At 74.8% G+C, this 56,769-nt stretch carries 53 protein-coding genes and 1 riboswitch (2 of these 54 running past the window's edge); of the genes, 24 read left to right on the top strand and 29 right to left on the bottom strand.

What is annotated here, in order from left to right; genetic code table 11:
- From ET471_RS17480 to ET471_RS17430, 12 genes are all read right to left on the bottom strand, one after another.
- A protein-coding gene (locus ET471_RS17480) for an NtaA/DmoA family FMN-dependent monooxygenase (protein WP_129190447.1) crosses the window boundary here: on the bottom strand, positions 1-750 show its 5' portion. Its footprint begins 555 nt before the window's first position; the window shows 750 of its 1,305 coding nt (coding positions 1-750); it begins with the start codon at positions 748-750; the stop codon falls past the left edge of the window.
- Positions 747-1,082 carry a hypothetical protein gene (locus ET471_RS17475; RefSeq protein WP_129190445.1) on the bottom strand — a complete coding sequence of 112 codons (336 nt, stop codon included), beginning with the start codon at positions 1,080-1,082 and terminating at the stop codon, positions 747-749. Before ET471_RS17475 ends, ET471_RS17480 begins: the two co-directional genes overlap by 4 nt.
- Positions 1,079-2,239, bottom strand: coding sequence for an LLM class flavin-dependent oxidoreductase (locus ET471_RS17470; protein WP_165350529.1), 1,161 nt, complete (start codon positions 2,237-2,239; stop codon positions 1,079-1,081). Before ET471_RS17470 ends, ET471_RS17475 begins: the two co-directional genes overlap by 4 nt.
- Positions 2,240-2,283: 44 nt before the next feature.
- Positions 2,284-3,492 carry an aminotransferase-like domain-containing protein gene (locus ET471_RS17465; RefSeq protein WP_129190441.1) on the bottom strand — a complete coding sequence of 403 codons (1,209 nt, stop codon included), beginning with the start codon at positions 3,490-3,492 and terminating at the stop codon, positions 2,284-2,286.
- A complete protein-coding gene (locus ET471_RS17460; protein WP_129190439.1) occupies positions 3,489-4,967 on the bottom strand; it encodes an FAD-binding oxidoreductase in 1,479 nt (492 codons plus the stop codon). Before ET471_RS17460 ends, ET471_RS17465 begins: the two co-directional genes overlap by 4 nt.
- The gene (locus ET471_RS17455) at positions 4,964-6,004 is read right to left on the bottom strand and encodes an alpha-hydroxy acid oxidase (RefSeq protein ID WP_129190437.1); all 1,041 of its coding nucleotides are present in this window, start codon (positions 6,002-6,004) and stop codon (positions 4,964-4,966) included. The genes ET471_RS17460 and ET471_RS17455 overlap by 4 nt, the downstream gene beginning before the upstream one ends.
- A complete protein-coding gene (locus ET471_RS17450) occupies positions 6,001-7,725 on the bottom strand; it encodes a dipeptide ABC transporter ATP-binding protein (protein WP_129190435.1) in 1,725 nt (574 codons plus the stop codon). The genes ET471_RS17455 and ET471_RS17450 overlap by 4 nt, the downstream gene beginning before the upstream one ends.
- Positions 7,722-8,630 carry an ABC transporter permease gene (locus ET471_RS17445; protein WP_129190433.1) on the bottom strand — a complete coding sequence of 303 codons (909 nt, stop codon included), beginning with the start codon at positions 8,628-8,630 and terminating at the stop codon, positions 7,722-7,724. Before ET471_RS17445 ends, ET471_RS17450 begins: the two co-directional genes overlap by 4 nt.
- On the bottom strand, positions 8,627-9,280 hold the full coding sequence (locus ET471_RS17440) for an ABC transporter permease (RefSeq protein ID WP_207207300.1): 654 nt from the start codon (positions 9,278-9,280) through the stop codon (positions 8,627-8,629). The genes ET471_RS17445 and ET471_RS17440 overlap by 4 nt, the downstream gene beginning before the upstream one ends.
- Complete coding sequence (locus tag ET471_RS18295; protein WP_207207299.1) at positions 9,277-9,651, bottom strand: ABC transporter permease family protein; 375 nt, start codon at positions 9,649-9,651, stop codon at positions 9,277-9,279. The genes ET471_RS17440 and ET471_RS18295 overlap by 4 nt, the downstream gene beginning before the upstream one ends.
- Positions 9,648-11,315: an ABC transporter substrate-binding protein gene (locus tag ET471_RS17435; protein ID WP_129190431.1), complete on the bottom strand. Its 1,668-nt coding sequence runs from the start codon at positions 11,313-11,315 to the stop codon at positions 9,648-9,650. Before ET471_RS17435 ends, ET471_RS18295 begins: the two co-directional genes overlap by 4 nt.
- A gap of 92 nt (positions 11,316-11,407) precedes the next feature.
- Positions 11,408-12,553 carry an LLM class flavin-dependent oxidoreductase gene (locus ET471_RS17430; protein WP_129190429.1) on the bottom strand — a complete coding sequence of 382 codons (1,146 nt, stop codon included), beginning with the start codon at positions 12,551-12,553 and terminating at the stop codon, positions 11,408-11,410.
- Positions 12,554-12,587: 34 nt separating this feature from the next.
- Positions 12,588-12,698: riboswitch (SAM riboswitch) on the bottom strand.
- A gap of 170 nt (positions 12,699-12,868) precedes the next feature.
- Here ET471_RS17430 and ET471_RS17425 point away from each other — a divergent pair.
- Together ET471_RS17425 and ET471_RS17420 are read left to right on the top strand one after the other, a co-directional pair.
- Complete coding sequence (locus ET471_RS17425; protein WP_129190427.1) at positions 12,869-14,050, top strand: MFS transporter; 1,182 nt, start codon at positions 12,869-12,871, stop codon at positions 14,048-14,050.
- A 109-nt stretch (positions 14,051-14,159) separates the two neighbouring features.
- Positions 14,160-14,825: a hypothetical protein gene (locus tag ET471_RS17420; protein WP_129190425.1), complete on the top strand. Its 666-nt coding sequence runs from the start codon at positions 14,160-14,162 to the stop codon at positions 14,823-14,825.
- Positions 14,826-14,831: 6 nt separating this feature from the next.
- On the opposite strand, the gene ET471_RS17415 is transcribed toward ET471_RS17420, so the two are convergent.
- Complete coding sequence (locus ET471_RS17415) at positions 14,832-16,400, bottom strand: polysaccharide deacetylase family protein (RefSeq protein ID WP_129190423.1); 1,569 nt, start codon at positions 16,398-16,400, stop codon at positions 14,832-14,834.
- A gap of 577 nt (positions 16,401-16,977) precedes the next feature.
- Between ET471_RS17415 and ET471_RS17410 the strand changes: the two genes are divergently transcribed.
- From ET471_RS17410 to nrdG, 3 genes are all read left to right on the top strand, one after another.
- On the top strand, positions 16,978-18,534 hold the full coding sequence (locus tag ET471_RS17410; RefSeq protein WP_129190421.1) for an L-lactate MFS transporter: 1,557 nt from the start codon (positions 16,978-16,980) through the stop codon (positions 18,532-18,534).
- A gap of 209 nt (positions 18,535-18,743) precedes the next feature.
- Entirely contained in the window at positions 18,744-21,041 is a 2,298-nt protein-coding gene (nrdD, locus tag ET471_RS17405; RefSeq protein WP_242496347.1) for an anaerobic ribonucleoside-triphosphate reductase, read from the top strand.
- A 30-nt stretch (positions 21,042-21,071) separates the two neighbouring features.
- Entirely contained in the window at positions 21,072-21,716 is a 645-nt protein-coding gene (nrdG, locus tag ET471_RS17400; RefSeq protein ID WP_129190419.1) for an anaerobic ribonucleoside-triphosphate reductase activating protein, read from the top strand.
- 37 nt (positions 21,717-21,753) lie between these two features.
- Here nrdG and ET471_RS17395 read toward each other — a convergent pair whose 3' ends face one another.
- Complete coding sequence (locus ET471_RS17395; protein WP_129190417.1) at positions 21,754-22,296, bottom strand: pyridoxamine 5'-phosphate oxidase family protein; 543 nt, start codon at positions 22,294-22,296, stop codon at positions 21,754-21,756.
- 84 nt (positions 22,297-22,380) lie between these two features.
- Here ET471_RS17395 and ET471_RS17390 point away from each other — a divergent pair, with 84 nt between their 5' ends.
- A complete protein-coding gene (locus tag ET471_RS17390) occupies positions 22,381-22,974 on the top strand; it encodes a sugar O-acetyltransferase (protein WP_129190415.1) in 594 nt (197 codons plus the stop codon).
- Between the two features lie 30 nt (positions 22,975-23,004).
- On the opposite strand, the gene ET471_RS17385 is transcribed toward ET471_RS17390, so the two are convergent.
- On the bottom strand, positions 23,005-24,561 hold the full coding sequence (locus ET471_RS17385) for an MFS transporter (RefSeq protein ID WP_129190413.1): 1,557 nt from the start codon (positions 24,559-24,561) through the stop codon (positions 23,005-23,007).
- A 60-nt stretch (positions 24,562-24,621) separates the two neighbouring features.
- Here ET471_RS17385 and ET471_RS17380 point away from each other — a divergent pair, with 60 nt between their 5' ends.
- Positions 24,622-25,077: a MarR family winged helix-turn-helix transcriptional regulator gene (locus ET471_RS17380; protein ID WP_129190411.1), complete on the top strand. Its 456-nt coding sequence runs from the start codon at positions 24,622-24,624 to the stop codon at positions 25,075-25,077.
- Positions 25,078-25,150: 73 nt separating this feature from the next.
- Here ET471_RS17380 and gdhA read toward each other — a convergent pair whose 3' ends face one another.
- On the bottom strand, positions 25,151-26,488 hold the full coding sequence (gdhA, locus tag ET471_RS17375) for an NADP-specific glutamate dehydrogenase (protein WP_129190409.1): 1,338 nt from the start codon (positions 26,486-26,488) through the stop codon (positions 25,151-25,153).
- A gap of 296 nt (positions 26,489-26,784) precedes the next feature.
- Here gdhA and murA point away from each other — a divergent pair, with 296 nt between their 5' ends.
- From murA to ET471_RS17355, 4 genes are all read left to right on the top strand, one after another.
- Positions 26,785-28,101 (top strand): UDP-N-acetylglucosamine 1-carboxyvinyltransferase, encoded by a 1,317-nt coding sequence (gene murA / locus ET471_RS17370; protein WP_129190407.1) that lies wholly within the window; start codon positions 26,785-26,787, stop codon positions 28,099-28,101.
- 141 nt (positions 28,102-28,242) lie between these two features.
- Positions 28,243-28,998 (top strand): lysophospholipid acyltransferase family protein, encoded by a 756-nt coding sequence (locus tag ET471_RS17365; protein WP_129190405.1) that lies wholly within the window; start codon positions 28,243-28,245, stop codon positions 28,996-28,998.
- Positions 28,995-29,996 carry an NAD(P)H-dependent glycerol-3-phosphate dehydrogenase gene (locus ET471_RS17360; protein ID WP_129190403.1) on the top strand — a complete coding sequence of 334 codons (1,002 nt, stop codon included), beginning with the start codon at positions 28,995-28,997 and terminating at the stop codon, positions 29,994-29,996. The genes ET471_RS17365 and ET471_RS17360 overlap by 4 nt, the downstream gene beginning before the upstream one ends.
- Positions 29,997-30,021: 25 nt before the next feature.
- The gene (locus tag ET471_RS17355; RefSeq protein WP_129190401.1) at positions 30,022-30,918 is read left to right on the top strand and encodes a macrolide 2'-phosphotransferase; all 897 of its coding nucleotides are present in this window, start codon (positions 30,022-30,024) and stop codon (positions 30,916-30,918) included.
- Between the two features lie 19 nt (positions 30,919-30,937).
- Here the strand turns inward: ET471_RS17355 and ET471_RS17350 are convergent, their stop codons facing one another.
- The 6 genes from ET471_RS17350 to ET471_RS17330 form a co-directional block, all read right to left on the bottom strand.
- Complete coding sequence (locus ET471_RS17350; protein ID WP_129190399.1) at positions 30,938-33,625, bottom strand: ABC transporter permease; 2,688 nt, start codon at positions 33,623-33,625, stop codon at positions 30,938-30,940.
- Positions 33,622-34,347 carry an ABC transporter ATP-binding protein gene (locus tag ET471_RS18290; protein ID WP_207207298.1) on the bottom strand — a complete coding sequence of 242 codons (726 nt, stop codon included), beginning with the start codon at positions 34,345-34,347 and terminating at the stop codon, positions 33,622-33,624. Before ET471_RS18290 ends, ET471_RS17350 begins: the two co-directional genes overlap by 4 nt.
- On the bottom strand, positions 34,344-34,961 hold the full coding sequence (locus ET471_RS18285; protein ID WP_342586056.1) for a PadR family transcriptional regulator: 618 nt from the start codon (positions 34,959-34,961) through the stop codon (positions 34,344-34,346). Before ET471_RS18285 ends, ET471_RS18290 begins: the two co-directional genes overlap by 4 nt.
- An 85-nt stretch (positions 34,962-35,046) precedes the next feature.
- Positions 35,047-35,715 carry an AMIN-like domain-containing (lipo)protein gene (locus tag ET471_RS17340; RefSeq protein ID WP_129190397.1) on the bottom strand — a complete coding sequence of 223 codons (669 nt, stop codon included), beginning with the start codon at positions 35,713-35,715 and terminating at the stop codon, positions 35,047-35,049.
- 130 nt (positions 35,716-35,845) lie between these two features.
- Positions 35,846-37,036 (bottom strand): trans-sulfuration enzyme family protein, encoded by a 1,191-nt coding sequence (locus tag ET471_RS17335; protein ID WP_129190395.1) that lies wholly within the window; start codon positions 37,034-37,036, stop codon positions 35,846-35,848.
- A gap of 63 nt (positions 37,037-37,099) precedes the next feature.
- Complete coding sequence (locus tag ET471_RS17330) at positions 37,100-38,113, bottom strand: GlxA family transcriptional regulator (RefSeq protein WP_129190393.1); 1,014 nt, start codon at positions 38,111-38,113, stop codon at positions 37,100-37,102.
- Positions 38,114-38,184: 71 nt separating this feature from the next.
- On the opposite strand from ET471_RS17330, the gene ET471_RS17325 reads away from it, so the two are divergent.
- Positions 38,185-39,474: an MFS transporter gene (locus ET471_RS17325; RefSeq protein WP_129190391.1), complete on the top strand. Its 1,290-nt coding sequence runs from the start codon at positions 38,185-38,187 to the stop codon at positions 39,472-39,474.
- A 6-nt stretch (positions 39,475-39,480) separates the two neighbouring features.
- On the opposite strand, the gene ET471_RS17320 is transcribed toward ET471_RS17325, so the two are convergent.
- Positions 39,481-40,512: an L-threonylcarbamoyladenylate synthase gene (locus ET471_RS17320; RefSeq protein WP_129190389.1), complete on the bottom strand. Its 1,032-nt coding sequence runs from the start codon at positions 40,510-40,512 to the stop codon at positions 39,481-39,483.
- Positions 40,509-41,657, bottom strand: a complete 1,149-nt coding sequence (locus ET471_RS17315) for an acyl-CoA dehydrogenase family protein (RefSeq protein WP_129190387.1) — start codon at positions 41,655-41,657, stop codon at positions 40,509-40,511. Before ET471_RS17315 ends, ET471_RS17320 begins: the two co-directional genes overlap by 4 nt.
- Positions 41,658-41,725: 68 nt before the next feature.
- Between ET471_RS17315 and ET471_RS17310 the strand changes: the two genes are divergently transcribed.
- Positions 41,726-42,856 (top strand): D-alanine--D-alanine ligase family protein, encoded by a 1,131-nt coding sequence (locus ET471_RS17310; protein WP_129190385.1) that lies wholly within the window; start codon positions 41,726-41,728, stop codon positions 42,854-42,856.
- Between the two features lie 124 nt (positions 42,857-42,980).
- Here the strand turns inward: ET471_RS17310 and ET471_RS17305 are convergent, their stop codons facing one another.
- Positions 42,981-43,460 carry a DUF3515 family protein gene (locus tag ET471_RS17305; RefSeq protein ID WP_242496346.1) on the bottom strand — a complete coding sequence of 160 codons (480 nt, stop codon included), beginning with the start codon at positions 43,458-43,460 and terminating at the stop codon, positions 42,981-42,983.
- A gap of 43 nt (positions 43,461-43,503) precedes the next feature.
- On the opposite strand from ET471_RS17305, the gene ET471_RS17300 reads away from it, so the two are divergent.
- Positions 43,504-44,526 carry a thiamine-phosphate kinase gene (locus ET471_RS17300; protein WP_129190383.1) on the top strand — a complete coding sequence of 341 codons (1,023 nt, stop codon included), beginning with the start codon at positions 43,504-43,506 and terminating at the stop codon, positions 44,524-44,526.
- Positions 44,527-44,567: 41 nt separating this feature from the next.
- Here ET471_RS17300 and ET471_RS17295 read toward each other — a convergent pair whose 3' ends face one another.
- Positions 44,568-44,951, bottom strand: coding sequence for a YciI family protein (locus ET471_RS17295; protein WP_129190381.1), 384 nt, complete (start codon positions 44,949-44,951; stop codon positions 44,568-44,570).
- 91 nt (positions 44,952-45,042) lie between these two features.
- Here ET471_RS17295 and ET471_RS17290 point away from each other — a divergent pair, with 91 nt between their 5' ends.
- Entirely contained in the window at positions 45,043-46,272 is a 1,230-nt protein-coding gene (locus ET471_RS17290) for an RNA polymerase sigma factor (RefSeq protein WP_129190379.1), read from the top strand.
- Here the strand turns inward: ET471_RS17290 and ET471_RS17285 are convergent.
- Complete coding sequence (locus tag ET471_RS17285) at positions 46,238-46,765, bottom strand: GNAT family N-acetyltransferase (RefSeq protein WP_129190377.1); 528 nt, start codon at positions 46,763-46,765, stop codon at positions 46,238-46,240. The two genes, ET471_RS17290 and ET471_RS17285, sit on opposite strands and share 35 nt — an antisense overlap.
- A gap of 141 nt (positions 46,766-46,906) precedes the next feature.
- Positions 46,907-47,098, bottom strand: a complete 192-nt coding sequence (gene rpmB / locus ET471_RS17280) for a 50S ribosomal protein L28 (RefSeq protein WP_012879041.1) — start codon at positions 47,096-47,098, stop codon at positions 46,907-46,909.
- Positions 47,099-47,339: 241 nt separating this feature from the next.
- Here rpmB and ET471_RS17275 point away from each other — a divergent pair, with 241 nt between their 5' ends.
- Positions 47,340-49,103: a DAK2 domain-containing protein gene (locus ET471_RS17275; protein WP_129190375.1), complete on the top strand. Its 1,764-nt coding sequence runs from the start codon at positions 47,340-47,342 to the stop codon at positions 49,101-49,103.
- Positions 49,100-51,415: an ATP-dependent DNA helicase RecG gene (locus ET471_RS17270; RefSeq protein WP_129190373.1), complete on the top strand. Its 2,316-nt coding sequence runs from the start codon at positions 49,100-49,102 to the stop codon at positions 51,413-51,415. The genes ET471_RS17275 and ET471_RS17270 overlap by 4 nt, the downstream gene beginning before the upstream one ends.
- 69 nt (positions 51,416-51,484) lie before the next feature.
- On the opposite strand, the gene ET471_RS17265 is transcribed toward ET471_RS17270, so the two are convergent.
- The gene (locus ET471_RS17265) at positions 51,485-52,477 is read right to left on the bottom strand and encodes a S1C family serine protease (RefSeq protein ID WP_129190371.1); all 993 of its coding nucleotides are present in this window, start codon (positions 52,475-52,477) and stop codon (positions 51,485-51,487) included.
- 35 nt (positions 52,478-52,512) lie between these two features.
- On the opposite strand from ET471_RS17265, the gene rsmD reads away from it, so the two are divergent.
- The 7 genes from rsmD to mutM all read left to right on the top strand — a co-directional run.
- A complete protein-coding gene (gene rsmD / locus ET471_RS17260) occupies positions 52,513-53,121 on the top strand; it encodes a 16S rRNA (guanine(966)-N(2))-methyltransferase RsmD (protein WP_280949892.1) in 609 nt (202 codons plus the stop codon).
- 137 nt (positions 53,122-53,258) lie between these two features.
- Complete coding sequence (gene coaD, locus ET471_RS17255; protein ID WP_129190367.1) at positions 53,259-53,753, top strand: pantetheine-phosphate adenylyltransferase; 495 nt, start codon at positions 53,259-53,261, stop codon at positions 53,751-53,753.
- 22 nt (positions 53,754-53,775) lie between these two features.
- Positions 53,776-54,321: a hypothetical protein gene (locus tag ET471_RS17250; protein ID WP_129190365.1), complete on the top strand. Its 546-nt coding sequence runs from the start codon at positions 53,776-53,778 to the stop codon at positions 54,319-54,321.
- A gap of 154 nt (positions 54,322-54,475) precedes the next feature.
- Positions 54,476-55,030 carry a YceD family protein gene (locus ET471_RS17245; RefSeq protein WP_207207297.1) on the top strand — a complete coding sequence of 185 codons (555 nt, stop codon included), beginning with the start codon at positions 54,476-54,478 and terminating at the stop codon, positions 55,028-55,030.
- Positions 55,031-55,032: 2 nt separating this feature from the next.
- The gene (gene rpmF / locus ET471_RS17240) at positions 55,033-55,227 is read left to right on the top strand and encodes a 50S ribosomal protein L32 (RefSeq protein WP_129190361.1); all 195 of its coding nucleotides are present in this window, start codon (positions 55,033-55,035) and stop codon (positions 55,225-55,227) included.
- Between the two features lie 26 nt (positions 55,228-55,253).
- Entirely contained in the window at positions 55,254-55,967 is a 714-nt protein-coding gene (rnc, locus tag ET471_RS17235; protein ID WP_129191118.1) for a ribonuclease III, read from the top strand.
- Positions 55,960-56,769, top strand: the 5' portion of a protein-coding gene (gene mutM, locus ET471_RS17230; RefSeq protein ID WP_129190359.1) for a bifunctional DNA-formamidopyrimidine glycosylase/DNA-(apurinic or apyrimidinic site) lyase. The gene runs 174 nt beyond the window's last position; 810 of the gene's 984 nt are visible here — the first part of the coding sequence; it begins with the start codon at positions 55,960-55,962; its stop codon lies beyond the right edge, outside the window. The genes rnc and mutM overlap by 8 nt, the downstream gene beginning before the upstream one ends.

Raw genomic sequence — 56,769 nt, 5'->3', positions numbered from 1 at the left:
CAGGTCGTCGGGCTGCCGGCCGTGAGCCACGACCCGCGCCTTGACGTCGGTGAAGAAGGCGCGACCTGCGGCGCGGTCGCCGAACGGCGAGAAGATCGCGTCGGCGTACCTCGCCGCCGTCTCCCGGCCTTCGGGGGACACGCCCGCCTGCACGATGACGGGCCGTCCCTGCACGGGCGCGGGCGTACCGAGCCGCGCCTCGACGTCGAAGAACCGGTCGTGGTGGCTGACGTGCTTGCCGTCGACGGCGGCGTCCCAGAGCTCGAACGCGGTGGCGAGGAACGCTTCGGCGCGCTCATACCGGTCGGCGGCGTCGAGGAACCCGCCGCGGCGGAAGTTGGCTCCGAAGAAGGTGTCGTGGCTGGTCACCACGTTCCACCCGGCGCGCCCGCGCGAGACCAGGTCGAGCGTCGCGAGCTGCCGCGCGAGCTCGTAGGGCTCGTTGTAGGTGGTGTTGAGCGTGGCGACGAGACCGATGTGCTCGGTGGCGCCGGCGAGCGCGGCGAGCTGGGTGATGGAGTCCGGGCGCCCGACGACGTCGAGGTCGTGGATGCCGCCCGCGAACTCCCGCAGGCGCAGCCCTTCGGCGAGGAACACGTAGTCGAACAGCGCGGCCTCGGCCGCCCGGGTCAGGTGCAGGAACGACTGGGGGTCGATCTGGCTGCCCGACTCCGGCTGGGTCCAGATCGTGGTGGCGTTGACGCCGGGGAAGTGCGCGGCCAGGTGCACCTGGCGCGTGGCGCTGCTCATCGGGTGACCTCCGAAGGCGTGGGGGTGGCGTATCGGCTGGCGGGGCGAGCGAGCCCCAGGCGGGTCCGGAGCGTGACCGGCGTGGGCGGCTCCGGAGCGCCGGGGTAGGCGGTCGCGGTGCCCGGCCGGTCGGCGGGGTCGAACGGGATCGCGGCGGCGTCGGCCTCCGCGGCGCGTCCGGCCCGGTCGAGGCGCCGCGCGGCCCGCCGCACGTCGTCCGCCGGACCGGTCAGCACGATGCCGTCGGCGCCGCCGGAGAGGTCTGCGAGCGAGGGTTCGTCCGGGACGCCCGCGGCGTCGACGTCGACGAGGACACGCGTGGCGGGGCTCACCCGCGCCCGCGCCCGGACGACGTCGTCGATCGACCGTGCCCGGACGACGTCGGCCAGCGCCAGCGCGCCCGCCTGCGCGGTCGCGGCGGCGTCGTCGTACGCGACGACGACCGGGGGAGGCCCTGCGGAGAGCGCGGCACGATCGACGGGCCCTGGACCGCGAACCAGCGCCCGGTGAAGCCGGTGTAGTGCACCTTGCCGGCGTCGATGAAACGGCCCGTGGCGACGTCGCGGATCTCGGCGTCGTCCTCCCAGGAGTCCCACAGCCGGCGTGACGCCTCGACGACGTCGGCCGCCTCCGCCCAGGCGTCGTCCGGACCGGGCGCGAGGCGGCGCCCGAACGCGGCGGCCTCCTCGTCGTCGGTCGAGACGGTGAGCCGCACCCCGGCACGGCCGCGCGTGACCCAGTCCAGTGTCTGGACCACCTTCGACAGGTGGAACGGCTCCGTGTGCGTCGTCGTCACCGACGGGACGAGCGCGATCCGGTGCGTCCGGTGCGCGGCGACGGCGGCGAGCGTCGGAGCGTCCGCGCGCACGACGCCGTCGGGCACCCGATACGCGTCGTCGAGGAACGCGACGTCCACGCCTGCTGCGTCGAGCGCCTCGAGCTGCTCGACGACGGCGCCCACGACGTCGTTCTCTGCCGGGACGGCGGTTCCGACGTCGGCGGCGAGCAGCGGCTGGCCCAACGGCTTGGCGTAGGTGACGCTGACCACCGTGTCCCCGGCGTAGGGCCCGAACGGGGGCACCTGACGCCAGCCCTCCCGCTCGTACAGGCGCTGCGCCTCCGGCTGCCGGAACCCTGTCTGCAGATGGGCGGCGGCGTACCCGAGGGCTCGCGCCTCGTCCTCTACGGCGCGCAGCAGCGCGCTCGCCAGGCCGCGACGCCGCCCGTGGGCGTGGACGAACACCCTCTTGACCTCGGCGAACGCTCCGGTGCGCTTGAGCGACGCGGTCGCCACCGGCTCGCCGTCGACCGTCGCGAGGAACACCGCGACGACGTCGGCGACGTCGAGCGGCGGGGGAGCGACGTTGCGCAGCACGTCCGCGTAGCGGGGTCCGATCTCGGCGTCCATCGCCTCGCGCAGGGCGGCCACGCGGGGGTCGTCCCACGTGGTGCGCTCCACCGTCGCGCCGCTCACCGTCGCACCGCTCACGGCAGCACCCCTCACCGTCGTCGCCGTAGCCACGGTCACCTCCGTCATCTCGAAACCTCCAGGGCGGCCCGGGCGTGCGCCGTCGTGAACCGGCGCACCGCCTCGGCCAGCGTGTCCAGGCCGTGCCGGGCGAACGACACCCGCAGGTGCTCGGCGACCGCGGCACCGTCCGCCGCGGGTGAGCCCGGCACCACGAACTGGCTGCCGGGGGAGACCAGCACCCCGTGGTCACCGAGCCTGGCGGCCAGCGCGTCAGCGCCCGGGCCGATGTGCACCCAGGCGAACAGGCCGCCGTCCGGCAGGTCGACCGAGACCGCGGTGCCCAGCGCGGCGCGAAGCCCCTCGACGAGCGCCGCGGCTCGCCGGGCGTACTCGGACGCGGCCCTCTGGGCCACGACGTCGTAGAGATCGTCGACGAGCACCAGGTCGGCGACGATCTCCTGGACGAGGCTCGACGCGTGCTGGTCGGTGCGCGCCCGCAGGTCGAGCACGCCCGGGGTGACCCACTCCGGGAGCACGGCCCAGCCCAGGCGCAGGCCCGGACCGAACACCTTGGAGAACGTGTTGGCGTGCACCACCCGGTCGCTCCCGAGGTCGAGGTCGGCGGGCCGGTCACCCGCCCAGCGCAGGGCGGTGTACGGGTTGTCCGAGAGCACGAGGAACCCGTACCGCTCGGCGAGCTCGACCAAGCGGGCGCGGCGCGGCGCGCTCAGCGTCGCCCCGGTGGGGTTCTGGAAGTCGGGCACGACGTACAGCGCCCGGGGTCGCAGGCCGTCGGCGAGGCGCCGTTCGAGCGCGTCGACGTCGAGCCCGTCGGCGTCCGTCGGCACGGCCTCGACGCGCGCACCGGTGAGCTGCAGCACGCCCAGCAGCAGGGGGTAGACGGGGTTCTCGACCACCACGACGTCCCCCGGCTCGACCACCGCGAGCAGCGGCAGCGCGAGCGCGTGCAGCGCCCCGTTGGTGAGCACCACGCGATCGACGCTGACGCCTTCGCGCTCGGCGAGCCAGGCGCGCAGCCCGGCGTGCCCGGGCCGGTGGGAGTAGTCGAGCGCGACGGCGGCCCGGCGCGGGTCGGCGAGCACGCGGGCGGTCGCCGCAGCGATCTGCTCGGCAGGCAGGAGCGCGACGTCCGGGGACCCGCTCGTCAGCGCGATGGAGTCGGCGGGCGGTGCGCCCAGGACGGCGCCGAACCGGGTCGGCGCGGCGAGTCCTCGCACGCGCCCGGCGAGGACGCGGGTGTCGGCGGTCATGCGGGCACCGTCCCTGCCGCGACGAGCGCCTCGTCCTCGCCCGCCTCGGTGAGCGGGCCGTTGACGATCGATCCCGTCGGGACCGCCGCGGCGGCGTCCGCGAGGAAGCTGTCGGGCGCGAGGAGGCCCAGCGGGTCGAACACCGCCTTGACCGCGCGTTGCAGCGCGATCTGCTCGGCGCCGAGCTCGTCGGCCAGCCAGCCGCGCTTGAGCGTCCCGATGCCGTGCTCGCCGCTGATGGTGCCACCCAGGGCGAGGGCCGCGCGGACCAGCTCGTCGAGGGCCACCTCGAGGCGTGCAGGCGGTCGCGTCTCGCCATCCCGGCGTCGGGCGAGCAGGCCCGGGTGCAGGTTGCCGTCCCCGGCGTGCGCCACCGCCTGGACCTCCAGGTCGTGGCGGGCGGCGATCGCCTCGATCTCAGCGAGCATCGCGACGAGCTGGGACCGGGGCACCGCGACGTCCTCGCCCGCCGCCCACGAGTCCGTGACGGGACCGCGACCGGTGCGCCGCAGCTCGTGGTAGCGCTCGCCCTCGGCGGTGTCGAGCAGCTCGGCCCGCAGGCCGGCGGCGTCGAGCGCCGCGGCGAGCGTCTCGATCTCGACGTCGGCGCCCGGCCCGTCGGTGCGCACGAGCACCAGCCCGTTCCCGTGGCGGGCCACGAGGTCGGTGCCGCTGTGCCCGTCGATGTTCTCCAGCGTGCCGCGGTCGAGCAGCTCGACGCACGAGGGGCGCACGCCTGAGCCGGTCACGACGTCGACGGCCCGGCCGGACTCCGCCAGGGACCTGGTCGAGACGACGAGGGTCCGCACCCGCGCCGGTGCCGGCACCAGCCGCAGCGTCGCCCCGACGACGATGCCCAGCGTCCCCTCCGACCCGACGACGAGGGCGGTCAGGTCGAGCCCGGTCACGCCCTTGACGGAGCGGTGCCCGGTGCGCAGCAGCCGGCCGTCCGCGAGCACGACGTCCAGGGCCAGAACGGCGTCGCGGGTCACGCCGTACTTCACGCAGCGCAGGCCGCCGGCGTTGGTGCTGATGTTCCCGCCGATGGTGCTCCACCGCGACGACGCCGGGTCGGGCGCGTACATGAGGCCGTGCTCGCGGGCCGCGGCGTCGACGTGGTCGGTGACCGCGCCGGGCCCGACGACGGCGACCTGGTCGCCGGGGTGGATCTCGATCGAGGCGAGGCCCGCGGTGGACAGCACGATGCCGTCGGCAGGCGCGGTTGCAGCGCCCGAGAGGCCCGTGCCGGTGCCCCGCACGACGAGCGGGACGCGGTGCCGGGTGGCGGCGCGTGCCACCGCCTGGACCTGCTCGACCGTCCGCGGGATCACCACGACGGCGGGTGGGCGCTCGGTCGGCACACCCGCGGCATCGGAGCGGTAGGGCGCGACGTCCTCGGGCGTCGTGAGCACGTCGTCCGAGGCCAGGGCGGCGAGGATGTCGGTGACGAGGGCGCTGGCCCGCGGGGTGGTCATGATGCTCCTTGCTGGTCGGGCGAGTGCTGCGCAGCGGCGACGAGGTCGCGTCCTACGGAGGCGAGGGTCGGCGCGCCGCACAGCACGTGCACACGCCGGACGTCTTCGACGAGGTCGGTGGCCCAGCGCCGGACGCCGTCCGCGCCGCCGGCGGCGAGTGCCCACGCGACGGGGCGGCCGATGAGGACGGCGCGGGCGCCGAGCGCCAGGGCCCGCACGACGTCCTCGCCGCGCCGGACGCCGCCGTCGACGAGCACGGGCACGGTGCCGGCGACGGCGTCGACGACGTCGGGCAGCGCGTGCGCCGTGGTCAGCGAGCCGGCGAGCTCGCGCCCGCCGTGGTTGGAGACGATGACGGCGGCGGCGCCGGCGTCGACGACGGTGCGCGCGTCGTCGGCGCGCAGGACGCCCTTGACGACGACGGGCAGGCCGGTGCGTGCGGCCAGCCGTCCGATGTCGGCGGGGCCGAGGTCCGTCGCGGTGCCGAGGGCGGTCGGCGGCACGCCGGGGAAGTTCGGGTTGGCGCGTGCACGCCCGGCGAGCCCGACGAGCCCTGCCCGGAACGGCAGCGTGTTGCCGACGGCGGGGTGGTCGACCGTGAGCACGAGCGCCGTCGCGCCCGCCTCGACCACCCGGTCGAGGAACCCGTCGATCAGGGACCGGTCCTGTGGCACGTACAGCTGCTGCCAGAACGGCCCGGAGTGCGCCGCGATGTCGGCGACGGGCACCGACGCGCCCGAGGAGATCACCCCGGGGATGCCGGCGGCCGCGAGCCCGCGCGCGGTGGCGATCTCGCCGTCGGGGTGCACCAGGCCGTGGCCCGCCCACGGTGCCGCGATCACGGGCGCGGGGGAGCGCAGGCCGAACAGCTCGAGCGCCGTGTCGACGTGCGTGACGTCCCGCAGCACGCGCGGGCGCAGCGGCAGCCGCTCCCAGGCGGCGACGTTGGCACGCACTGTCTGGCCGTCGCCGGGGGCGCCGTCCAGGTACGCCGCGACGCGCGGGTCCACGGCCGGAGCCACCGTGGGCGCGCTCACGCGCCCACCGCCGCGGGCAGCGCCGCCACCAGACGGCGCGTGTACTCGTGGCCGGGCCGCGACAGCACGTCGTCCACGGCGCCCTCCTCGACCACCCGGGCGTCCTGGAGCACGAGGACGCGGTCGGCGACGTGGTGCACCACGCCCAGGTCGTGGGAGACGAAGACGAGCGACGTGCCCCGGTCGGCCTGGATCTCGGCCAGCAGGTCGAGCACCTGCGCCTGGACCGACACGTCCAGGGCGCTCGTCGGCTCGTCGCACACGAGGACCTGCGGCTCGGGGGCCAGGGCGCGCGCGATGGCGACGCGCTGCCGCTGCCCGCCGGACAGCGAACGCGGGTGGCGGGCGAGCACCGACTCGTCCAGGCCCACACGGCGCAGCAGGCGCACCGCCCGGGAGCGGGACTCGTCCGCGCCCAGCCCGAGGCGCAGCGTGGACTCGGCGATGACGCGGTCCACGGTCCAGCGCGGGTCGAACGAGCTCAGCGGGTCCTGCGAGATGAGCTGCACCAGACCACGACGCGGCCGGCGGGCCCGCTCGGGCTGCGGGGACCACGCCTCGCCCCGCACGAGGACCTCGCCGGCCTCGGGCTCGAGGAACCCGAGCACCAGGTTGACCAGTGTGCTCTTGCCTGAGCCGGACTCGCCCACGATCCCGAGCGTCTCGCCCGCTCCGAGCTGGAACGACACGTCGTCGACCGCTACGTGCCGGCCGTGCCGGCCGTTCGCGAAGGAGCGTGTCAGGTGCCGCGCCTGCAGCACGACGTCGGACGCGTCGGGCGTGCGCTGCGGCAGGCGCTCGCGGACGAACGTGGTGGCCCGCTCGCCGTTCGCGCCGCCGCCGGGCGCGTCGACGGCGGAGGGGCGCACCAGGCGGAAGCCGCGCGACGAGGCCGACGGAACCGCGGTGAGCAGCGAGCGCGTGTACTCCTCGCGCGGCGCGCCGAGGACCTGCGCCGTCGGGCCGCTCTCGACGACGACGCCGTCGCGCATCACCAGGACGTGGTCGGCGATGCCCGCGACGACGGCGAGGTCGTGCGAGATCAGCAGCAGCCCCGAGCCCTCGGCGACGCGCGCGGCGAGGGTGTCGAGCACCTGGGCCTGCACCGTGACGTCCAGCGCCGTCGTGGGCTCGTCCGCGATGATCAGGCGCGGGTCGCCCGCGATCGCGGACGCGATGAGCGCCCGCTGGCGGAGCCCGCCGGAGAGCTGGTGCGGGTACTGCTCGGCGCGGACGTCGGGACGGGGGACGCCGACGGCGGTGAGCAGATCGATGGTGCGCTCGCGGGTCCGCGCCCGCGGCACGACCTGGTGGGTGCGCAGCACCTCGGCGATCTCGGCGCCCACGGTGCGCAACGGGTCGAGGGAGACGAGCGCGTCCTGCAGCACCATGCCGATGCGGCCGCCGCGGATGGTGCGCCAGCGGGGCTCGCTGAGCGCGGTCGCGTCCTCGCCGTCGATCTCCAGCCGGTCTGCGGTGACGGTCGAGCGGGGGCCGGTCAGCCCGAGCAGGGTGCGGGCGGTGACCGACTTGCCTGAGCCGGACTCGCCGACGATCGCCACGCACTGGCCGGAGTGCACGGTGAACGACACGCCGTCGACGGCGCGCGTGCGACGACCGGGGCCGAGCGCGAAGTCCACCGTGAGGTTCTCGACGCTGACCAGCGGTGTCGCGAGGGCGGCCGGCGTCGTCGGTGCGGCGGGGAAGGTGGTGGCGCTCATGACTGCCTCCCGTCGGTGCGGGCCTGCAACCAGCGGCCCAGCACGGTGAACGCGATGACCGACCCGGTGATGAACACGCCGGGGAACACGCCCGCCCACCAGGCGACCCGCAGCACGTCCCGGGACTCGGCGAGCATCACGCCCCACTCGGGGATGGGCGGCTGGGGCCCGAGCCCGAGGAACGACAGCCCGGAGACGGCGAGGATCGAGGTACCGATGTCGATCGCGGCGAGCACGGGCACCGCGGTCAGGGCGTTGGGCAGCACGTGCTCGCCCAGCACGGCCCACCGGCTGCGGCCGAACACCGCCGCGTGCGCCACGTAGTCGGCGCGCGTGACGACGAACGTCTGCGAGCGCACCACGCGGGCGTACAGCGGGATGCCGGCGATGCCGATCGCGACGGCGACGTTCCAGACGCCGGGCCCGGTGAACGTGACCACGAGCATGGCCAGCAGGATCGCCGGGAAGGACGACACGACGTCGAGCAGCCGGGTCAGCCCTTCGTCGAGCCACCGGCCGACGCGGCCGGTGAGGAACGCGCCGGACAGTCCCGCGCTCACGCCCAGGACGGTTCCCAGCACGACGCCGATGGCGGTGGCAGCCAGGCCGATGAGCACGGAGTAGCGCGCGCCGTGGACGACCCGCGACCAGACGTCGCGCCCGAGGCGGTCGGTGCCGAACCAGTGCTCGCCCGAGGGCGCCCGGAGGCCGACGGTCAGGTCGCTGGAGTACGGGTCGAAGCGGGCGAGCACGCCCGGGAACGCGACCAGCACGGCGAGGAACGTGACGACCACGAGGGCGACGGCCACGGGCACAGTGACCCGTCGGCGGGCCGAGGCGACCCAGGGAACCCGGGGAGCGCGCGGGACGGCCTTCGGGCGTCCCAGCAGGGACGTGGCACTCATCGGGCACCTCGCAGACGGGGGTCGACGGCCGCGTACAGCACGTCGAGCGTGGTGGAGACGACGACGTAGACGGTCGCGGCGAGCAGCACCACGCCGAGCACCACGGGGACGTCCTTGTTGGTCACGGCGAGCAGGGTCACCGAGCCGAGGCCGGGCCGTCCGAAGACCTGCTCGGTGATCACCGCGCCGCCGAGCAGGCCGCCGACGAGGCTGCCCGCGACGGTCATGCCGGGCACCAGCGCGTGCCGCAGCGTGTGCCGCCACACGACGAGGGACTCGCGCACGCCACGCGCGCGCACGGTGACGACGAACGGTTCGAGCATCGTGCGTTCCATGGCCTCGCGGAGCACCTGGCTGAGCAGGCCCGCCGTCGGCAGGGCGAGGGCGACGGTGGGCAGCACGAGCGACTGGACGCCGGTGCCGCCCGCGACCGGGAACAGCCCCAGCCCGAACGAGAAGACCATCAGCAGCAGGATCCCGGACCAGAACACGGGCACCGAGACGAAGACCAGCTCCAGGGTCGACAGCACCGCCCGGACCGCGCGGTGGCGGCCGATCGTCGTCGTCGAGAGCACGACGGCGAGCAGCGTCCCCAGGGCGCCCGCGCTGAGCGCGAGGATCATCGTCGAGCCGATCTGGTCGGAGATCACCCGAGCACGGGCTGGCGCTGCACGTAGGACGTGCCGAGGTCGCCCTGCACGAGCCTGCCGAGGAACTGGACGTACTGTGCCCACGGGGAGCGGTCGAGCTGCCACTCGGAGACGAGCGCCGCCCGCAGCTCGGGGTCGTTGAGGTCGCCGGCGAGGATGTCCGCGACGGACCCGGGCACGGCCTGCAGCGTCCAGAACGCGATCGTGGCCGCCGCCCACAGCACCACGACGCCGGACGCGACCCGGGTCACCAGCCGGCGCACGACGGGGTGCGTCCCGCGGGCGGGTGCCGCCCCGGCGCCCGCGCGAGGCGCGGGCCCGGGGGAGGACGGCTCGCCGGTGCTGCGAGGCTCGACGGCGAGCGAGGTCACTGCTGGACCCACACGTCGTAGGAGCTCGCCGGGGAGTCGAGCTGCGGCTCGAAGGACAGGCCGCCGACCGTGTCCTTGGCGGCCACCGTGTATACCGGGTGGTACAGCGGCACGTAGCGCGCGTCGTCCACGACGGCGGCCTGGATCGCGTCGAGCGCCTTCTTGCGCGTGGCGGGGTCGAGCGACGCGCGGCTCTCGGCGACGAGCTCGTCGAGGCCGGCGGTCGCCTGCGTCGCCCCCGCGTACAGGAAGCCGTTGCTGGTGAAGACGTTGCGGAAGAGGTTCGACGGGTCGGCGGTGGGCAGCGTGTTCGGGTAGACCGTCCACGTCCCCTTCGCGAGCTCGTCGGAGAACGCCGCACCGGTGATGATCTGGACGTCCAGGTTCAGGCCGATGTTCTCCTTGAGCTCGGCCTTGACGGCCTGGAGCAGGACGTCCCGCTCGTCGCGCACGTACGGCTCGGGGTACCCGACGACGATGGTCAGGCGCGTGCCGTCCTTGGTGCGGTAGCCGTCGGCGTCGCGGCCGGTCCAGCCGGCCTCGTCGAGGAGCGCGTTGGCGCCGTCGACGTCGTTGCCCCACGTGCCGACGAGGTCCTTGTCGAAGTACGGGCTGTCCGGGCCGACGCTCGAGTACGCCCTCTGGACGGTGCCGAGGTACTGGCCCTGGATCAGCGCGTCGAGGTCGAAGCCGTCGCGCAGCGCCTGGCGGACGCGGACGTCGTCGGCGGGGGCGATGCGCGTGTTGATGTTGAGGCTGAACGCCGTCCCGGTGGTCGGGCCGGTGAGGTACTGGAACCCGGCCGCGTCCTTGAACACGGTGGTGTCGGTGACCTGGACGTTCTCGATGACGTCCACCTGGCCGGCGGTCAGCGCACCCGTGCGGACCGTGGCCTCGGGCAGGTAGCGGTACGTCACCTTGTCCAGGTGCGCCGGGCCGGTGTGCTGGGCGTACCCGGGGCCCCAGGCGTAGTCGGAGCGCTTGGTGAAGACGATCTGCTGGCCGGCCTGCCAGTCGCTGACGGTGAACGGGCCGGTGCCGATGAGCTCGGCGCTCGGCTGGCAGAGGTCGCCGTCGACGGCGAGGGAGGTGGGCGCGAGGATCGCCGAGCTGATCGTGGCAACGCCGTCGAGGAACGCGCCGTCGGGCTGCTTGAGCGTGACGACCAGGGTGTGGTCGTCCGTCGCCTCGGAGTGGTCGTAGGCGACGAAGTAGGGGCGGGCGTTGAGGGTGGAGCCGTCGGCGACGAACAGGTCGTAGTTGTCCTTGACGATCTGCGCCGTCAGCGGGGTGCCGTCGGAGAAGGTCACGTCGTCGCGCAGGTGGAACGTGTACACGGTCTCGTCGTCGGAGATGTCCCAGGACTTGGCCAGCCACGGCGTGTACGTGCCGTCGGCGGCCTTGCCGACGAGCGACTCGGCGAAGTTGCGGATGATCGGGTAGGAGTTCTGCTGCCCCGAGCGCTGCGGGTTGTAGCAGACCGGTTCGACGCTCACGCCCCAGGTCAGGGAGCCGCCGTCCACGGGGGTCCCCGTCGGGGCCGTGCCGCCTGCCGAGGTCGAGGCGGCGGACCCGCCCGAGCAGGCGCCGAGCGCGAGGGCTGCGGCGAGCGTCAGCGCGGCCGCGGCGGTCCGTCGAGTCGATCGGGTGGTGACGATGGGCATGGGAAGTCCTCACGGGTGTGACTGCGGACGGTCGTGGCCGCGCAGCCGTGGCGGGGTGGAGCAGGGGATAAGGCAGGGGACAGGCGCCGAGGTCAGGCGCCGGCGGGGACCAGGGCCTCGCGGCGACGGATCGCCGGGATCAGGCCCTCACCGACCCAGCGGGTCTCCTCGAGGTTGGGGAACCCGGAGACGATGACCTCGGAGACGCCGATGCGGCGGTACTCCTCGAGGCGGTCGGCGACGTCGTCGAACGAGCCGACGAACCCGAGCGCGGGGCCTCCGGCGACCAGGCCGAAGCCGCCCCACACGCCGGGGGCGATCCAGAGGCTCTCGGGACGGGTGACGTCGGCGTCCGCCAGGAGTGCCTGCCCGCGCTGCTGGCCGACGGACTGACGCTGGACGAGGAACGACCGGAACTGGGCCTGCTTGGCCGCGTCGACGCCGTCGAGCAGCGCGAGAGCGTCGCGCTCGGCCTGCTCGTGGGTGTCGCGGACGAGAACCCAGGACCGGACGCCGAACCGGACCTCGCGGCCCTGGGCCGCGGCCAGCCCCCGGATCCACTCGATCTTCTCCGCGAGCTGGTCGAGCGGCTCGAGCCACGACAGGTACACGTCGACGTGCTTGGCGGCGACGTCGCCCGCGTAGCTGGACGAGCCGCCGAACCAGACCTCGGGCTGGTCGGGGACGGGCGTGCCGCGCACGGTGTCGAGCGTGGCGTCGCGCAGCGTGACGTGCCGGCCCTCGCGCTCGACGGTCTCGCCGCGGAACAGCGCGCGGTACACGTCGAGGAACTCGTCGGTGCGGGCGTACTGGTCTTCCTTGTCGCCGAAGTCGCCGTGCTTCCAGGCCTCGGGGCCGGGCTCGCCGGTGACGACGTTGAGGGAGAGGCGCCCGCCCGAGATCCGCTGCAGGGTGGCGGCCCGGTGGGCGGTGTAGGCGGGCGTCGTGGTGCGCGGGTGCAGCGCCACGAGGAACTTCAGGTTCCTCGTCACGGCGGCGAGCGACGCGGCCAGGACCCACGGGTCCTCGCAGTACGAGCCCGTCGGCACCAGGACCGACTCGAACCCCGTCTCCTCGAGCGCGAGCGCGACCTGCGTCAGGTACGACAGCGACGGTGCGCGATACGGGGCGGTCGGGGCGCCGTCGTCGACCGGCGCGATGTTGGTGCCGCCGTGCAGGACGTCGCGGGACTCACCCGCCGACGGGAGGTACCAGTGCAGGCGCAGGGCGTCGCTCATCGCAGTTCCTGTTCCCCGGGCGCTGGAGCCCGGTGGGCTGTGCTTGCGCACGCGAAGACGTGCGCCTGGTCGTCACCCGGGGCACCCCGCCACAGGGGAGGGTTGCCGCCCGACGAGCCGGGGCTTGGCGTCGGGACTCATGACCGCAGAGGCGGTGCCAGATCGCATCTGACCTGGCAGAACGGGAAGGTACGAACTGTTGCCGTCGTCGTCAACGGAAGGAAATGAGTTCCCGCATTGTGGACAGTTTCGCTTCAGAAAGTGGCGCCGCGCACCGGTTGCCGACCAGGGGCGCTTGCCGGAAGTGTCGTCCCCATGGCCACGCTCCTGCTCGCGCTGATCTATCTCGCGTTCATCAGCCTCGGGCTCCCGGACTCCCTGCTCGGCTCCGGTTGGCCCGCGATGGAGCAGGATCTCGGCGTCCCGCTGTCGTATGCGGGGCTGATCGCCATGGTGATCTCCGCGGGGACGATCGTCTCGAGCCTGCTGTCGGACCGGCTGACGCGCCGGTTCGGCGCGGGGCGCGTGACCGCCGTGTCGGTGCTGGTCTCGGCGCTGGCGCTGCTGGGGTTCTCGCTCGTGGGGTCGTTCTGGCCGCTGCTCGTGCTCGCGGTCCCGTTCGGGCTGTCGGCGGGCGCCGTCGACGCCGCGCTCAACAACCACGTCGCCCTGCACTACAGCTCGCGGCACATGAACTGGCTGCACTGCTTCTGGGGCGTCGGTACGGTCATCAGCCCGTTCATCATGTCGCAGGCGCTGAGCTCCCAGCACGGCTGGTCCGGCGGGTACCGGACCGTCGCGTTCCTCCAGCTCGGCATCGGCGCGATCCTCGTGGCGACGCTGCCGCTGTGGCGCGGCCAGCTCGCGCAGACCGCGGAGCTGCGCACGACGGCGCGGGCGCTGCGGCTGCCCGAGATCCTGCGCATCCGCGGTGTGAAGTCGCTGCTGCTCGCGTTCTTCGGCTACTGCGCCGTCGAGGGCACCGCGATCCTGTGGAGCGCGTCGTACCTGGCCATCGAGCGCGGCGTCGCGACCGCGACCGCCGCGCGCTACGCCTCGTTCTTCCTCCTCGGCATCACCGTGGGCAGGTTCCTGGCCGGCTTCGTCGCCGACCGCGTGGGCGACCGGGGCATGATCCGGCTCGGCCTCGCGCTCATGGTGGTGGGCATCGTCGCCGTGTGGCTGCCCGTGCCGGGCACGGCGCTCGCGCTCAACGGGCTGGTGGTCACCGGGCTCGGGTGCGCCCCGATCTACCCGGCGATCATCCACTCGACGCCCAGCAACTTCGGCGCGGAGAACTCCCAGGCGATCGTCGGCGTCCAGATGGCGGCCGCGTACACCGGGTCGATCGCGATGCCGCCCGCGTTCGGGCTCGTCGCGAACCATGTCGACATCGGCCTGTTCCCGCCCTTCATGCTGCTGCTCACGGTCCTGGTCGCCGTGATGAGCGAGCGCGTGGTGCGGCGGACGGCGTCCTCGCCGGCCGTCGCCGCCTGACCCGCGCAAGGCAGGCCACCTGACCCGCGCAAGGCAAAGGGCGTCCCATGACGCCGCAGACGGAGACGGTGCCCGCGCCGACCCGCCCGGTCGCTGGTTCCATGGAGGCGTGAACGACACGCCCGACGCCCGGTCGAAGCTCGTCCCCGCGCAGCTGAGCCTGTGCGCGGGCGGCCTGGTCACGACGTGGACGGACCGGCCGCGCCTGTGGTCCCTCGACGACGACGGCCTGCGCCGGGCGATGTACGAGGGGCTCCTCGCGCGCACGCAGCGGGCCGACGGCCGCTTCCGCGAGGTGGCCCTGCTCGACGAGGAGCGGGGCGTGCTCGTCCTCGCGCCGCGCACCCGCGCCCCGGACGCCGACCCGCGCGGCGCGTTCGACGGGGTGACGATCCCGCTCGGCACGCCCGGCAAGCCCCGCGACACGACCATGGACGACGTCGCCGACGGGCTCCGACGGGCCGTGCGCTTCACGGTCGCGTCGGGCGGCTACCTGCTGCTCGAGGCGGGCGGCTGGGACGCGCCCGCGGAGCCGTACTGCCTGTTCGTCGCGGCCGACGACGAGATCCGCCTCGAGGCCGCGCCCGCCCCGGCGGGGTCGCAGTTCTGGTCGGACCACGTCACGGCCGGGCAGCCGGTCGCCTCGGTCGCGGCGCCGCGCTCCGACGCCACGCTCGCCGTCGTCTGGCGCATGATGTGGGACGTGGCGCTCACCTGGGACGTAACGCCCTGGGACCTGGCGCTCACGTACGGCGTGCGGCCGCCGTCCGCCTGACGGGTCTCAGTCGACGGGGCGCCCGCCGGCGCGCAGGGCGTCGATGAGCCCGGGGAGCGCGTCGACCGTGCTCTGGTTCAGCACGTGCAGCAGCACGACGTCGCCGGGCTTCGCCGCGGCCAGCACCCGGTCGCGCACGGTGGCGCCGCCGGGGTTGCGCCAGTCGTTCGGGTCGACGGTCCACAGGTCCACGGACAGGTGCTCCGCCGCGGCGGCGGCTCGCACCGCGGCGTCGACCGCACCGTACGGCGGCCGGAACGCCGTCGGGCGCACGCCCGTGATGTCGGTGAGGAGCTGCTGCGTCGTGGCGAGCTCGGAGGCGAGCGCCTCCGGCGTCGCCTTCGTCAGGTCGGCGTGCGTCGTGGAGTGGTTCCCGAGCCGGTGCCCCTCGGCGAGGATGCGCCGCACCGTGTCCGGGTGCTCGCGCGCCCTGTCGCCGACGACGTAGAACGTGGCGTGGGCGCCCTTCGCGCGGAGGATGTCGAGGATCTGCTCGGTGTGCCCGCCCGGCCCGTCGTCGAACGTCAGGTGCACGGCCTGGTCGCCCTCGAACGCGCCCGGCGTCGCCTCCACGGTGGTGAACGGCAGCGCGGTGACCGGGAGGGTGACGACGTCGGAGCCGCCGCCCGCGGCGCGCGCCTGGAGCTCGGCGAGCACGGCCTGCGAGGCCGCGGCGCGGTCGAGCCGCGCGCCCTCGGCTCCCGGCGCGACGACGGTGCCGGTCATGACGATGCGCAGCGCGGGCTGGCGGTCGGTCAGGGCGGCGACCGCGTCGATGTCGGCGCCCAGCCCGGCGGCGTCGACCCCGACGGACGCGACGCCGCCGGCGACCGTGACGGGGAGCGCGGCGAAGACGGCGTCGGGCGCGACGGTGCTGCGCGTGTCGCCCGCGGCGAGCACGAGGGGGCGCTCGACGGCGGTGCCGACCGTGGCCGCGGCGGCGGTGAGGTCGGCGGACGTGACCGCGGCCGCGACGGGCGCCGTGGGCAGGTCCACGGACGGGGCGTCGTCGCGGACGGCGGCGGTCACCGCCTCGACGGCGGCGTCGACGTCGAGCCGCCGGCCCGGGACGTCCGGGCGGACGACGACCCGGCCGGCGGCGTAGGCGATCGACGCGTCGGTGGGCGCGGCGGTGACCTCGTCGGCCAGCGAGGTGAGCGCCGCCTCGAGCCGGTCCGGGTCGAGCCGGTCGCGGGGCGGGATGACCTCCTCGAGGCCCCACACCGCCCGCGTCTGCGTGACGAGGTCGTCCCAGAACGAGCCGTCGCGGCCGGCGGCGAGCAGCCGGTCGTGCAGCTCGTCGGCGGGGTCCACCAGGCCGAGCGTCGCGAGGGTGGGGTCGTGGGTGGCGGACCCGGCCGTGAGCGTCCGCGTGGTCGCGGCGCGCTGGTCGGCGACGGCCCGCGCCGCGGCGGCGCCGTCGGACCAGACCTCGGAGCGCGCGAGGTCCGCGAGCCGCAGCCCGACGACGGGGCGGTCCGTGGCCACGGCGTCGACGGCCAGCGGCGCCCCGAGCACGACGACGACCGACGCCGCGAGGGCGACGCCGACGCGGCGCAGGATCCGGCCAGCCATGCCCCCAGCATCGGCGGAGTCCGGGGCGGGGCGCGGCAGGCGCGCGCAGGACGTCGGTCTGCGGCGCGCGGCGGTCGCCGGGAGTCAGCGTCGCCCGAGGAGCCCCGACCGCTTCGCCATCCACGCGAGCCGCTGGCGCGCCTGCTCCTGCGGCGTCGCGCCGTCGGGCGCCGCGGGGAGTCGGGGCCGGGCAGCGCGGGCAGGCCCGCGGGCGTCGCGCCGTCGGCGCGCCGTCGGCGCGCAACGCCCGCAGCGCGCCGCGCAGCACCAGCCAGGCGACGATCGAGAGGACGAGGCCGACGACGGTGCTGAGCGGCGTCCAGCCCGCGAGGCGCTCGGCGTCGAACGTCGTCATGACGGTGCCGTGGGCCTCTCACCAGGGCAGACGGACGCGGCCGGACGGCGTGACCATAGCCAGGTGCGGGGCCCGCCGAGGCTTCCCGCAGGGTGAGCTTTGGTCCTTCCGTGACCGGACCGACCGTTGCGCGACACGGCCCGGCCGCGCGATGGGGGTCGATTACGGTGCCCGGCAATGGTGCCCCGGCACCGCCGTGGACGTGTGAGAGGGGGATCCGGCATGAGCATCCTGTCGGTCCTGGACAAGAGCCGCGCCGTGGCGCCGCGCGACTTCAACCGGTGGCTCATCCCGCCGGCCGCGCTGGCGGTCCACCTGTCGATCGGCGAGGTCTACGCGTTCAGCGTGTTCAAGACCGCGCTCGTCGACCGGTTCGACGCGAGCCTCACACAGATCGGGATCGTCTTCTCGATCGCGATCGGCATGCTGGGCCTCTCGGCCGCGTTCGGCGGCACGTGGGTCGAGCGGGTGGGACCGCGCAAGGCGATGGTGCTGGCGGCCCTGTGCTGGGGCCTGGGCTTCGCCGTCGGGTCGGTGGGCGTGGCCACGAACCAGCTCTGGCTGCTCTACCTCGGGTACGGCGGCATCGGCGGCATCGGCCTGGGCATCGGCTACGTGTCGCCCGTGTCCACGCTCATCAAGTGGTTCCCCGACCGGCCGGGCATGGCCACGGGGCTCGCGATCATGGGCTTCGGCGGCGGGGCGCTCATCGCGTCGCCGCTGACGGACCTGTTCCTCGAGTCGTTCGCGGCGGACCCCGTCAACGCGATCATCCCGACGTTCCTGACCATCGCGGCGATCGACGTCGTCGTCATGCTGGCCGGTGCGGCGACCATCCGCACGCCGCACCCCGACTGGCGGCCGAAGGGCTGGACGCCGCCCGAGAAGCCGCGGTCGGCGCTCATCTGCCAGGGCAACGTCACCGCGCAGAACGCCATCAGGACGCCCCAGTTCTGGCTGCTGTGGGTCGTGCTGTTCTGCAACATCACCGCGGGCATCGGCATCCTCGAGCAGGCGGCGCCCATGGTGCAGGACTTCTTCCCCGGCACGGCGGCGGCCGTCGCCGCCGGGTTCGTGGGCGTGCTGTCCCTGTGCAACATGGGCGGCCGGTTCGGCTGGTCGACGTTCTCCGACGTCGTCGGGCGCAAGCGGATCTACATGATGTACCTGGGCGTGGGAGCGGTCGTGTACGTGCTGCTGTCCCAGGTGGGGACGTCGTCGATCGTGCTGTTCGTGCTGTTCGCGGCGATCATCATCAGCTTCTACGGCGGCGGGTTCGCCGCCATCCCGGCCTACCTCAAGGACATGTTCGGCGGGATGCAGGTCAGCGCGATCCACGGCCGGCTGCTCACGGCCTGGTCGGCCGCCGGCATCGCGGGGCCGCTCATCGTCAACTCCATCGCCGACCACCAGAAGGCCGCCGGGCGCGAGGGCGCCGACCTCTACGCGATGTCGATGCTCGTGATGGCCGGTCTGCTGTGCGTGGGCTTCGTCGCGAACCTGCTGGTGCGGCCGGTCGCGCAGCGCTGGCACGAGCCGGTCGCGGCCGTCGCGACGACGCCGGCGGACGCCGGCCCGGCGCCGCGGACGGGTGCGCACGCGGCGACCGGGCGCCTGCGCCGGTCGCGGGTCGCGGCGCCGACGTCGGCCGAGCAGCTCCTCGCCCGCGGCGGGACGCTCTCGACGGTGCTGCCGCGCGTGCTGTGGGTCGTGGTCGTGGGTGGCCTGGCCTACGGCCTGGTCACCACCGTCATCAAAGCGGTCGCGCTCTTCACCTGACGGGCCGCGCGACGCCGCCCGGCGGTCGGCCGGGCGGCGGCGCGCACCAAACCACATCCGAGGGCGGCGCGCACGTCCGCAGGGGTGTGAGAAACATCCGCCGACGACGCACCGCTCGGGACGCGGTGACGGCCGCCGAGACGCTGTCGCCGGGTCTACCGTTTGGTCGGACCACAACATCTTGTGGTCGAACCCGCTGAGGAAGGCCCGTGGTTGTAGTGACGCAGCTCGACGTCGACGTGAACCCTGACTCCCCGACCTTCCTGGTCGCCGCGCCGACGGTGATCAAGCGGGACGGCACGCGCACCACGTACGACCTGCGGCGGGTACGGGACGCGATCCGGCCGGCGTGGCTGCGCGCGTGGGACGACGCCGTCGACGAGGCAGAGCTGGCCGCCGTCGTCGCCGCCGTGGACGCGGAGATCTTCCGCCGGTTCCCGACGAACGCGAAGGTCTACGAGATCCAGGCGATCGTCGAGCAGACCCTCATGGAGACTGGGCACGGCGACGTCGCGGAGATCTACGCGACGTACCGGCTCGAGAAGGACCTGCGCCGTCAGCAGCAGTTCAGCGTCGAGCACCAGGTCGGCCGCCTGCAGGACAACGAGGTCGCCAACGAGAACGCCAACAAGGACTCGCGCGTCTTCCACGTCCAGCGCGACCGCATGGCCGGCTCGGTGGCCAAGGCCCGCGGCCTCGCGATGCTGCCGCCGCGCGTGGCGAGCGCCCACATCAAGGGCCAGATCCACTTCCACGACCTGGACTACTCGCCCTACACGCCGTTCAACAACTGCGACCTGCCGAACTTCGCGGACATGCTCGCGCACGGCTTCACCATGGGAAACGCCCAGGTGGAGTCGCCCAAGAGCATCGAGACCGCCGCGTCGCAGCTGGCGCAGCTCATCATCGCCGTGTCGTCGTCGCAGTACGGCGGTGTGACCATCGAGACGATCGACCTGGTGCTCGCCCCCTATGCCGAGAAGTCCTACAGAAAGCACCTCGCGACGGGTGAGAGATGGATCTCTGACGAGGTCGCGCGCGAAGAGTATGCACGCGCGCTCACCGTCAAGGAGATCTACGACTCCGCCCAGACCCTCCTGTTCAACACCAATACCACGGCAAGCACGCAAGGGCAGACTCCTTTCGTCTCTATCGGCCTGGGTCTGGGTACCTCGTGGTTCGAGCGCGAGATTCAGAAAGCCATTCTTCTGGTCCAGGAAAAGGGGCTCGGGGCCGAAGGCAGGACTCCCATCTTCCCCAAGCTCATCTTCACGCTGAAGCGTGGCGTCAACCTGGAACCGGGCGACCCCAACTACGACATCAAGCAGATGGCGATCCGGTGCGCCACCAAGCGCATGTATCCCGACGTCGTGCTGTACGACAACATCGTCAAGATCACGGGGTCCTACAAGACGGCGATGGGGTGCCGTTCCCACCTGTCGGCGTTCGTGAACCCGGAGACCGGCGAGCAGGAGACCGTCGGCCGGATGAACCTCGGCGTCGTGACGCTCAACCTGCCTCGCATCGCCCTGGAGTCGCGCGCGGACACCGCGGAGTTCTGGCGCCTGCTCGACGAGCGTCTCGAGATCGTTCACGAGGCGTTGCGGTTCCGCGAGGCGCGTGTGCGCCAGGCCGTGCCCGAGAACGCCCCCATCCTCTACAAGTCGGGCGGGTTCGCGAGGCTGGAGGACGGCGACCGCGAGGGCCTCGGCCGCCTGTTCGACAACGGTCGCGCGACGCTCTCGCTCGGGTTCATCGGCCTGTACGAGGTGGCAACGGTCTTCTTCGGGCGTCGCTGGGAGACCAACGAGCAGGCGAAGCAGTTCACGATCGACGTCCTGGCCCATATGAAGGCGAAGTGCGAGGCCTGGAACGCTGCCGACCTCAGCGGGACGGACGGCACGGTCCCGGGCGCCTCGATCTCGGTGTACTCGACGCCGTCGGAGTCGCTCACGGACCGTTTTGCCAAGATGGACCGCGAGAAGTTCGGCGCCGTCCCCGACGTCACCGACAAGGGGTCAGGGCGCACGTACTACGTCAACAGCTTCCACCTCGACCCACGTCTGGGCGAGGCTGACGGCTGGGGCCCGTTCCGCAAGCTCGACTTCGAGGCGCCCTATGCGCCGTACACGTCGGGCGGCTTCATCCACTACACCGAGTGGCCGAACGTCCGGAACAACCCGAAGGCCGTGGAGGCCGTGTGGGACTACGCCTACGACCACGAGATCGGCTACATGGGCGTCAACGTGCCGATCGACCGCTGCTTCCGTTGTGGTTACGAAGGCGACTTCGTCGCCGCGAACGAGGGGTTCACGTGCCCGGGCTGCGGTAACACCGGGCGGCTCGAGAACGGCGACGACCCCGACTCGGTCGAGGTCATCCGCCGCGTGTGCGGCTACCTCTCGGAGCCCGTCGTCCGCGGCGTGGTGCGCGGCCGGCAGCACGAGCTGGCGGACCGGGTCAACCACACGGCGGGGTCGAACGACTATGCCGGGCGCGACTGCTGACGTCCCGCGGGGCGCTGGGGCGGTGACCGTATGACGACCAGCGCGTTCGCCGACCGCGGTCTGCCGAGCCCGCTCACCGCGGACCTGTCCGCGACGGTGGGTCGCACCGCCGCCCGCAACGCCCCGCAGACGCCCTCGGACCGCTGGGACCCGACGGTCGTCAGCCAGGCGTACATCGCGGACTACAAGCCGTTCACGGCGCTCGACGGCGAGGGCGTGCGCTGCGCGCTCTACGTGTCCGGCTGCCTGTTCGAGTGCCCGGGCTGCTTCAACGAGGCCGCCTGGTCGTTCCGCCTCGGCACGCCGTACGACGACGCCCTGGAGGACCGCGTCCTGGCGGATCTCGCGAAGCCCTACGTCCAGGGCCTGTCCCTGCTGGGCGGTGAGCCGATGCTCAACACGCCCGTGCTGCTCCGCCTGGTCGAGCGCGTCCGCGCCGCGCTGCCCGGCAAGGACGTCTGGTGCTGGACGGGCTTCACGTTCGAGCAGCTCACGACGGCGGGGCACCCGCAGCAGCAGGCCCTGCTCGAGCAGGTCGACGTGCTCGTGGACGGCCCGTTCCGGCAGGACCGGAAGGACCTCACGCTGCGGTTCCGCGGCTCGACGAACCAGCGGGTGCTCGACGTGCCGGCGTCGTTCGCGGCGGGCGAGGCGGTCGCCTGGCCGCGGCTCTGAGCCGGGCTCGGGCCGGGCTCGGGCCCGGCCGCCCGGCTCAGGCCCGCAGCCCCGTCGGGAACCCGTCGATGCTCACCGCGTTCTTCTCGCGCTGGTAGTCCAGCAGCCCGTCGGGCCCCTTCTTCTCGGCCCACGACGCCATGAGCAGACGCTCGCCGGCGAACTCCAGGAACGGCACGCCGTACCCGCAGGACGTCTGCACCAGGTCGACGGCGACGTCGTACACCTGACGCGCCCCGAGCATCGGCGGGAACAGCCCGGACAGCTCGTGCCAGGCGGGCTCGTCGGGCTGCACCTCGGTCGCCGTCCCGTAGAGCCGCAGGATCAGCGGCTGCCGCTCGAACGAGCAGAACATGAGCGTCATGCGGTTGACCTCCCGCAGGTGCGCGGCGGTCTCGTTGCCGCTGCCCGTCCCGTTGAGCCACACCACGCGGTTCGGTCCGACCACGCGCAGCGAGTCGAGCCCCTTCGGCGAGACGTTGACGCGCCCGTCGCGCGCCGCCGTGCCCACGAAGAAGACGTGCTGCGCCGCGATGAACTCCGCGAGCCGGTCGCTGATCCGGTCGTACTGCTGGGCCATCCCACCAGGCTTCCAGCCCACCGACGCCGAGGGCAAGGTCGGTCTCAGCCGGTGGGAGGGCGGCGTCGTCCTTACGATCGCGACATGACCGACTACTTCGCCGGCGACCCGCGCACGAACCGCGAGCGCATGCTCGCCGGCGACCTCTACATCGCCGACGATCCCGAGAACGAGCGGCTCGCCAAGCGGGGCCAGCGCCTCGCGGACGAGTACTACCGCGCCGACGTGGCCGCCGACGACGGTGCCCGCGCCATCCTCGCCGACCTGCTCGGCACGCTGGGGGAGGGCGCGTACGTCAAGCCGCCCCTGTTCGTCGACTACGGCGAGAACCTGCACGTCGGGGCGCGCACGTTCGTCAACTACAACCTCACGGCGCTCGACGTCGCGGCGATCCGGATCGGCGAGGACTGCCAGATCGGCCCGGGCGTCCAGCTGCTGACGCCCACCCACCCGGTGGACCCGGCGCCGCGCCGCGACAAGCTCGAGGCGGCGCTGCCGATCACGATCGGGGACAACGTGTGGCTGGGTGGCGGCGTGGTCGTCGGGCCGGGCGTGACGATCGGGGACAACACCGTGGTCGGCGCGGGCGCCGTCGTCGTCAAGGACCTCCCGGCGAACGTCGTGGCGGTCGGCAACCCCGCCCGGGTGGTGCGGCACCTGGGGCCGGTGACCGCGTAGCGGGCACGGTGACCGCGTGGCGGGCGCCGCTCAGTGCCCGGCGGACTGCCCGCGCCCGGGGTTCCCGGGGATCGCCAGGGCGAGGACCAGGGCGACGAGCGCGCCGCCGCAGCCGATCGCCAGCGAGACGATGAACCCGCTGACGGTGGGCACGGTGCGGCCCTGGACCTGCTGGACCAGCTGGGCGAGCACGACGGCGATGACCGCCGCGGAGGACGTGGTGCCCAGCGAGCGCATCAGCGAGTTGAAGCCGTTCGCCGCGGCCTTCTCGTGGGCGGGCACGGAGCTCATGATGAGCGCGGGCATCGAGCCGAAGGCGAAGCCGATTCCGCAGCCGACGACGGTCGCGCCGAGCGCGAGGAGGACGAGCGTCCACAGCACGGTCGTCGAGTCCGCCGGGCCCAGGTCGCGGTTGCCGAGGGTCCCCAGGACGAGCGCGCAGATGCCGTAGCCGACGGCGATCACGGCGCCTGCGACCGCCAGCGTGACCTTCGGCCCGCGGGTCCGGGAGATCCGGGCGCCCGGCGCGGAGACCGCCATCATGGCCAGGCCCGTCGGCGCCATCCACAGGCCCATGCCGAGCATGGACTGGCCGAGGCCGAACCCGAGCTCGACGGGGTACTCCATGACCTGCGGGAGGATGAGGTTCATCGCGTACATCGCGAAGCCGACGAAGATCGAGGCGACGTTCGTCAGGAGCACCACGGGTCGCACCGTCGTGCGCAGGTCGACGAGCGGGTGCCGGTGCCGGAGCTCGTACCAGCCCCACGCGAGCAGCACGACGACGGCGACGACGAAGCCGCCGACCGTCAGGCCGGAGCCCCAGCCCCACTCGGCGCCCTTCGAGACGGACAGCAGGAGGGCCGCGAGCCCGACCGCCAGCCCGAGGGTGCCGGCATGGTCGAAGCCCCGGTGGTGCCCGCGGGGGTCGTGCACCGGCAGGACGAACAGGATCGCGAGGAACGCGAGCACGGCGGCTGCTCCGGTGGCCCAGAAGAGCACGCGCCAGTCGGCGTACTCGCTGACGGCGGCGGCGAGCGGCAGGCCCAGCGCCCCGCCGATGCCCATCGAGGCGCTCATGAGGGCGATCGCCGACCCGGCCTTGTCCTTGGGCAGCACGTCGTGCAGCACCGAGATGCCGAGGGGGATCATGCCGGTGCCCAGGCCCTGGAGCCCGCGGCCGACGATCATCGGGCCCACGGTGGTGGACAGCGCGCACACCACGGATCCGACGATGAACGGCACGATCGCGACGAGCAGCAGCTTCTTCTTGCCGTAGAGGTCGCCCAGCCGTCCGGTCACCGGGGTCGCGATGGCTCCGACGAGGAGCGTGACGGTGATGATCCACGACGTGTTGGACGCGTCGGTGCGGAAGATCTCCGGCAGGCTCGCGATGATCGGGACGACCAGAGTCTGCGCGAGCGAGACGACGATGCCGGTCGCGGCCAGGACCGCGACGACCGGCCCGGTACGGCGCCCCGGCTCGAGCACCTCGGCGAGCGGCTCCTCGTCGGGCAGCTCCTCGTCGGGCAGCGATCCGCCGGGCAGCGCTCCCGAGCCCTCGTCCTGCGCCAGTGCCTGAGACATGCGACCTCCTATGTGCATTATGCATATGCATGGTACAGTACGACGGACGACGGGAGAGTCATGTCTGAGGCACCGGCTGGCAGGATCGAGCAGGGCGGGCTGGTCTTCTCGCGCCACCTGCTGGGCATGAGCGGGGGCCGGCGGACGGGCGCGACGCTCACGCAGAGCGCCTACCTGCTGCTGGCGTGCCTCGACGCCGGCGGCCCGATGAGCATCGCCGAGCTGGCCGGCGCGATCGGGCTCGAGACCTCGACCATGAACCGGCAGACCGCCGCGCTCGTGCGGGAGGGCTGGGCCGAGCGCATCCCGGATCCGGCGGGCGGCCTCGCCCGCAAGTTCCGCCCGACGGCGGCGGGGCGCCAGGCGTTCGAGGAAGAGCGCGCCGCCCGCGTCGCCGGCATCGAACGCATCGCCGGGGACTGGTCCGCCGGCGACCTGGACGCGTTCGCCACGCTCCTCGACCGCTTCAACCTCGCGGTGGAGCGCCGGAGGAAGTCCCACTGGCCGCGGGCCTGACGAGCCGGCGCGGACCCGGGTACGACGCGGCCCCGGTGCGCCGTGGTGCACCGGGGCCGCGTGAGGGTGAGGATCAGATGACGCCGAGCGCGATCATCGCGTCCGCGACCTTGGTGAAGCCGGCGATGTTGGCGCCCACCACGTAGTTGCCGGGCGCGCCGTACTCCTCGGCAGTCTCCACGCACTGGTCGTGGATGCCGGTCATGATCTGCTGGAGGCGCTCCTCGGTGTAGTCGAACGTCCACGAGTCGCGCGAGGCGTTCTGCTGCATCTCGAGCGCCGACGTGGCCACGCCACCGGCGTTGGCGGCCTTGCCCGGGCCGAACAGCACGCCGGCGTCCTGGAGCAGCGCGACGGCGTCGGGGGTGTCGGGCATGTTGGCGCCCTCCGCGATCGCGACGACGCCGTTGGCGACGAGCGTCTTGGCGTCCGACTCGTCGAGCTCGTTCTGCGTGGCGCAGGGGAGCGCGATGTGCGTCGGCACGTCCCAGATCGAGCCGCCCGTGACGAGGCGCGAGCCGGGGCGGCGGGCGACGTAGTCGGCGACGCGGCCGCGCTCGACCTCCTTGATCTGGCGGACGAGGTCGACGTCCACGCCGGCCTCGTCGACGACGTAGCCCGAGGAGTCCGAGAAGGCGATGACGTTGGCGCCGAGCTGCTGGGCCTTGGCCATGGCGTAGATGGCGACGTTGCCCGAGCCCGAGACCGTCACGGTGCGGCCGTCGAAGCCGTCGTTCCGGGTGGCGAGCATGGCCTCGGCGAACATGACGGCGCCGTAGCCGGTGGCCTCGGTGCGCACGAGCGAGCCGCCCCACGTGAGGCCCTTGCCGGTCAGCACGCCCGACTCGTAGCGGTTGGTGATGCGCTTGTACTGGCCGAACAGGTAGCCGATCTCGCGGCCGCCCACGCCGATGTCACCGGCGGGCACGTCGGTGTACTCGCCGATGTGGCGGTACAGCTCCGTCATGAACGACTGGCAGAAGCGCATGACCTCGCCGTCCGACTTGCCGCGCGGGTCGAAGTCGGAGCCGCCCTTGCCGCCGCCGATGGGCATGCCCGTGAGCGAGTTCTTGAAGATCTGCTCGAAGCCGAGGAACTTCACGATGCCCAGGTACACCGAGGGGTGGAACCGCAGGCCGCCCTTGAACGGGCCGAGCGCCGAGTTGAACTCGACGCGGAAGCCGCGGTTGATGCGCACGTGGCCGGCGTCGTCGACCCACGGCACACGGAAGATGATCTGGCGCTCGGGCTCGCAGATGCGCTCGAGCACGGCGGCCTCGACGTACTGGGGCTTCTTGCGCAGCACCGGCTCGAGCGACTCGAAGACCTCGCGTACCGCCTGGTGGAACTCGGCCTCTCCGGGGTTGCGATGCAGGATCGTGTCGTAGACCGACTGAAGCTGGGAATCCATACGTACCTCCGGGTTGATCCGACCCGCCGACGTTACGGCTCGGCGTGGGGTGGGGCGACGGCCTGGCGCCCCGCGATCGCGTGGCGCGCCTAGCAGACACACTAGGAAGCGGTCCGCATCCCGAGGTGGTGATCTCAGGATGCGGTACGTCCGCGAGGTCGCCGCGACGAGGATGTGGAAACGTGGTGAACGGAATCAACCGGCGGTGCCAGCGTGTTGGCACCACAGGATCCCGAGGGGGAGGATCGACCGGCCGGTACACCGGCACCACGCCGAGGACAGGACGCAACGAGCTGATGAACGACCTGCTGTACGTCAACGGGGGCAACCCGCTCGAGGGCACGATCACGGTGCGCGGGGCCAAGAACTTCGTCTCCAAGGCGATGGTGGCGTCTCTCCTCGGAGAGACGGCGAGCGTGCTGCGCAACGTCCCCCAGATCCGCGACGTCGGCGTCGTCTCCGGCCTCCTCGAGCTGCACGGCGTCAACGTCAAGTACGACACCGACGCCGGCATCCTCGACCTCGACCCGTCGAACGTCGAGTCCGCGCACATGGCCGACATCGACGCGCACGCGGGCTCCAGCCGCATCCCGATCCTGTTCTGCGGCCCGCTGCTGCACCGCCTCGGCGAGGCCTTCATCCCCGACCTGGGCGGCTGCCGGATCGGCGACCGGCCGATCAACTACCACCTCGACATCCTGCGCCAGTTCGGCGCCGTCGTGGACAAGAAGCCCAACGGCATCCACCTGCGCGCCCCCGAGCGCCTGCGCGGCACCAAGTTCACGCTCGAGTACCCGTCGGTCGGCTCGACCGAGCAGCTCCTGCTCACCGCGGTGCGCGCCGAGGGCATCACCGAGCTGCGCAACGCCGCCATCGAGCCCGAGATCATGGACCTCATCGCCGTCCTGCAGAAGATGGGCGCCATCATCTCGGTCGACACCGACCGCGTCATCCGCATCGAGGGCGTCGACCGGCTCGAGGGCTACAACCACACCGCCCTGGCCGACCGCATCGAGGCCGCGTCCTGGGCGTCGGCCGCGCTCGCCACGGGTGGCGACGTCATGATCAAGGGCGCCACGCAGCCCGAGATGATGACGTTCCTCAACACGTTCCGGAAGGTCGGCGGCAAGTTCGAGGTCAAGGAGGACGGCATCCGGTTCTGGCACCCGGGCGGCGAGCTCCACCCGATCGTGCTCGAGACCGACGTGCACCCCGGCTTCATGACCGACTGGCAGCAGCCGCTCGTCGTCGCGCTCACCCAGTCCACCGGCCTGTCGATCGTGCACGAGACCGTCTACGAGAACCGCTTCGGGTTCACCGAGGCGCTGCGCCAGATGGGCGCCACCATCCAGACCTACAAGGAGTGCCTGGGCGGCGGCGACTGCCGCTTCGGCCAGCGCAACTTCCACCACTCCGCCGTCATCTCCGGCCCCACGCCGCTGAGCGCCGCCGACATCGAGGTGCCCGACCTGCGCGGCGGGTTCTCCCACCTCATCGCGGCGCTCGCGGCCAAGGGCACGTCCACCGTGCGCGGCATCAGCCTCATCGACCGCGGCTACGAGAACTTCCAGGACAAGCTGGTCGCGCTCGGCGCGGACGTCTCCCGCGACTGACGCCCTGCCGACGACGGGCCCTGCGCACCCGGTGCGCAGGGCCCGTCGCCGTTGCTCCGCCCGGCGGCCGCCGCCGGCGAGGGTCGCCGTGGCGGGCCCGGCGACCCTCGTGCGCGAGCCGCCCGGGTAGGCTTTCGCCTCGTGCCCATCGCCCGTCCCGAGTCCCGCGCGTACCGTGCGGTCGCCTGGCTCGTCCGTCATCTGATGTTCGCGGTGTCCAAGCCCGAATGGACCGGGACGGAGAACCTGCCCCGCACCGGGGGGTTCATCGCCGCCGCCAACCACGCGACCGAGCTCGACGCGCTGACCTTCGCGCACTTCCTCTACGACCAGGGGTACGAGCCGCGCATCCTGGCCAAGCGGGGCCTGTTCACCACCCCGGTGATCGGCTCGCTGCTGCGCGCCACGCGCATGATCCCCGTCGATCGCGGCACCACCGAGGCGGGCCGCTCGCTCGAGGACGCGCGCGCGCAGCTCGAGGGCGGCGCGTGCGTGGCGATCTTCCCCGAGGGCACCCTCACGCGTGACCCGGACCTGTGGCCCATGGAGGGCAAGACGGGCCTCGCCCGGCTCGCGCTCGCGACCCGTCAGCCGGTCGTCCCGATCGCCCAGTGGGGCGCGGGGGACATCCTGGCCCGCTACGCCCGCGTGCCGCACCTGATCGGGCGCAAGCGCGTCCAGGTGCGCGTCGGGGCTCCGGTGGACCTGTCGGACCTGTACGACCGTCCCACCGACGCCGCAGCCCTGCGCGAGGCCACGAGCCGCGTCATGGGCGCCATCACGCGCGAGCTCGAGGTGATCCGTGGCGAGCAGGCCCCCGCGGCCCGCTTCGACCTGCGGCTGCACCCCGAGCACAAGAAGAAGCAGACGACCTACCCGCCCGTGGAGCGCCCGTGACCCCTGTAGCAGTCCTCGGAGCCGGTGCCTGGGGCACCACGTTCGCCAAGGTCCTCGCCGACGCCGGCCGCGAGGTGCGGCTGTGGAGCCGTGAGGCGTCCGTCGCCGCCGCGGTCAACGAGCAGCACCGCAACGAGCAGTTCCTGCCGGGCATCGACCTGCCGGCCGGCATCACGGGCACCACCGACCCGGCCGCGGCGCTCGCGGGCGCCGGCATCGTCGTCGTCGCGATCCCGTCCCAGGTGGCGCGGGGCGCGCTCGCGCCGCTCGCGCCGCTCATCGAGCCCGACGCCGTCGTCGTCTCCCTCATGAAGGGCGTCGAGCTGTCGACGGACCGCCTCATGAGCGAGGTCGTCGCGGAGTCGCTGGGCGTCCCCGAGGACCGCATCGTCGTCGTCTCCGGGCCGAACCTGGCCAAGGAGATCGCGGTCGGGCAGCCGACCGCGACCGTCGTCGCGTCGACCAACGAGGACGCGGCGCGCCTGGTCGCCACCGCGTGCGGCAACTCCTACTTCCGCCCGTACACCAACGACGACGTCGTCGGCATCGAGCTGTGCGGCGCGGTCAAGAACGTCATCGCGCTCGCCGTCGGCATCGCCCAGGGCATGGGATACGGCTGGAACACGGCCGCGACGCTCATCAACCGCGGCCTGGTCGAGATGACCCGCCTGGGCGTGGCCCTCGGCGCGCGCGCCGAGACCTTCGCCGGCCTGGCGGGCATGGGCGACCTCGTCGCCACGTGCGCGTCGCCGCTGAGCCGCAACCACACCGTGGGCAGCCACCTCGGCCAGGGCCTCTCGCTCGACGAGGCGATCGCCGCGACGGGCGGCACCGCGGAGGGCGTCAAGTCGTCCCAGTCGGTGCTGGAGCTCGCGGCCAAGCACGGCGTCGAGATGCCGATCACCGCGGGCGTCGTCGCCGTCGTCACCGGGGCGATGCCGGTCCAGGACCTCGGGCCGATGCTGCTCGCGCGGCCGCAGAAGGCGGAAGGCGTCTGACGTCGCGGGGTGAGAACGTAGCCCCATGAGCACGATCGACGACGCCGTCGCCCTCGCCGCCTCCCACGGTCTCCACCTGGACGCCGCGACCGCCCATGTCAACGAGGCGGGACTCGACTACCAGGTCGTCATGGCCCACGACGACGGCGGGCAGCGGTGGGTACTGCGCCTCCCGCGCCGCGCCGACGTCTCCGAGGGCCAGGCCGCCGAGGCGCGCATCCTCGGCCTCGTCGCGCCCGTCCTGGCCGCCGTCGGCGTCGCCGTCCCGGACTGGCGGGTGCGGGAGCGGGACCTGCTGGCGTACCCGGCCCTGCCCGGGTCGCCCGGCCTGACGATGGACGGGGCCGTGCCCGTGTGGCACATGGACCCCGCGAGCCCGGACTACGCCGAGCGTCTCGGCCGGCTGCTCGCCCGTCTGCACGGCATCGGCGCCGACCGGGCCGCCGTGGCCGGGGTCGAGGTGCGCAGCCCCGCGCAGGTGCGTCAGGCGTGGGCCGACGACGTCGCCCGCGTGCGGGGCGAGTTCACCGTCGCCCGTGGGCTGGCCGACGCGTGGCAGGCCTGGCTCGACGACGACCTCTGCTGGCCGGCGACGACCGTGATGACGCACGGGGAGATCTACCCGGCCCACGTGCTGTTCGCCGACGACGGCGCGATCACGGGGGTGCTGGACTGGACGACGGCCCGGGTGGACGACCCCGCCCGGGACCTCGCCGCCCAGTACGGCGCCGCGGGCGAGGAGATGCTGCGGGCCACCCTGGCCGCCTACGAGCAGGCAGGCGGGCACGTCCACGCCGGGCTGGCCACGCAGGCCCGGCGCCTGTGGGAGGCGTCCCCGATCGGCTACGCGCTCTTCGCGCTGACGACGGGCGCCGGCGACGACCGCGACGCGGCCGCCGCGATGCTGAACCCGGAGCGCTGACCGGGGTTCCCACGAGCCGTCACCCGGCGAGCCGGCGGGTCAGCGGCAGGCGCGCCGGGGTCAGGAGCCAGGCGCCGGTGAGCGTGACCGCGGGGATCGCGAGCACGAGCAGCGCCAGCACGGGCCACGGCCACACGAACGACCAGGTGGGGTCCACGCCGTGCAGGCCGAACCGGCGTCCCGCCACGGCGGCCCAGGCGAACGCCAGGCCGAGCACCGCGCCGGCCCCGACGCCGAGCACCAGGATCACGGCGGCGTGCGCGACGGCGAGCCCGCGCCGGACCCGCCGCGGGGCCCCGACCGCGGCGAGCGTCGCCAGGTCGGGCCGGACGTCCGCCGCGGCGAGCGCGACGCACGTCCCCGCCGCGGCGGCCGCGAGCACCGCGGCCGTCAGGGCGAGGGCGAGCGTCCAGGCACCCCCGTCCGACCGCGGCCCTCGCTCCACCGCCATCTCGACGCCGGGCACGACGGCGGCGAGCGCGGCGAGCGCCGCGTGCTCGGCGTCCACGTCGGGCAGCGGCGTGGACGGTGCGAGCAGCCCCTCCTGCACGGTGCGCAGCGCGAGCCGGTCGGCCAGCGTCGGCGGGACGATGACGCGCAGCCGGTCGCTGCCCAGGTCGACGGCGGTCGCCGGCACCTCGACCGCGCTCGGGACGGCGGCGTGGCCGACGCCGATCCGCGCCGTCCCTTCGGGAGTGACCTGCTGCGGCCAGCGCACCACGACCCGGCCGGCGGCGAGCGCCGCGGCGGCCTCGGCGCTGCCCGGCAGCCCGAGCCGCGCGACGAGCGTCCCGTCGTCGACGAGCGGCGCGTTCGGGTCGGCGGCGGGCACCCACGAGGCCGGGTAGACGCGGAGCGGCGGGACGGAGGGCGCGGTGCCCCCGACCCACGCGACGTCGAGCCACACCGGGGAGCTGGCGTTCGCGCTGAGCCCCACCCGCACCGGCACGACCGGGCCGCCCGGCAGCTCGCGTGTCAGGGTGTCGCCCAGCGCCGCCCACTGCCGCGGGGTGGTCGCGTCGGGGCCGGCGTCGGCCGCGGGTGCAGCGACGCGCACCGTCCCGACGCCCGACGGCGCGTCGTAGACCGCTCGCCCGTGCGCGTCGTACGAGGCGGAGAAGCCTGCCGCGCCGACGGCGAGCGCGACGGCGGCCAGCACGCCCGCGACGGCGGGCACCGTGCGCGACCGGCGGCGGTCGGCGTCGCGCAGCGCGTATCGCGCGGGCGTGGCGAGGCGTGGCGCGAGGCGGGCGAGCAGACCGACGATCCGGCCGAGCGACCCGAGAACGCCACCGAGCAGCGTCAGGGCGCCGACACCGAGCAGCACGGGCGCGGAGGCCGTCACGCCGGCACCGCTGAGCAGCACCCCGACGGCGAGGGCGGCGACCGTGAGGGCGCGGCGTCGTTCGCGCGGGACGCCGCCGACCGAGGGGCGGCCGGTCAGGGCGGCGACGGGGTCTTCCCGGGCGGCCTGCCGCGCGGGCCACCACGCCGCCAGGGTGGGGGAGACGATGCCGTTCGTTACCAGGAGCGCCAGGGCCGCACCGTTCAGCCGCAGGTCGGGCATGGCGACGCTGCCTGCCGCCAGGGTCACACCACGGATCGCCGCCGCGACGCCGATCCCGCCCGCAGCCCCCGCCACCGACGCGACGGTGCCCGCGAGGACGCCCTGCAGCACGACGACGCGGCGCAGGTCGCGCCCCTGCGCGCCGACCGACGACAGCAGGCCGAGCTCCCGCCGGTGGCGCCGCGCCGCGACGGCGAACGCCGGCGCCACCATGAGCGCGGCGAGCGCGACGGCGGCTGCGCCGAGGATCACGTACAGCGCGCGGTCCTGGTCGCTCGTCGCCGTCGCGTCGCCCGGGAAGGCGACCTGGCCGGCCGACGGCGGCCGGGCGATCACCTCGCGCGAGAGCACGACGGACCCGAGCGCGTTGACGGCCTGCACCTGCTCCCAGGTCACCGGCGGGCCCGTGACGATCCACCGGACCGACCCCTGGGAGGCGTCGCCCAGCGTCGCCGGGACCCGTGCGGCGGTACCGGGCAGCCCCACGGCGGCCATCCGGTCGGCGGCGCCGGGGACCGGGCGCAGGACGCCGACCACGCTCACTCGGCTCGCCGCGACGTCGACGCCCGCCGTGCCCGGCGGCGGCGTCGCCGTCAGCGTCGCACCGGGGTCGAGGTCGAGGGCGTCGGCCAGCGCGTGGTCCACGACGACCTCGCCCGGCTCCCGTGGGACGCGCCCGGCGGCCAGCGGGAACGCCGCCGCCACGTCGGGCACCGTCAGGTCCGTCTCGATCAGGTAGCCGCCGTCCCGGTACCGGCCGTCCTCGCCCGTCCAGCGGGGCGACGCCACCAGCATGCGGTGCACGTCGTCGGGGGTACCGAGCACGCGGGCGAGCGCGGTCTCGTAGGCGGCGAGCGTCGGGGGCACCGCCGGGGCTGCGGCGTCGTCGGTCCGGACGGACCCGGTGGGGCTCTGCACGAGCCCCGGCCGCTGGTAGGCGTCGACCCAGGCGGTCGCCGCCGGCCCGATCGTCGCGTCGAGCTGCCGGGTCTCCGTGAGGTCCAGGGAGCGGGCCGTCGTCGTCGCCGCCGCCCCCACCAGCACGGGCACGGCGATGGTCGCGAGGACGAGCGCGGCCTGGCCGCGCGAGCGCAGGAGGTCGCGGACCGCGAGGCGCGCGGTGAACCGAAGCCGGCTCATCGCGCGGTGCCCGCGCCGAACAGGGCCTCCGGCCCGGCCGCGGCGTCGAGGGTGTCGACGACCTCGCCGTCGGCGAGAAACACGGTGCGGTCGGCCCACGCGGCGAACCGCGGCTCGTGCGTGACGACCAGGGCGGCCGCCCCGGCCTCCACGCGGTCGCGCAGCAGGCCCATGACGGCGGTGCCCGTCGCGGAGTCGAGCGCTCCGGTCGGCTCGTCGGCGAGCAGCAGCCGCCGCGGACCGACGAGCGCCCGTGCGATCGCGACCCGTTGCGCCTGTCCGCCCGACAGCTCGTGCGGCATCCGGTCGCCCAGCCCGTCCAGGCCGACGACGGCGAGGGCGGCGTGCGCGAGGCTGCGCGCCCGGCCCGCCCGGACGCCGTCGAGCTCGAGCGGCGCGGCGACGTTCTCGGCCGCGGTCAGCACCGGGACGAGGTTGAAGTCCTGGAACACGTACCCGACGGACGTGCGCCGCAGCGCCGCCCGCTCGTCGTACCGGAGCGTTCCGAGGTCGACGTCGCCGACGAGCACCTGGCCGGACGTCGCGGTGTCGAGGCCGCCGGCGAGGTGCAGGAGCGTCGACTTGCCCGACCCGGACGCGCCCATGACGGCGACGAGCTCGCCGTGCGCGACGTCGAGGTCGACCGCCCGCAGCGCCTCGACCCGGCCGGCGCCCGAGCCGTGCACCCGGCTCACCGCCCGCAGGCGCAGGGCCGCGCTCAACGGACCTGCTCCGTGCGCTCGGTCGCGGCGTCGGCAGGTCCCACGAGTCCGGCGGGGCGTGCCGCGCGGCGCCGGGCCGCGGCCTGGACCCGGCCCTGGACGTGGTCGAGCCACCGCAGCTCGGCCTCGAGGTCGAACACGAGACGGTCGAGCACGAGCGCCCAGGCGAGGTCCGGGTCCGGCGCACCGGCGGCCTCGGCCTGGAGGCGGGTGTAGTCGCGCAGCACGCGCAGCGACTCCTTGCGCTGCCCCTGCACGACGGCGCGCACGTCGACGCCGGGCGCGGAGACGGCCAGGGCGAGCTTGATGGCCAGCTCGTCGCGCACGGGGGCACCGCGGTCGACCGGAGCCGTCCACCACGCGTCGGCCGCCGCGCGCCCGGCGTCCGTGAGCCGGTAGGGGTCGGTGTCGTGCTCGTGAGCGTCGGGCACCGGCTCCACGAGGCCGTCGCGCTCGAGGCGCTGGAGCGTCGTGTACACCTGGCCGACGTTCACCGGCCACGCGCCGCCCGTCCGGCGCTCGAACTCGCTCCGCAGCTGGTAGCCGTACATCGGCTCCTCGGCGAGCAGCTCCAGGATCCCCATCCGCACCGACACCGTGACCTCCCGAACCATGCATACTCGGTATGCTCTCGAGCGAGAGGCTAGTGCATACCGGGTATGTGTCAAGAGGCGACGTGCTCGACGTCAGCGCCCGACGTCAGTGCTCGACGTCGACCACCAGCCGCGTCGGGTTGTCCAGCGTGAAGACGCGGAACGGCGTGCGGTCGTCCGTGCCGACGAACGCCGTCGTGTACCCCTCGAAGACGAAGCGGTAGACGACCTCCTCGACCGACTCGCCGTCGAGGTCGACGGTCGCGCCCGAGAACTCCGTGACGCCCGTGTCCGCGGGGATGCCCGTGCCCGAGATGCGTACCTGGAGCACCTCGTCCCCGTCGACGTCGACGGGCAGGCCGGAGCCGTCGTCGAGGGCCTGGTCGACGTACTCGACCCGCCAGCCCGGCGTCCCGGTCCCGCCGAGGTCGAAGACGACGCGGTCGAACGTGCCGTGGCTCGCGGCCCGCACGTCGGTGACGGTGAGCATGGCGCCGTCGGCGGGCTCGGCCTCCGAGACCGTGGTGGGATCGGCGAACGGGACGTCCGCGCTGGGGTCGTCGGCGCTGGGGTCGTCGGCGGTGCCGGTCGGTGCCGGCGTCGTCGCCTCGTCGCCCGGGGTCGCGGTGGGCGTCGGCGACGAGGCCTCCGACGCCGCGGGGGTGCTCGGGCCGGGGCTGGCCGGCGGCTCGTCGCCCGAGCCCGCGCACCCCGCGAGCGCGAGGGTCAGCGCCAGCGCACCTGCCGCCGTGAACGCCCTGGTCCTGGCCGCCATGGGAAACTCCGCTCGTCCGCGAGCCTGCGCTCGTCCGATGAGACGACGGTAGCCGCGGCGGAGCGCGTCGGCAGGCCGGCGGGCGCCCGCCGACGGGCTCGTCGCCAGACCGTGACCTGCGCGGGCGGCGTCACCCCAGCGAGCGCAGCGCCTGGTCCAGGTCGGCCCAGAGGTCCTCGACGTCCTCGATCCCCACGGACATCCGCAGCAGGTCCTCGGGGACCGTCGGCGACTCGGTCGCGAAGCGGCGGCGGCGCTCCAGCGTCGACTCGACGCCGCCCAGCGACGTCGCCGGCACCCACAGCCGCAGGGCGGCGACGACGGCGTCCGCGGCCTCGGCACCGCCGACGGGGCGCAGGCCGACGATCGCGCCGAAGCCGCGCATCTGGGCCTTGGCGCGCTCGTGCCCGGGGTCGGCGGGCAGCGACGGGTGCCGCACCTCGGCGACGGCCGGGTGCGCGGCGAGGCGCTCCGCGATGACGGCCGCGTTGGCCTGCGCGCGCTCGACGCGCAGCGCCAGCGTGCGCAGCCCGCGCAGCGCCAGCCACACCTCCATCGGCCCGGCGATGGAGCCGTGCATCGTCCGGTAGGCGCGCAGCCGCGCGTCGAGCTCGGGGTCGTTCGTCACGCACGCCCCGAGGACGACGTCGGAGTGCCCGGCGAGGTACTTGGTCACCGAGTGCAGGACGACGTCGGCGCCGAGCGCGAGGGGGTTCTGGCCGAGCGGGGTGGCGAAGGTGTTGTCGACGACGGTGGTCACGCCGCGCTCGCGTGCCGCGGACAGGAGCGCGGGCAGGTCAGCGACCTCGAGCATCGGGTTCGTGGGCGACTCGATCAGCGCGACGTCGGCGGCGCCCGGGCCCCACGCTTCTGCCTGCTGCGCTCCGGGGGCTCGCGAGCCCGCGGGCTCGAGCGCGGCGACGACCTGCGCGGTCTCCGCGATGTCGACGCGGCGCACCTCGACGCCGTGCCGGGCCGCGAGGTCGTCCGCGTAGCCGAGGCTCACCTGGTAGGCGTGGCGCGGCACGACGAGCACGCCGCCGTCGGGGACGAGCGACAGCGCGGCGGCGACGGCGGCCATGCCGGAGCCGTAGACGACCGCCGGGTGCGCGGCGCCCTCGAGCCGCCCGAGGGCCTCCTCGAACGGCCGCCACGTCTCGGTGCCGATGCGCGCGTAGAGCAGGTCCGCGCCGGGGTCGCCCTGCGACACGTAGGTGCTGCTGAGCACCACGGGCGCGTTGACCGGCCCGCCCTGGACGCGCGGCGGGCGCCCCGCGGCGACGGCGACGGTGGCAGGGCTGAGGTCCTCGTGCGACGGCATGGTCGCAGCCTACGGCCCGGTCCTGGGCGCCCCGGACGCTGTGCGGTCGCACCGCGCGGACCGTCACGCGGCCTGGCGGAACGTCCTGCGGTACTGCGTGGGCGTCACGCCCAGGGCGGCCTGCAGGTGCGCGCGCAGGGACTGGCCCGTGCCGAAGCCGCAGCGTGCCGCGACCTGGTCCAGGCCCAGGTCCGTGCCCTCCAGGAGGTTCCGGGCGGCCTCGACGCGCTGCGCGACGACCCACGCGCCGGGGCTCTGCCCGGTCTCGTCGCGGAAGCGACGCGTGAACGTCCGCACGCTCATGGAGCACCGGGCCGCGAGGTCGGCCAGCGGGAGCGGGTCGGCCAGGTGGTCGAGCACCCAGGCGCGCGCCGCGCCCGTGCCCGCCGCCGCGGCGGCCGGGACCGTGCGGCGCACGTACTGCGCCTGGCCGCCGTCGCGGTGGGGCGGGACGACGGTGCGCCGGGCCACCTCGTCCGCGACGGCCGCCCCGTGGTCGCGCCGCACCACGTGCAGGCACAGGTCGACACCCGCGGCGACGCCCGCGGAGGTGAGCACGTCGCCGTCGTCGATGTAGAGCACGTCGGGGCGCACGTCGACGCGCGGGAAGAGGCGGGCCATGAGCTCGGCGTCGGCCCAGTGCGTGGTGGCCGGCCGGCCGTCGAGGAACCCCGCGGCGGCGAGCACGAAGCTGCCGAGGCAGATCGACACGAGCCGCGTGCCCGGGCGCAGGTGCGCCAGCGCCGCCTCGAGCTCGGGCGTGAGGTGGCCGTCGTCACGCACCGATCCCTGGAGGTAGGACGCGGGGACCACGAGCGTGTCCGCCTCGGCCAGCGCCTGCGGCCCGTGCTCGGCCAGGACGACGACGTCGCTGTCCGAGCGCACGGGCCCGGGGCCGGTCACGGCCGCGGTCACGACGTCGTAGAGGAAGCGCCCCGCGGCGTCGCGGGCGCGCCCGAAGATGCGGTGGGGGATGCCCAGCTCGAACGGGATGAACCCGTCCTGGACCAGGACGACGACGCGGTGGCGACCAGGCTCCGTCGTGCCCCGGAGCGTCATGTCCGGGAGGTACGTCATGGCCAGATCCTATCGAACCGTGACCACCGGGCCACTCGTGCGGGTGGGAGCGTTCGCGCAGGATCGTCCCCGTGACACCGACGGCCGCCTCCCGCACCGCACGCCTCGCCCCGCACCGGCGCGTCCACCCCGCCTGGGGCGTGGCCCTGGTCAGCTTCCTCGTGATCGTCGCGGCCGCCGCGTTCGGGTCCGCGCCGGGGCTGCTCGTCGACCCGCTGCACCTGGAGCTCGGCTGGTCGCGCGGCACCATCGGGCTGGGCGTCTCCGTGCAGCTCGCCCTCTACGGGCTCACCGCGCCCTTCGCGGCCGCGCTCATGGACCGGTTCGGCATCCGGCCCGTGCTCGTCGTGGCGCTGGCCGTCGTGACGGGAGGGGCGGTGTCGACGATCTGGATGACGGCGGCCTGGCAGCTCGTGCTCGGCTGGGGCGTGCTCGTCGGCCTCGGCACCGGCTGCATGGCGCCCGCGTTCGCCGCGACGGTCACCCAGCGGTGGTTCGTCGCACGCCGGGGCCTGGTCAGCGGCGTGCTCACCGCGGCGTCCGCGTCCGGGCAGCTCGTGTTCCTGCCCCTGCTGAGCTGGATGATCGGCGCGCACGGCTGGCGCTCCGCGTCCGTGACGGTCGCCGTCGCGGCGGCGCTCGCGGTGCCGCTCGTGCTGCTCGCGATGCGCGACCACCCCGCCGACGCGGGCGTGCCGCCGTACGGCTCCGACGTCGTCGAGCCGCGACCCCTGCCGCGCACCGGGGCGGCCCGGCGCGCCGTCACGGCGCTGACGGGGGCCTCGCGCACGGGCGCGTTCTGGCTGCTCGCCGGAGCGTTCGCGATCTGCGGTGCGTCGACGAACGGCCTGGTCAAGACGCACTTCGTCCCCGCCGCCCACGACCACGGCATGTCGATGACGATGGGCGCGTCCCTGCTCGCGGTCGTCGGTATCTTCGACATCGCCGGGACGATCTTCTCGGGCTGGCTCACCGACCGCGTCTCGCCGAAGCTGCTGCTGGGCGTCTACTACACGCTGCGCGGCGTCGCCCTCATGACGCTGCCGTCGCTGCTGGGGCCGCACGTCGAGCCGCCCATGGTGTTCTTCATCGTGTTCTACGGCCTGGACTGGGTGGCCACGGTGCCGCCCACGATGGCGCTGTGCCGCGAGCACTACGGCGACGAGGCGTCGATCGTGTTCGGCTGGGTGCTGGCCGCGCACCAGGTCGGGGCGGGGCTGGTCGCGTGGGTCGGCGGCGTCGTGCGCGACGCGACCGGCACCTACGACGGCGTCTGGTACGGGGCCGGGCTGCTCTGCGCGGGGGCCGCGCTCATGTCGCTGCTGGTGCGCCGGCTCGCGCGCCCCGGGGCGCCCGCGTAGCCGCCCTCAGCGTCCCGGGGCCCGGACCGCCCGGAACGCCGCCGCCTTGAGGAGCCGGTTGCGGACCGCGCGGTAGAGGCCCGCGTCGTCGGCCGGGCAGCGCGCGAAGACGCGCGTGACCTCGGGCCGGTCGACGGTCCGCAGGGCGTCGAAGAGGCCGCGCGCGAGGCTGGCCGGGTCGGTCGCGGAGCCGTAGGTCACCACGTCGAGCCCGGCGAACGCGTCGGCCTCCTCGTCGAAGCACAGCACGGCGGGGTGCCGCTCGGGCTGCGCGCGCACCCAGGCGGCGGCGTCGGCGACGTCGCCCTCGACGACGAGGACCGGGGCCGCCGGGGCGTAGTGCCGGTACTTCATGCCGGGCGACCCCGGCGTCTGGTCGGGCGCCAGCTCGCCCGCGACGGCGGGGTCGACGTCCACCTCCCCGAGCACGGCCCGCAGCTGCTCCAGCGAGACGCCGCCGGGCCGCAGCAGGCGCGGCGGCGTCGACGTCAGGTCGACGACCGTCGACTCGACGCCCACCGTGCACGGGCCGCCGTCGAGCACCGCGGGGATGCGGCCGTCGAGGTCGTGCAGCACGTGCTGGGCCGTGGTGGGACTGGGGGAGCCGGCCCGGTTGGCCGACGGCGCGGCCAGCGGGACGCCGGCGGCGCGCAGCACCGCGCGGAACGCCTCGTGGTCGGGCACCCGCACGGCCACGGTGTCGAGGCCCGCGGTCACGCGGTCGGGCACGACGTCGCGGCGCGGGAGCACCATCGTCAGCGGCCCGGGCCAGAAGGCGTCGGCGAGCGCGCGCGCCGTGGCGGGGACCTCGCGCACCACGCGGGGAAGGTCGTCCACCGAGGCGACGTGCACGATGAGCGGGTTGTCCGACGGGCGGCCCTTGGCCGCGTAGATCGCGCCGACGACGCCGGCGTCCAGGGCGTTGCCGGCGAGCCCGTAGACGGTCTCGGTGGGCAGGGCGGCGATGCCGCCGTCGCGCAGGATCGCCGCGGCCGCCGCGACGTCCTCGGGGCGCGACGCGTGGAGCAGGGCGGTCACTCGAGCGGCCCCAGCAGCGACTGCGCGACGGTGGCGTGCGCGGACTCGTCGTCGGACGGGTGGAAGATGCCGGCGAGCACGTCGCGGTAGAGACGACCGAGCTCGGACCGGTTGAAGTACGTGGACCCGCCCGAGGAGCGGATCGCCTCGTCGACGACGTAGCGGGCCGTCTCGGTGGCGCGCACCTTGATGCCGGCGGTCTGCCGGAACCAGGCGGCGCCCAGGTCCGCGCCCGCGTCGATCGCGCCCGCGGCCTGGTCGAACTGCGGCCAGATGCCGTCCTGGGCCAGGGCCGCCGAGGCGATGCGCCAGCGGATGTCCGGGTCCTGCGCGTACGCCTTGCCGGTCTTCATCGAGGTGCGCTTGGTCACCGTCTCGACGGCGAGCTCGAGCGCCCGGTCCGCGATGCCCGCGTAGACGCTCGCGGTGAGCAGCTCGAAGCTCGTGAAGATGCCGAGCACGTACGGGTCCAGGGACGGCCCGGGCGCGACCTTGCGCATCACCCGGTCCGCCGGGGCGTGGGCGCCGTCCAGCACCGTGGTGCGCGACTGCGAGGCGCGCATGCCGATGGTGTCCCAGTCGTCGAGGATCTCGAAGCCGCCGCCGTCGCGCGTGACGAACGCGTGCACGACGACGGGGTGGTCCGGGTCGGTGTCGTCCAGCCCCATGGTGCCCAGGCGCGTCCAGCCGGGGGAGTTGGACGTGAAGATCTTGCGACCGTGGAACGTGTAGCCGCCCGCGCCGTCGGGCTTCGCCTGCGTGCGCGAGCCCAGCAGCACCAGGTCGTTGCCCGCCTCGGAGTACCCGAACGCGAACACCTCGCCGTCGCGGGCCTCCTCGAGCAGCCAGTCCATCGACGCGTCGCCGCGGTCGTGCAGGAACCGGGCGACGCCCGTCCACACGTGGTGCATGTTGACGGCGAGCGCGGTCGCGGGCGCGGCACCCGCCAGGCGCGCCTGCTCGTGGACGAGGTCCCGCAGGCCCAGGCCGGGACCGCCGAGGTCCGTCGGCACGAGGGCCGCGAGGTAGCCCGCCGCCTTGAGGTCGGCGAGGTCGTCGTCGAAGTAGTCGTTGGCCTGGTCGTGGCCGGCGGCCCGCCCGCGGATGGTCAGCAGCAGGTCCTCGTCCAGGAGTCGCTTCGGCATGAGCCTTTCCTATCACCGCCGCCGCGGGCCGGAGGGGAACGCCGCCGACTCCGGTAGGGTCGGGGCCGATGTCCGAGCAGCCCGCACCCCGCCGTGTCCGCGTCGCCCTCCTCTTCGGAGGCCGTTCCGGGGAGCACGCCATCTCCGCCGCCACGGCCGCCGGGGTGCTGCGCGCCATCGACCGCACCAGGTACGACGTCGTCCCCGTGGGCATCACCAAGGACGGCCGCTGGGTGGTCGCCGCGGACGAGCCCGACCGCTGGGAGATCACCGGCGGCACGCTGCCCGAGGTGACGGCCGACGACGGCGCCGAGGTGATCCTCTCGCTGACCGCCGGGGAGCGCACGCTGCGCGTCCTCGAGCCCGGCGAGGTGCCCGCGGTGCTGGGCGAGGTCGACGTCGTCTTCCCCCTGCTGCACGGGCCGTTCGGCGAGGACGGCACGCTCCAGGGCCTGCTCGAGCTCGCGGACGTGCACTACGTCGGCGCGGGCGTGCTGGCCAGCGCCGTCGGCATGGACAAGCACTTCATGAAGCTCGTGCTCGAGGGGCAGGGCCTGCCCGTCGGCCCGTACACGGTGATCCTTCCTCGCGACTGGGAGACTCGCCGCGAGGAGGCCGTCGCGGCCGTCGAGCGGCTCGGGCTGCCCGTGTTCGTCAAGCCGGCCCGCGCGGGGTCGTCGCTCGGCATCACGCGCGTCGACGACCTCGCCGACCTGCCCGCGGCCGTCGCCGAGGCGCAGCGGCACGACCCCAAGGTGGTCGTCGAGCAGGGCATCGAGGGCCGCGAGATCGAGTGCGCCGTGCTCGGCGGGCGCGACGGCGGCCCCGCCCGGGCGTCGCTGCCGGGCGAGATCGTGGTGAACCACGACGCGCACGCCTTCTACGACTTCGAGGCCAAGTACCTCGACGAGGCCGCCGTACAGCTCACGTGCCCGGCCGACCTGCCCGACAAGGTGGTCGCCCAGGTGCGGTCCATCGCCGTGCGCACGTTCGACGCCGTCGGCGCCGAGGGCCTCTCGCGCGTCGACGTGTTCGTCACGCCCGACGAGCGCGTCATCGTCAACGAGATCAACACCATGCCCGGGTTCACGCCGTTCTCGATGTACCCGCGCATGTGGGCCGCGACGGGCATCGCCTACCCGGACCTGGTCGACGAGCTCATCCAGCTCGCCCTGGAGCGCCCGACGGGCCTGCGCTGAGCGGATCGGGCCTGCGCTGAGCGCGTCGGGTCGGCGGTTCCGCTCCAGGTCGGCGGGCGCATCCGCCGACCCGGAACGCAACCGCCGACCCGGTCCGCCCCAGGCTCGCCACGTGCCGGGCCCGCTACGTGCAGGTCTTGGTCGCCTCGACGAGGCCGACCGCCTGCGCGAGGTCCGCGACGAAGGACGACGAGTGCGTCTCGCGGACCGTCCCCGGGATCGTCACCTCGACCGCGGGGTCGCGGCCGTAGGTGGTGAACCGCCACGTGCCGTCGTCGCCCGCCTGCACGATCCAGTCGACCGTGCCCTTCGCCGACTCCACCTGCTGGCAATCTGCCGAAGGCCCCGGCAGCTCGACGCCGCAGCGCAGCGTCACCGCGGCGCCGCCCGTGCCCCACGCGGCGGTCGCCTGCGACGTCGTCCGCGCCTTCTCCAGGTCGCCGGCCAACGTGGGCGGCAGCGCGAGCATCACGGGCGCGCACGCAGGGTTCGCGGCGTCGGGGGCCGCGTCGACGGCGATGGTGGGCGTGCACGCCCCGGCCAGCGCGACCAGGACGAGCGCGGGGATGCCCGCCAGGAGCGCGGGCAGAGGACGACGAGGCACGCGCTCACGGTACCCGCGCCCACGACCCCGTTAGGGTCGTCGCGTGACACTGCGCGTACGTGACCTCGACGAGTCCGGGCTGCTGGCCCGGTTCGTCCCGCTGCTGCCCACGGGCGCCGCCACCCTGGTGGGCCCGGGCGACGACGCCGCCGTCGTCGCCGCGCCGGACGGGCGCTACGTCGTGTCCACGGACGTGCTGGTCCAGGACTTCCACTTCCGCCGCCACTGGTCCACCGGCTACGACGTCGGCGTGCGCGCCGCCGCGCAGAACCTCGCCGACGTCGCCGCGATGGGCGGCCGCCCGACGGCGCTCGTCGTGGGACTGGCCATGCCCGCCGACCTGGAGGTGACGTGGGTGGAGGAGTTCGCCCGCGGGCTCGCCGACGCCTGCGAGACGACCGGGGCGGCCGTCGTCGGCGGCGACCTGTCCGGCGGGTCCGTGCTCATGGTGTCCGTCGCCGTGCACGGCGACCTGGGCGGGCGCCCGCCCGTGCTGCGGTCGGGGGCGCGGCCCGGCGACGTCGTCGCGCACGCGGGCGTGCGCGGCTTCTCCGCGGCGGGCTTCGCGCTGCTCGACGCGGGCGTCGCCGAGCCCTCCGCCGGCGCGCCCGGCGCCGAGGGGGCGCTCGCCCCGTACGTCGCCGGGTTCCTGCGCCCGGCGCCGCCGCTCGACGCCGGCCCCGCGGCGGGCGCCGGGGGCGCGACGGCCATGCTCGACGTCTCCGACGGCCTGCTGCGCGACGCCGGGCGCGTCGCGACGGCGAGCGGCGTCGACATCGACCTCGACGCCGAGGCGCTGGAGCCGTACGCGGCCGCGCTGGCTACCGCGGCCGACGCGCTGGCCCCCGTCGCCGACGCGCCCGGGCGCGGGGCGGGCCGGGCGCTGGAGTGGGTGCTGTCGGGCGGCGAGGACCACGGCCTGCTGGCCACGTTCCCGCCGGGTGCGGCGCTGCCGGACGGGTTCCGCCGCATCGGGACGGTCCGCGCCCCGGCGGGCGCACCGCGCGTCACGCTCGACGGCGCCGAGCCGGCGGTCGGCCCGGGCTGGGACCACTTCCGCGCCTGACGCGCTGGGCTCCGGTGCCGGGCACCGGAGCCCCGCGACGCTCAGGACGGCCAGACGTACGCGGGCCGCAGCTCCACCGTGTCGCCCGGGCCGGCGAACCGTGCCGCGACCTCCCGCGCCCGCTCGGGCGTCGCGACGTCGACCAGGAAGAACCCGGCCAGGTGCTCGCCCGCCTCGGCGTACGGGCCCTCCGTGGCGACCGCGCCGCCGTCGGACCAGCGCAGCAGCGTCGCGGACGACGGGGCGGCGAGCGCCTCGGCGGCGACGAGCTCGCCGCGCGCCGACAGGTCGGCGAGGAACGCGTCGAACGCTGCGCCGTCGGCGGCCCGCCGCTCGGAGGGCACGGCGCGGCCCTCGGCGGTGAAGTCGACGGTGGGGTGACCCCACGGCTCGGGGTCGGAGTGGATCAGGACGACGTAGCGCACGGTGTCTCCTCAGGTCGTGGTCGGTGCTGACACTTCCGTGACGGACGGGCGCCCGCCAGCTCGACACGACCTCGCGTGCCATCGTGGGGGCATGTCGGGTGAGGGGCGTCCGCAGGAGGCACTGCGCTCGGCCCTGCGCGACCACTGGGGCCGCCTCCTGGCCCTGCTGGCGGCGCAGTACCGCCGCCTGGACCTGGCCGAGGAGGGCCTGGCCGACGCCTTCGAGGCGGCGGCCCGCACGTGGCCCGAGGCGGGCGTCCCCGACAACCCGCCCGCCTGGCTGCTCACCGCGGCCCGTCGTCGCGTGCTCGACGTCCTGCGCCGGGAGGCCACGCTCGCGCGCCGCATGCCGCTGCTGGAGGTCGACGCCGGCCTCGCGGCGGACGCGCAGCGCGTCATGGCCGACGCCGGCGAGGACGTCACCGACGAGCTCCTGCGGCTCGTGCTGCTGTGCGCCCACCCGGCCCTGTCCCGCGAGGCCGCGGCCGCGCTCACGCTGCGGCTCGTGCTCGGCGTCAGCACGCAGGACGTCGCCCGGCTGTTCCTCCAGCAGACGCCGACGATGGCGGCGCGCCTGACGCGGGCCAGGCAGCGGGTGGCGGGGGAGCGGTTCGCGGTGCCGCCCGCCCGCGACCTGGCCGGGCGCGTGCAGAGGGTGGCCGACGTCGCGTACCTCGCGTTCACGGCCGGGTACGCGCCCGGCTCGGGCTCCGACGTCGTCCGGGCCGACCTGGCGGCCGAGGCGGTCCGGCTGGTCCGCGTGGTGCGGGCGCTCGTCGCCGACCCCGAGCTGGACGCGCTGCTCGCCCTGATGCTGCTCCAGCACTCGCGCCGCGACGCGCGCGTGCGCGACGGCGAGCTCGTGCTGCTGCCCGACCAGGACCGCACGCTCTGGCACGCCGCGGAGATCGCGGAGGCCGTCGACCTGCTGTCGCCGCTGGTGGGCGCGCCGCCCGCGCCGTACCTGCTCCAGGCGCTCGTCGCCGCGGAGCACGTCGTGGCGCCGTCGTCGGCGGGCACGGCCTGGGACCGCGTCGTGGCGCGCTACGACGAGCTGCTCGCGCTCGGGGAGTCGCCCGTGGTCCGGCTGCACCGGGCCGTCGCCGTCGCGGAGCGCGACGGCGCGGAGGCCGGGCTCGCGGCGCTCGCGGGCATCACGCTGCGCGGTCACCGGCTGCCCGCGGTCCGCGCGGAACTGCTCGCCCGGGCGGGGCGGCGCGACGACGCCCTGGCGGCCTACGACGCCGCGATCGCGCTGTGCGGGAACGACGCCGAGCGCGCCGGCCTCACGAGGCGGCGCGCCGGAACCGCAGCTCGGTGAGCGGGACGCCGCCGATCTCGTCGATGCGCTCGACGCCGTCGACGTGGAACCCGTGCCGCCGGTAGAAGTGCTGGGCGCGCTCGTTGCCCTCGAGCACCCACAGCGTCATGGGGGTGCCCGCGGGGATCGCGCCGAGCACGGTGCGCATGAGCTCGCGCGCGACGCCGCGGCCCCACGCGGCCGGCTCGAGGTACATCGCGTAGAGCTCGTGCGTGCCCGGTTCGGCGTCCTCGTCGGAGGACGGGCCGAAGCTCGCGAAGCCGAGCGTGCGGCCCTCCTGCTCGGCCAGGAGCACCCGGGCGGCGTCCCCGGCGGCGGCCAGCACCGACTCCCAGCGGCGCGCGCGCTCCGTCGGGTCGAGGCCGGCCAGGTACTCGGCCGGGAGCAGGTCCGCGTACGCGGACTGCCACGAGGTCACGTGCACCTGGGCGATGCGCGAGGCATCGGCCGGGCCCGCGGTCCGGATGGTCACGCCGTCGAGATCCACCGTCATGCCGTCAAGGGTGCCACCGGGCGGCGTCTCGACCAAGACCGGTTGGTGAACTCTTCACGACTTCTTGGCAATCGGAAGCCGCCACGGGATGCGAAAGAGCCCGCCGGGTCAGGGACCCGACGGGCTCGATCAGCGAGTCGCTCAGACGGCGCGCGTGACCTTGCCGGCCTTGAGGCACGAGGTGCACACGTTCACGCGCTTCGGCGTGCCCGCGACCACGGCGCGGACGCGCTGGATGTTCGGGTTCCAGCGGCGCTTGGTGCGGATGTGGGAGTGCGAGATCGAGTGCCCGAAGCCCGGGCCCTTGCCGCAGACGTCGCAGTTGGCAGCCACGGATGTCTCCTGAGTGTCGATCACGACGGGCTGAAGGCAGCACCGACGTGGTGGTGGAAAAGGTCTTGGGGGCCTCGCTGGCGCAAGGCAACCACGACAGGATACCCGACGGCGTCGCGTGCCTCCAACGTGGGGTCGATCACCTGTGGACGCCCGGACGCCTGCGGGGACCTGTCGGCGGACAAGGCTACCGTGGAGCCGAGCCCTCACCCACCCCGCCCCCACCCGCGAGGAGCAGACAGTGCCGGACGCCGACGCGCGCGTGACCGACGCGCTCGACGCCCCCGTCGTCCGCGCCTGGGCCCGGCTGGCCGCCGGCGCCCTGGGCCGCGAGCGCGACGCCATCGACGACGTCAACGTGTTCCCCGTCGCGGACGGGGACACCGGGACGAACATGCACCAGACCGTGCGCGAGGGCGCCCGCGCCGTCGCCGCCGCGCCCGGCGACGCCGGGGCGGCCGCGCTGCTGCGGCGGCTCGCGCGCGGGGCGCTGCTCGGTGCGCGCGGCAACTCCGGGGTGATCCTGTCCGAGTGGCTGCGCGGCGTCGCCGTCGCCGCCACGCGCGGCGATGCTTTTGCCCGCGCCCTCGACGTCGCGGCCGGGACCGCCCGCGCGGCCGTCGCGCACCCCGAGCCGGGCACCATCCTCACGGCGGCCGACGTCGCCGCGGCCGCCGCCCGCGACGTCGCCGCGAGGCCCGGGGCGAGCGCCGACGACGTGCTCGAGGCCGCCGTGCGCGGGGCGCGCGAGGCCGCGTCGTCGTCCGTGGCGACGCTCGCCCCGCTGGCCCGCGCGGGCGTGCTCGACGCCGGGGCGTGCGGCCTGGTGCTCGTGCTCGACGCGCTGCGTGTGGCCCGCCGGTTCGCGGGCGCCGACGCGGGCAGCCCGGCGCCCGCGCCGGGCGGCGACGGGGCGGGAGGCGGCGGGGCGGGGACGACCGCCCGGAGCGCCGTGCCGGTGGCGACCACGACGATGCTCGCCGTGCTGCCCGTGACCCTCGGCCTGGAGATGACCGGCCACGACACCGTGCACGCCGACGCCGCCGAGCCGCACGTCGACGGGCACCACGGCGGGCACACCGACGCCGACGAGCTCGAGGTGATGTTCGTGCTGCGCCGGCCCGCCGGGGCGCTCGAGTTCCCCGACGGCGGCGTGGCCGAGGTCCTGCGCTCCGACCTGGCGGCCGTGGGCGGCTCGGTCGTCGTCGTGGGCGGGGCGGACCTCGGGTCCGACGAGGACTCCGCCTGGCAGGCGCACGTGCACACGCCCGACCTGCCCGCCGCGCTGGCCGTGGCCCGGCGGTGGGCCGGGCGCGGGCGCGTCGAGCCCGTCCACGTGCGCCACCTCGCGGTGCCCGACGGCACGCTCGCCGTCGTCGCGAGCACGGACGCGCCGGCGCTCGCCGCCGAGCTGGCCCGGGCCGGGGCCGTGGTGCTCGTGCCCGTCCCGCCCGTCGGCGTCTTCCCGCGCGACCTCGCGCTCGCCGCGCTGTCCGCCGGGCCGCGCACGGTGCTCGTGCTCAGCGGCGCGGCCGGCGCGGCCCGCGCGGCCGTCGGACGGCTCGCGGCCGAGCACGGGGACGACAGGCCTGACGCGACCGGGAGCGAGGGAGCCCGGGACCAGGAGCGTTGTCGCGAGGACGCCGACCAGGACGGGTCGCCGCCCGACGTCGTCGCGCTCGACACCCCGACCGACGTCCACGCGGCCGTCGTCGTCGCGGCGCTGGCCGCGGCCGCGGACGACCCGCAGGCCGACGTCGTCGACGCCGTGCGCGGCGCGCTGGGCGGCCTGCGGGCCGCCGTGACCGACGCCGACGACGCCGAGGAGGCGCTGCGGGTCCTGCTCGGCGAGGGTGGCGAGGTGGTCACGGTGCTGGCCGACGACGGCGTGCGGGCCGAGGTGGTCGCCGAGCTGGAGGACCTGGCCGAGGAGCGCGGCGCCGAGTGCGTGCCGCTGCGCACGGGCCGGCCCGGCACGGGCGTGGCGATCGGCGTGGAGCCGTGAGCGTCGGGCGCCTGCACGAGCCGCTGACGAGGCTGCTCGGCACGCGCACGGGGAACGCGCTGGCCAAGATGGGGCTCGTCACGGTGGACGCCCTGCTGCGGCACTACCCGCGCCGGTACGCCGAGCCGGGCCAGCTCACCGACGTCGGGGCGCTCGCGGTCGGCGAGCACGTCTCGGTGCTCGCACGGGTCGCGCGCACGACGATGCGCAACTTCGCGTCCCGCACGGGGGCGCGGCTGGAGACGGTCGTCTCGGACGGCCGCCACGAGCTGACCCTGACCTTCTTCGCCAAGAGCGCGGGCGCGCTGCGCTACCACGAGCAGCGGCTCACGCCCGGGTCGTCGGGCGTGTTCAGCGGCGTCGTGGGCGACTACCGCGGCACCCGGCAGCTCACCCACCCCGACTACCTCATGGTCGGCGAGGGCGGCGACGTCGCCGACGACGAGTCGGCCCTGTACCTGGCGAGCCTGCCCATCCCGATGTACCCCGCGACGGCGGCGATGCCGACGTGGAAGCTGCAGCGCTGCGTGCGCACCGTGCTCGACACCCTCACCGAGGACGACGTGCCCGACCCCGTGCCGGACGAGGTGCGCGCCCGCGCCGGCATGCCGTCGCGGTTCGAGGCGCTGCGGCTCGTGCACACGCCGCAGCACACGCAGGAGGCGTACCGGGGCCGGCACCGGCTGCGGTTCGAGGAGGCGTTCGTGCTCCAGGCGGCGATCGCGCAGCGGCGGGCCCGCACGGCCGCCGAGGACGCGACCGCCCGCCCCGGGCGCCCGGGCGGGCTGCTCGCCGCGTTCGACGCCGCGCTGCCCTTCACGCTGACGTCCGGGCAGGTGTCCGTGGGCGAGGACCTCGCGCACGACCTCGCCCAGCCGCGGCCCATGCAGCGGCTCCTCCAGGGCGAGGTCGGCTCGGGCAAGACCGTCGTCGCGCTGCGGGCCATGCTCCAGGTGATCGACGCCGGCGGGCAGGCCGCGCTGCTCGCGCCCACCGAGGTGCTCGCCGCGCAGCACGCCCGGACGCTGCGCGCGCTGTTGGGCCCGCTGGCCGAGGGCGGGCTGCTCGGCGGGGCGGAGGACGGCACGCGCGTCGCGCTGCTCACCGGCTCGCTGCCCGCCACGGCCCGCAAGACGGCGCTGCTCCAGGCCGCGTCCGGGGAGGCCGGCATCGTCGTCGGCACGCACGCGCTGCTCAGCGAGAACGTGCAGTTCGCCGACCTCGGCCTCGTCGTCGTCGACGAGCAGCACCGGTTCGGCGTCGAGCAGCGCGACGCGCTGCGCGCCAAGGGCCGCGTGGCCCCGCACCTGCTGGTCATGACGGCGACGCCGATCCCGCGCACGGTCGCCATGACGGTCTTCGGCGACCTCGAGGTGTCCTCGCTGACGCAGGTCCCGGCCGGACGGTCCGGGATCACCACGGTCGTGGTGCCCGCCGCCAACGCCCGCTGGATGGAGCGCACGTGGCAGCGCGTGCGCGAGGAGGTCGACGCGGGACACCGCGCCTACGTCGTGTGCCCGCGCATCCACCCTGACTCCCCGGGGTCCCCGGGGTCCTCGGAGGTCCCCGCAGCGGAGCGAGGAGACCTCTGGGGTGGGGGCGACGAGGTGTCGGGCAAGGCCAAGGCCGCCGCCGACGACTTCGACGAGCTGCCCGACTTCCTCGCCCTCGCCTCCGCGGACGCCCCCGAGCGCACCCCGCTGCGGGCCGTGCTGGAGGTGGCCGAGCAGCTCCGGGAGACGCCCGCGCTCGCGGGGCTCGCCGTGGACGTGCTGCACGGCCAGCTGCCGCCCGCCGAGAAGGACGCGGCCATGGCCCGCTTCGCCGCCGGGACCTCGCAGGTGCTCGTCTCGACCACGGTCGTCGAGGTGGGCGTTGACGTGCCCGAGGCCACCGTCATGGTGGTGTTCGACGCCGACCGGTTCGGGCTCTCGCAGCTGCACCAGCTGCGCGGGCGCGTCGGGCGCGGGTCGGCACCGGGCCTGTGCCTGCTGGTCTCGACGGCGGAGCCCGGCACCCCCGCCGCCGCGCGCGTCGAGGCGCTGGCCGAGACCACCGACGGCTTCCGCCTCGCCCAGCTCGACCTCGAGCTGCGCTCCGAGGGCGACGTGCTCGGCGCCGCCCAGTCCGGCCGCACGTCCGGGCTGCGGCTGCTGCGCGTCGTCAAGGACGCCGACCTCATCGAGGAGGCCCGCCGCGAGTCGGCCGCCGTCGTCGCGGCCGACCCGGACCTGGCGGACCACCCGGCGCTCGCGGCGGCCATCGCCGACCAGCTCGACGCCGAGCAGGAGGAGTTCCTGGAGCGCGCGTGAGCGCCCGTCTCGGGCGCCCCGGCGACCGAGGCTCCGGTCCGCCGTGGCGCCGGTCCGGCGCCCGGAGCCTCAGGCGAGCTCGCGCGGGTAGACGACGACGTCGACGAGCGCCCCGTTGCGCCACACCGTCACCTCGGCCCGGCGCCCGATGGCGTCCTGGACCATGGCCCGCTGGAGCGCCGTGACCGACGCGACGCGGCGCCCGTCGAGCTCGACGACGACGTCGCCGCGGCGCAGCCCCGCCTCCGCGGCGGGGCTGCCGGTGGTGACGTCGGCGACCTGGAGGCCCGTGGGCGCGCCCACCTTCGCGGCGACCGGCGGCGGCAGCGGCACCTGTGCGCCGACGATGCCGAGGAACGCCCGGCGCACCCGCCCGGTGGTCATGAGCTGCGTGACGATGCCCCGCGTCGTCGCGTTGACCGGCACAGCGAGGCCCACGCCGATGCCCGCGACCGCGGTGTTGACGCCGACCATGCGCCCGGCGCTGTCCGCGAGCACCCCGCCGGAGTTGCCGGGGTTGAGCGCCGCGTCGGTCTGGATGACCTCGTCGACCACCCGGCCGTTGCCCGTGGGCAGCGAGCGGCCGAGCGCCGAGACGATCCCGGCCGTGACGCTCCCGGCGAGCCCGAGCGGGTTGCCGAGCGCGACGACGAGCTGCCCGACGCGCAGCCGGGCGGCGTCGCCGAGCTCGACGGGCCGCGGGACGTCGCCGCGTGCGTGCAGCACGGCGAGGTCGGAGAGCGGGTCGCGCCCGACGACGTCGGCGCGCATGCGCGTCCCGTCGCTGAAGGTCGCCTCGGCGACGTCGGCGCCCGCGACCACGTGCGCGGAGGTGAGCAGGAACCCGTCGGCCGTGACGACGCTCGCGGAGCCGGCGCCCGCACCGCGGGGGAGCGTCACGGCCAGGCTCGCGACGCTCGGCAGCACGGCGTCGGCCACGGCGACGACGGCGCGCGAGTACGCGTCGAGCGCCTCGGCGTCGCCGGGGCCGTCGCGAGGCGTGTCGCCGGTGGTGTCGTCAGGGACGTCGTCCGGTCCCACGGCCATGTCAGGGGAGGCCATGTCAGGAGAGCGTCCGGGGCGGTCCGCTTGTGCCCGTGTTCGCCGACGGCGCACGCCCGCTCGTTAGGCTCGCCCGCATGACCAGGATCGTGGCGGGCACCGTCGGCGGCCGCACCCTGCAGGTGCCGTCCAAGGGCACGCGCCCCACCAGCGAGCGCACCCGGGAGGCGATCTTCAGCCGCCTCGCGCACTACGAGGTGCTCGACGGCGCCCGCGTGCTCGACCTGTACGCGGGGTCGGGCGCGCTGGGCCTCGAGGCGGCGTCGCGCGGGGCGGTCGCGGTGACGCTCGTGGACTCGGCGCGCGGCGCCGTCGACGTCGCGCGGCGGAACGTCGCCTCGCTGGGCCTGGGCGCGACCGTCCGCGTGGTGGGCGACGACGCCGCGCGCTTCGCGGCCGGCCTCGCGGCGGCGCCGGGGGAGCCGCTCGACCTCGTGTTCCTCGACCCGCCCTACGACCTGTCCGAGGCGTCCCTGGCGGGCGTCCTCGCCGCGCTCGCGGCGCCGGGCGTGCTGTCCCCGGACGCGGTCGTCGTCGTCGAGCGCTCGACGCGCAGCGCCGAACCGGCCTGGCCGGCAGGCCTGGCCCTCCTGGCCCGCAAGGACTACGGAGAGACCGCCGTCTACTACGCCGACCCATCCTGACGGCGACCCGTCCTGACCGACGCGCGACCCTGGACGTCCGCGCCGGGACGCCCGGAGGCGGACGTTCAGGGACGCGCGTCGAGGTTGGGCGGCGCTGCTTCCGGGGTGGCGGGCGTACGCGTGGGTAGCGTGGGCGCGTGACCATCGCCGTCTGCCCAGGGTCGTTCGACCCCTTTACGCTCGGCCACCTCGACGTCGTGCGCCGCGCCCGGACGCTCTTCGACGGTGTCGTCGTCGGCGTCGCGAAGAACGCCGGGAAGACGGGGCTGCTCACGCTCGACGAGCGCGTCGAGATCGTGCGTGCGGCCCTCGCCGCCGACCCCGCGACCGCCGACGTGCGCGCCGAGGTGGTGCCCGGGCTGGTCGTCGACTTCTGCCGCGAGGTGGGCGCGACCGCCATGGTCAAGGGGCTGCGCGGCGGCGGGGACCTGGACGCGGAGCTGCCCATGGCGCTCGCGAACCGGCACCTGACCGGCGTCGAGACGGTGTACCTGCCCGCCGACCCGGCGTATGCGCACGTCGCGTCGTCGCTGGTCAAGGACATCGCGCGGCACGGCGGGGCGATCGAGGACATGGTGCCCGACGGCGTCGCCGCGGTGGTGCGCGCGGCGCTGGCGGCCCAGCAGCGGTAACAGGGGAGAGCAGGGAGGAAACATGGTTCAGGAGATCGGGACGCTGTCCCCGTCGGCGCTGCTGGAGGTGCTCGACGAGCTCGCGGCGCTCGTGGACAACGCCAAGCCGGTGTTCATGTCGCAGGACGTGCGCGTGGACAAGCAGGCCCTCGTCGGGCTGGTCGACGAGCTGCGGCACGGGCTGCCCACCGCCGTCGAGCGGTCCGACGAGCTGCTGCGGCAGGCGCAGGACGAGCTCGAGAGCGCCCGCCGGTCGGGCGAGGAGACCCTCGCCGTGGCCCGGCAGCGGGCCCTGGAGCTCGTGGAGCAGGAGCAGGTGGTGGCCCAGGCCAAGGCGCGCGCGGCCGACATCGTCGCGGCCGCCGAGCAGCAGGCCGCGACCCTGCGCACGAACGCCGACGAGTACTGCGACGGGCGGCTCGCGTCGTTCGCGGAGGACCTCGACGCGCTGACGGCGCAGGTCCAGGCGGGTCGCGCGAAGCTCGCCGAGCGCCTCGGCCCCGACGCCGGCCGCCCGCGCTGGGACCACGTGCGCGACCCCGAGTGGCCCACCGCCCCGGAGGACTGACCGGCGCGGTGGGTGTCCTGCGTCACCCGGGCCCGCGTTGGCCGGGCCTGCCGCATGGCATAGACTCGTGCGCTGGCCCTCGATGGGCCGACACCTCTTCCCTGCACCTTCCTGACCGGAGCCTGCCATCAGCACCGACCACCGTTCGCCCCTCGTGCTCGACACGCACGAGCTCTCGCGGCGTCCCGGCACCATGCGCGAGTTCGCTCGCGTCGTGCCCGCGCCCGCGGACCTGGGCACGGCGGTCATCGGCATCCCCGAGGGGGCCGACCTCACCGTGGGTCTGCGCCTCGAGGCCGTCATGGAGGGCGTCCTGGTCTCCGGCGTCGTGCGCGGCACGGCTCTCGGGGAGTGCGTGCGGTGCCTTGACCCGGTGACCCAGGAGGTCACCGTGCGGGTCACGGAGCTGTTCGGCTACCCCGAGCGCATCCACGCGGCACAGGACGCCGGCGACGACGAGCTGGCCGACGAGGAGTCGGTGCTGGACGGGGACCTGGCGGACATCGAACCCGCGGTTCGTGATTCCGTCATTACTGCACTACCATTTCAGCCGCTGTGCCGTCCGGACTGCCCCGGCCTGTGCTCCGAGTGCGGAGCACGCCTTGCGGACGACCCGGGCCACACCCATGACGTCGTCGACCCTCGCTGGTCGGCGTTGCAAGCCATGCTCGAGCAGACGAGCGTGACCGACGAGACGAAAGAGAGCTAGCCGTGGCTGTTCCGAAGCGCAAGATGTCGCGCAGCAACACCCGTGCGCGTCGCTCGCAGTGGAAGACCACCGCGACCGCCCTCACGACGTGCCCGAACTGCAAGGGGCAGAAGCTGTCCCACACCGCGTGCCCCACGTGCGGTGTCTACAAGGGCCGCCAGTACGCCGAGGCGCTGCGCACCGAGCACGCGGGCTGATCCCGCCCGTGACCGGCACGGCAGCCATGCGGCCGGCGCCGACCGCTCTTCTCGAGAAGCTCGGGGTCCACCTGGACCCCGAGCTTCTCGTGCTTGCCCTCACGCACCGCTCGTTCGCCCACGAGGCCGGCGGCATCCCGCACAACGAGCGGCTCGAGTTCCTGGGCGACTCCGTGCTGGGCGTCGTCGTCACCGAGGCGCTGTACCGCCGCCACCCCGACGTGAGCGAGGGCGAGCTGGCGAAGATGCGCGCGGCCACGGTGTCCCAGCGGGCGCTCGCCGCGGTGGCGCGTGAGCTCGACCTCGGCGCGTACGTGCTGCTCGGCAAGGGCGAGCGGCGCACGCGCGGCTTCGACAAGGACTCGATCCTCTCCGACACCGTCGAGGCGATCATCGGCGCGACGTACATCTCGCACGGCCTGGAGACGGCGCGCGCGCTGGTCCACCGCCTGGTCGACGACACGCTCGACGCCGCCGCCGGCCTGGGCGCCGGGCTCGACTGGAAGACGTCCCTCCAGGAGGCCTGCGCCGAGCGCGGGTTCGCCGCACCGGCCTACCAGGTCGACGCCGAGGGCCCCGAGCACGCGCGGACCTTCCACGCGCAGGTCGTGGCCGGCCCGGTCATGGGCCTGGGCCACGGCTCCGCCAAGAAGCACGCCGAGCAGGAGGCCGCCGAGGAGGCGTACCGCGCCCTCGTCGCGCTGCCCGTGGACGCCGCCCCGGCCGAGCCGGGTGCCTGAGCTCCCCGAGGTCGAGACCGTCCGTGACGGCCTCGCCCGCCACGTCGTGGGCGCCCGCGTGCGCGAGGTCGAGGTGCTGCGCGACTACTCCGTGCGCCGGCACGACGGCGGCCCGGAGGCCTTCGCGTCCGCGATGGAGGGGGCGACGCTGGCCGCGTCGGCCCGCCGCGGCAAGTACCTCTGGCTGCCGCTGACCCCGCCGTCCCCGGTGGCCGCGCCCGTCGAGACCACCCGGCAGCGTGCGGCCGGGGCGGCCGCGACGCGCCCGACCGCCGGAACGGCGCTCCTCGCGCACCTCGGCATGTCCGGCCAGCTCCTCGTCCGCGACGGGCGCGACCCGTGGGTGCACCCGCACCTGCGCGTGCGGCTGCACCTCGAGGACGCGCCCACCGGGGCCACGGCCCTCGACTTCGTCGACCAGCGCACGTTCGGGCACCTCTCGGTCGCGGACCTCGTGCCTACGCCCGACGGCGCCCCGGGCGGCCTCGGCACCGACGAGCCCGCGGTGCCCGGCCCGGTCGCGCACATCGCCCGCGACCTGCTCGACCCGGTCGTCGCCCCCGGCACGCCCGGCCGCGCGGCCCTCGTCGCCGCGATCAGGCGCCGCCGCACGGTCGTCAAGCGCGCGCTGCTCGACCAGACGCTCGTCAGCGGCGTCGGGAACATCTACGCCGACGAGGCCCTGTGGCGCGCCCGCCTGCACTACGCGCGCGCCACCGACGCGCTGCGGCCCACCGACGTCGCCCGCGTGCTCGACGCCGCCGAGGAGGTCATGCGCGAGGCCCTCGCCGTCGGCGGCACG

The sequence above is a fragment of the Xylanimonas protaetiae genome (genome assembly GCF_004135385.1).
In the GTDB taxonomy this organism is placed as follows: Bacteria; Actinomycetota; Actinomycetes; order Actinomycetales; family Cellulomonadaceae; genus Xylanimonas; species Xylanimonas protaetiae.
Note: the sequence above shows the minus strand (reverse complement) of the source record. Positions and strands in the feature narration are given on the sequence as shown.

Excerpts from the sequence above, each read along its gene's own strand:
- ET471_RS17415 (WP_129190423.1), bottom strand. The coding sequence starts at position 16,400 with ATGGCTGGCCGGATCCTGCGCCGCGTCGGCGTCGCCCTCGCGGCGTCG.
- ET471_RS17385 (WP_129190413.1), bottom strand. The coding sequence starts at position 24,561 with ATGTCTCAGGCACTGGCGCAGGACGAGGGCTCGGGAGCGCTGCCCGGC.
- ET471_RS17460 (WP_129190439.1), bottom strand. The coding sequence starts at position 4,967 with ATGACCACCCCGCGGGCCAGCGCCCTCGTCACCGACATCCTCGCCGCC.
- ET471_RS17355 (WP_129190401.1), top strand. The coding sequence starts at position 30,022 with ATGAGCACGATCGACGACGCCGTCGCCCTCGCCGCCTCCCACGGTCTC.
- ET471_RS17285 (WP_129190377.1), bottom strand. The coding sequence starts at position 46,765 with ATGACGGTGGATCTCGACGGCGTGACCATCCGGACCGCGGGCCCGGCC.
- ET471_RS17445 (WP_129190433.1), bottom strand. The coding sequence starts at position 8,630 with ATGAGTGCCACGTCCCTGCTGGGACGCCCGAAGGCCGTCCCGCGCGCT.
- murA (WP_129190407.1), top strand. The coding sequence starts at position 26,785 with ATGAACGACCTGCTGTACGTCAACGGGGGCAACCCGCTCGAGGGCACG.
- ET471_RS17265 (WP_129190371.1), bottom strand. The coding sequence starts at position 52,477 with ATGGCCTCCCCTGACATGGCCGTGGGACCGGACGACGTCCCTGACGAC.
- ET471_RS17250 (WP_129190365.1), top strand. The coding sequence starts at position 53,776 with ATGGTTCAGGAGATCGGGACGCTGTCCCCGTCGGCGCTGCTGGAGGTG.
- nrdG (WP_129190419.1), top strand. The coding sequence starts at position 21,072 with ATGACGACCAGCGCGTTCGCCGACCGCGGTCTGCCGAGCCCGCTCACC.
- ET471_RS17430 (WP_129190429.1), bottom strand. The coding sequence starts at position 12,553 with ATGAGCGACGCCCTGCGCCTGCACTGGTACCTCCCGTCGGCGGGTGAG.
- ET471_RS17395 (WP_129190417.1), bottom strand. The coding sequence starts at position 22,296 with ATGGCCCAGCAGTACGACCGGATCAGCGACCGGCTCGCGGAGTTCATC.
- ET471_RS18285 (WP_342586056.1), bottom strand. The coding sequence starts at position 34,961 with ATGGTTCGGGAGGTCACGGTGTCGGTGCGGATGGGGATCCTGGAGCTG.
- ET471_RS17435 (WP_129190431.1), bottom strand. The coding sequence starts at position 11,315 with ATGCCCATCGTCACCACCCGATCGACTCGACGGACCGCCGCGGCCGCG.
- ET471_RS17335 (WP_129190395.1), bottom strand. The coding sequence starts at position 37,036 with ATGCCGTCGCACGAGGACCTCAGCCCTGCCACCGTCGCCGTCGCCGCG.
- ET471_RS17450 (WP_129190435.1), bottom strand. The coding sequence starts at position 7,725 with ATGAGCGCCACCACCTTCCCCGCCGCACCGACGACGCCGGCCGCCCTC.
- ET471_RS17310 (WP_129190385.1), top strand. The coding sequence starts at position 41,726 with ATGTCCGAGCAGCCCGCACCCCGCCGTGTCCGCGTCGCCCTCCTCTTC.
- ET471_RS17330 (WP_129190393.1), bottom strand. The coding sequence starts at position 38,113 with ATGACGTACCTCCCGGACATGACGCTCCGGGGCACGACGGAGCCTGGT.
- ET471_RS17390 (WP_129190415.1), top strand. The coding sequence starts at position 22,381 with ATGACCGACTACTTCGCCGGCGACCCGCGCACGAACCGCGAGCGCATG.
- ET471_RS17465 (WP_129190441.1), bottom strand. The coding sequence starts at position 3,492 with ATGACCGCCGACACCCGCGTCCTCGCCGGGCGCGTGCGAGGACTCGCC.
- ET471_RS17350 (WP_129190399.1), bottom strand. The coding sequence starts at position 33,625 with ATGAGCCGGCTTCGGTTCACCGCGCGCCTCGCGGTCCGCGACCTCCTG.
- rnc (WP_129191118.1), top strand. The coding sequence starts at position 55,254 with ATGCGGCCGGCGCCGACCGCTCTTCTCGAGAAGCTCGGGGTCCACCTG.
- ET471_RS17290 (WP_129190379.1), top strand. The coding sequence starts at position 45,043 with ATGTCGGGTGAGGGGCGTCCGCAGGAGGCACTGCGCTCGGCCCTGCGC.
- gdhA (WP_129190409.1), bottom strand. The coding sequence starts at position 26,488 with ATGGATTCCCAGCTTCAGTCGGTCTACGACACGATCCTGCATCGCAAC.
- ET471_RS17315 (WP_129190387.1), bottom strand. The coding sequence starts at position 41,657 with ATGCCGAAGCGACTCCTGGACGAGGACCTGCTGCTGACCATCCGCGGG.
- ET471_RS17380 (WP_129190411.1), top strand. The coding sequence starts at position 24,622 with ATGTCTGAGGCACCGGCTGGCAGGATCGAGCAGGGCGGGCTGGTCTTC.
- ET471_RS17425 (WP_129190427.1), top strand. The coding sequence starts at position 12,869 with ATGGCCACGCTCCTGCTCGCGCTGATCTATCTCGCGTTCATCAGCCTC.
- ET471_RS17340 (WP_129190397.1), bottom strand. The coding sequence starts at position 35,715 with ATGGCGGCCAGGACCAGGGCGTTCACGGCGGCAGGTGCGCTGGCGCTG.
- ET471_RS17410 (WP_129190421.1), top strand. The coding sequence starts at position 16,978 with ATGAGCATCCTGTCGGTCCTGGACAAGAGCCGCGCCGTGGCGCCGCGC.